At 60.5% G+C, this 51,995-nt stretch carries 63 protein-coding genes, 1 tRNA gene and 3 pseudogenes (1 of these 67 running past the window's edge); 49 read left to right on the top strand and 18 right to left on the bottom strand.

Features of this window, described 5'->3' with window-relative positions:
* The first annotated feature begins 148 nt into the window (after positions 1-148).
* From ACQ4MM_RS13360 to ACQ4MM_RS13510, 31 genes and pseudogenes are all read left to right on the top strand, one after another.
* Positions 149-1,564 carry a S49 family peptidase gene (locus tag ACQ4MM_RS13360; RefSeq protein WP_431477824.1) on the top strand — a complete coding sequence of 472 codons (1,416 nt, stop codon included), beginning with the start codon at positions 149-151 and terminating at the stop codon, positions 1,562-1,564.
* A 36-nt stretch (positions 1,565-1,600) separates the two neighbouring features.
* On the top strand, positions 1,601-1,975 hold the full coding sequence (locus ACQ4MM_RS13365; protein WP_431477825.1) for a DUF2190 domain-containing protein: 375 nt from the start codon (positions 1,601-1,603) through the stop codon (positions 1,973-1,975).
* 52 nt (positions 1,976-2,027) lie between these two features.
* Positions 2,028-2,960: a hypothetical protein gene (locus ACQ4MM_RS13370; RefSeq protein ID WP_431477826.1), complete on the top strand. Its 933-nt coding sequence runs from the start codon at positions 2,028-2,030 to the stop codon at positions 2,958-2,960.
* A 100-nt stretch (positions 2,961-3,060) separates the two neighbouring features.
* On the top strand, positions 3,061-3,237 hold the full coding sequence (locus ACQ4MM_RS13375; RefSeq protein WP_431477827.1) for a hypothetical protein: 177 nt from the start codon (positions 3,061-3,063) through the stop codon (positions 3,235-3,237).
* Between the two features lie 11 nt (positions 3,238-3,248).
* On the top strand, positions 3,249-3,554 hold the full coding sequence (locus ACQ4MM_RS13380) for a head-tail joining protein (RefSeq protein ID WP_431477828.1): 306 nt from the start codon (positions 3,249-3,251) through the stop codon (positions 3,552-3,554).
* On the top strand, positions 3,551-4,126 hold the full coding sequence (locus tag ACQ4MM_RS13385; protein ID WP_431477829.1) for a hypothetical protein: 576 nt from the start codon (positions 3,551-3,553) through the stop codon (positions 4,124-4,126). The genes ACQ4MM_RS13380 and ACQ4MM_RS13385 overlap by 4 nt, the downstream gene beginning before the upstream one ends.
* 17 nt (positions 4,127-4,143) lie before the next feature.
* Positions 4,144-4,335: a DUF2635 domain-containing protein gene (locus tag ACQ4MM_RS13390; RefSeq protein ID WP_431477830.1), complete on the top strand. Its 192-nt coding sequence runs from the start codon at positions 4,144-4,146 to the stop codon at positions 4,333-4,335.
* Complete coding sequence (locus ACQ4MM_RS13395) at positions 4,332-5,810, top strand: phage tail sheath C-terminal domain-containing protein (protein ID WP_431477831.1); 1,479 nt, start codon at positions 4,332-4,334, stop codon at positions 5,808-5,810. Before ACQ4MM_RS13390 ends, ACQ4MM_RS13395 begins: the two co-directional genes overlap by 4 nt.
* 51 nt (positions 5,811-5,861) lie before the next feature.
* Complete coding sequence (locus tag ACQ4MM_RS13400) at positions 5,862-6,221, top strand: phage tail tube protein (protein WP_431477832.1); 360 nt, start codon at positions 5,862-5,864, stop codon at positions 6,219-6,221.
* Positions 6,222-6,539, top strand: a complete 318-nt coding sequence (locus ACQ4MM_RS13405) for a phage tail assembly protein (RefSeq protein WP_431477833.1) — start codon at positions 6,222-6,224, stop codon at positions 6,537-6,539. It abuts the gene before it with no gap.
* 140 nt (positions 6,540-6,679) lie between these two features.
* Positions 6,680-8,479, top strand: a complete 1,800-nt coding sequence (locus ACQ4MM_RS13410) for a hypothetical protein (RefSeq protein ID WP_431477834.1) — start codon at positions 6,680-6,682, stop codon at positions 8,477-8,479.
* A gap of 49 nt (positions 8,480-8,528) precedes the next feature.
* A complete protein-coding gene (locus ACQ4MM_RS13415; RefSeq protein WP_431477940.1) occupies positions 8,529-9,392 on the top strand; it encodes a DNA circularization protein in 864 nt (287 codons plus the stop codon).
* Positions 9,292-9,675 carry a hypothetical protein gene (locus ACQ4MM_RS13420; protein WP_431477946.1) on the top strand — a complete coding sequence of 128 codons (384 nt, stop codon included), beginning with the start codon at positions 9,292-9,294 and terminating at the stop codon, positions 9,673-9,675. Before ACQ4MM_RS13415 ends, ACQ4MM_RS13420 begins: the two co-directional genes overlap by 101 nt.
* A complete protein-coding gene (locus ACQ4MM_RS13425) occupies positions 9,672-10,337 on the top strand; it encodes a phage baseplate assembly protein (protein ID WP_431477835.1) in 666 nt (221 codons plus the stop codon). The genes ACQ4MM_RS13420 and ACQ4MM_RS13425 overlap by 4 nt, the downstream gene beginning before the upstream one ends.
* A 116-nt stretch (positions 10,338-10,453) precedes the next feature.
* Entirely contained in the window at positions 10,454-10,684 is a 231-nt protein-coding gene (locus ACQ4MM_RS13430) for a phage baseplate assembly protein (protein WP_431477836.1), read from the top strand.
* Between the two features lie 180 nt (positions 10,685-10,864).
* On the top strand, positions 10,865-11,122 hold the full coding sequence (locus ACQ4MM_RS13435; RefSeq protein WP_431477837.1) for a phage baseplate assembly protein domain-containing protein: 258 nt from the start codon (positions 10,865-10,867) through the stop codon (positions 11,120-11,122).
* Complete coding sequence (locus tag ACQ4MM_RS13440; RefSeq protein WP_431477838.1) at positions 11,004-11,369, top strand: phage baseplate assembly protein domain-containing protein; 366 nt, start codon at positions 11,004-11,006, stop codon at positions 11,367-11,369. The genes ACQ4MM_RS13435 and ACQ4MM_RS13440 overlap by 119 nt, the downstream gene beginning before the upstream one ends.
* 200 nt (positions 11,370-11,569) lie before the next feature.
* Positions 11,570-11,662 (top strand): hypothetical protein, encoded by a 93-nt coding sequence (locus ACQ4MM_RS13445; protein WP_431477941.1) that lies wholly within the window; start codon positions 11,570-11,572, stop codon positions 11,660-11,662.
* Entirely contained in the window at positions 11,649-11,882 is a 234-nt protein-coding gene (locus ACQ4MM_RS13450; RefSeq protein ID WP_431477839.1) for a phage GP46 family protein, read from the top strand. Before ACQ4MM_RS13445 ends, ACQ4MM_RS13450 begins: the two co-directional genes overlap by 14 nt.
* Before the next feature lie 176 nt (positions 11,883-12,058).
* A pseudogene (locus tag ACQ4MM_RS13455) lies at positions 12,059-12,220 on the top strand (baseplate J/gp47 family protein); the annotation flags it as partial.
* A 67-nt stretch (positions 12,221-12,287) separates the two neighbouring features.
* A pseudogene (locus ACQ4MM_RS13460) lies at positions 12,288-12,362 on the top strand (hypothetical protein); the annotation flags it as partial.
* Between the two features lie 55 nt (positions 12,363-12,417).
* A pseudogene (locus ACQ4MM_RS13465) lies at positions 12,418-12,594 on the top strand (baseplate J/gp47 family protein); the annotation flags it as partial.
* The gene (locus ACQ4MM_RS13470; RefSeq protein ID WP_431477840.1) at positions 12,584-12,814 is read left to right on the top strand and encodes a baseplate J/gp47 family protein; all 231 of its coding nucleotides are present in this window, start codon (positions 12,584-12,586) and stop codon (positions 12,812-12,814) included. The pseudogene ACQ4MM_RS13465 and the gene ACQ4MM_RS13470, both read left to right, overlap by 11 nt.
* A complete protein-coding gene (locus tag ACQ4MM_RS13475) occupies positions 12,811-12,942 on the top strand; it encodes a hypothetical protein (protein ID WP_431477841.1) in 132 nt (43 codons plus the stop codon). Before ACQ4MM_RS13470 ends, ACQ4MM_RS13475 begins: the two co-directional genes overlap by 4 nt.
* Positions 12,943-13,164: 222 nt before the next feature.
* On the top strand, positions 13,165-13,530 hold the full coding sequence (locus tag ACQ4MM_RS13480) for a putative phage tail protein (RefSeq protein ID WP_431477942.1): 366 nt from the start codon (positions 13,165-13,167) through the stop codon (positions 13,528-13,530).
* Complete coding sequence (locus ACQ4MM_RS13485) at positions 13,527-14,420, top strand: gp53-like domain-containing protein (protein WP_431477842.1); 894 nt, start codon at positions 13,527-13,529, stop codon at positions 14,418-14,420. Before ACQ4MM_RS13480 ends, ACQ4MM_RS13485 begins: the two co-directional genes overlap by 4 nt.
* Positions 14,421-14,432: 12 nt before the next feature.
* Entirely contained in the window at positions 14,433-14,918 is a 486-nt protein-coding gene (locus ACQ4MM_RS13490; RefSeq protein ID WP_431477843.1) for a hypothetical protein, read from the top strand.
* Positions 14,915-15,334, top strand: a complete 420-nt coding sequence (locus tag ACQ4MM_RS13495) for a hypothetical protein (RefSeq protein ID WP_431477844.1) — start codon at positions 14,915-14,917, stop codon at positions 15,332-15,334. The genes ACQ4MM_RS13490 and ACQ4MM_RS13495 overlap by 4 nt, the downstream gene beginning before the upstream one ends.
* A 75-nt stretch (positions 15,335-15,409) precedes the next feature.
* Positions 15,410-15,847 (top strand): hypothetical protein, encoded by a 438-nt coding sequence (locus ACQ4MM_RS13500; RefSeq protein ID WP_431477845.1) that lies wholly within the window; start codon positions 15,410-15,412, stop codon positions 15,845-15,847.
* Positions 15,847-16,314, top strand: coding sequence for a glycoside hydrolase family 73 protein (locus ACQ4MM_RS13505; protein WP_431477846.1), 468 nt, complete (start codon positions 15,847-15,849; stop codon positions 16,312-16,314). The genes ACQ4MM_RS13500 and ACQ4MM_RS13505 overlap by 1 nt, the downstream gene beginning before the upstream one ends.
* Positions 16,311-16,835: a hypothetical protein gene (locus tag ACQ4MM_RS13510; protein ID WP_431477847.1), complete on the top strand. Its 525-nt coding sequence runs from the start codon at positions 16,311-16,313 to the stop codon at positions 16,833-16,835. Before ACQ4MM_RS13505 ends, ACQ4MM_RS13510 begins: the two co-directional genes overlap by 4 nt.
* Positions 16,836-17,612: 777 nt before the next feature.
* Here ACQ4MM_RS13510 and ACQ4MM_RS13515 read toward each other — a convergent pair.
* Positions 17,613-19,379, bottom strand: a complete 1,767-nt coding sequence (locus ACQ4MM_RS13515; protein WP_431477848.1) for a GmrSD restriction endonuclease domain-containing protein — start codon at positions 19,377-19,379, stop codon at positions 17,613-17,615.
* Between the two features lie 382 nt (positions 19,380-19,761).
* Between ACQ4MM_RS13515 and ACQ4MM_RS13520 the strand changes: the two genes are divergently transcribed.
* Positions 19,762-19,974: a hypothetical protein gene (locus ACQ4MM_RS13520; protein ID WP_431477849.1), complete on the top strand. Its 213-nt coding sequence runs from the start codon at positions 19,762-19,764 to the stop codon at positions 19,972-19,974.
* 703 nt (positions 19,975-20,677) lie between these two features.
* Here the strand turns inward: ACQ4MM_RS13520 and ACQ4MM_RS13525 are convergent.
* The 3 genes from ACQ4MM_RS13525 to ACQ4MM_RS13535 form a co-directional block, all read right to left on the bottom strand.
* Positions 20,678-21,831, bottom strand: a protein-coding gene (locus ACQ4MM_RS13525) for an IS3 family transposase (RefSeq protein ID WP_431477850.1) whose coding sequence is annotated in 2 segments (ribosomal slippage) — positions 20,678-21,570 and positions 21,570-21,831 — 1,155 coding nt in all. Because the reading frame shifts where the segments join, the coding sequence is not laid out codon by codon here.
* Between the two features lie 100 nt (positions 21,832-21,931).
* Positions 21,932-22,246 (bottom strand): hypothetical protein, encoded by a 315-nt coding sequence (locus ACQ4MM_RS13530; protein ID WP_431477851.1) that lies wholly within the window; start codon positions 22,244-22,246, stop codon positions 21,932-21,934.
* A gap of 1,148 nt (positions 22,247-23,394) precedes the next feature.
* Positions 23,395-23,484 (bottom strand) — tRNA-Ser (locus tag ACQ4MM_RS13535).
* Between the two features lie 126 nt (positions 23,485-23,610).
* Between ACQ4MM_RS13535 and ACQ4MM_RS13540 the strand changes: the two genes are divergently transcribed.
* Complete coding sequence (locus ACQ4MM_RS13540) at positions 23,611-24,696, top strand: M23 family metallopeptidase (RefSeq protein WP_431477852.1); 1,086 nt, start codon at positions 23,611-23,613, stop codon at positions 24,694-24,696.
* 3 nt (positions 24,697-24,699) lie between these two features.
* Here ACQ4MM_RS13540 and ACQ4MM_RS13545 read toward each other — a convergent pair whose 3' ends face one another.
* On the bottom strand, positions 24,700-25,731 hold the full coding sequence (locus tag ACQ4MM_RS13545; RefSeq protein WP_431477853.1) for a LacI family DNA-binding transcriptional regulator: 1,032 nt from the start codon (positions 25,729-25,731) through the stop codon (positions 24,700-24,702).
* A 53-nt stretch (positions 25,732-25,784) separates the two neighbouring features.
* On the bottom strand, positions 25,785-27,347 hold the full coding sequence (locus ACQ4MM_RS13550) for a tryptophan halogenase family protein (protein WP_431477854.1): 1,563 nt from the start codon (positions 27,345-27,347) through the stop codon (positions 25,785-25,787).
* Positions 27,348-27,457: 110 nt separating this feature from the next.
* Here ACQ4MM_RS13550 and ACQ4MM_RS13555 point away from each other — a divergent pair, with 110 nt between their 5' ends.
* The 3 genes from ACQ4MM_RS13555 to ACQ4MM_RS13565 all read left to right on the top strand — a co-directional run bounded on the left by ACQ4MM_RS13555 (position 27,458) and on the right by ACQ4MM_RS13565 (position 32,486).
* Positions 27,458-29,818 (top strand): TonB-dependent receptor, encoded by a 2,361-nt coding sequence (locus ACQ4MM_RS13555; RefSeq protein ID WP_431477855.1) that lies wholly within the window; start codon positions 27,458-27,460, stop codon positions 29,816-29,818.
* A 71-nt stretch (positions 29,819-29,889) separates the two neighbouring features.
* Positions 29,890-31,191 (top strand): GH1 family beta-glucosidase, encoded by a 1,302-nt coding sequence (locus tag ACQ4MM_RS13560; protein WP_431477856.1) that lies wholly within the window; start codon positions 29,890-29,892, stop codon positions 31,189-31,191.
* Positions 31,188-32,486: an MFS transporter gene (locus ACQ4MM_RS13565; protein ID WP_431477857.1), complete on the top strand. Its 1,299-nt coding sequence runs from the start codon at positions 31,188-31,190 to the stop codon at positions 32,484-32,486. Before ACQ4MM_RS13560 ends, ACQ4MM_RS13565 begins: the two co-directional genes overlap by 4 nt.
* On the opposite strand, the gene ACQ4MM_RS13570 is transcribed toward ACQ4MM_RS13565, so the two are convergent.
* Positions 32,462-33,292: an alpha/beta fold hydrolase gene (locus tag ACQ4MM_RS13570; RefSeq protein WP_431477858.1), complete on the bottom strand. Its 831-nt coding sequence runs from the start codon at positions 33,290-33,292 to the stop codon at positions 32,462-32,464. The genes ACQ4MM_RS13565 and ACQ4MM_RS13570 overlap by 25 nt on opposite strands.
* A 153-nt stretch (positions 33,293-33,445) precedes the next feature.
* On the opposite strand from ACQ4MM_RS13570, the gene ACQ4MM_RS13575 reads away from it, so the two are divergent.
* From ACQ4MM_RS13575 to ACQ4MM_RS13590, 4 genes are all read left to right on the top strand, one after another.
* Positions 33,446-34,342 (top strand): ribose-phosphate pyrophosphokinase, encoded by an 897-nt coding sequence (locus ACQ4MM_RS13575; protein ID WP_431477859.1) that lies wholly within the window; start codon positions 33,446-33,448, stop codon positions 34,340-34,342.
* Positions 34,343-34,357: 15 nt separating this feature from the next.
* Positions 34,358-35,080 (top strand): hypothetical protein, encoded by a 723-nt coding sequence (locus ACQ4MM_RS13580; protein WP_431477860.1) that lies wholly within the window; start codon positions 34,358-34,360, stop codon positions 35,078-35,080.
* A gap of 68 nt (positions 35,081-35,148) precedes the next feature.
* Entirely contained in the window at positions 35,149-35,424 is a 276-nt protein-coding gene (locus ACQ4MM_RS13585) for a hypothetical protein (protein WP_431477861.1), read from the top strand.
* A complete protein-coding gene (locus tag ACQ4MM_RS13590) occupies positions 35,402-35,755 on the top strand; it encodes a hypothetical protein (protein WP_431477862.1) in 354 nt (117 codons plus the stop codon). Before ACQ4MM_RS13585 ends, ACQ4MM_RS13590 begins: the two co-directional genes overlap by 23 nt.
* Here ACQ4MM_RS13590 and ACQ4MM_RS13595 read toward each other — a convergent pair.
* On the bottom strand, positions 35,752-36,768 hold the full coding sequence (locus tag ACQ4MM_RS13595; RefSeq protein ID WP_431477863.1) for a zinc-binding alcohol dehydrogenase family protein: 1,017 nt from the start codon (positions 36,766-36,768) through the stop codon (positions 35,752-35,754). The two genes, ACQ4MM_RS13590 and ACQ4MM_RS13595, sit on opposite strands and share 4 nt — an antisense overlap.
* A gap of 102 nt (positions 36,769-36,870) precedes the next feature.
* On the opposite strand from ACQ4MM_RS13595, the gene ACQ4MM_RS13600 reads away from it, so the two are divergent.
* Positions 36,871-37,773, top strand: a complete 903-nt coding sequence (locus tag ACQ4MM_RS13600) for a LysR substrate-binding domain-containing protein (protein ID WP_431477864.1) — start codon at positions 36,871-36,873, stop codon at positions 37,771-37,773.
* On the opposite strand, the gene ACQ4MM_RS13605 is transcribed toward ACQ4MM_RS13600, so the two are convergent.
* The gene (locus ACQ4MM_RS13605; protein WP_090436685.1) at positions 37,770-37,994 is read right to left on the bottom strand and encodes a hypothetical protein; all 225 of its coding nucleotides are present in this window, start codon (positions 37,992-37,994) and stop codon (positions 37,770-37,772) included. The two genes, ACQ4MM_RS13600 and ACQ4MM_RS13605, sit on opposite strands and share 4 nt — an antisense overlap.
* A gap of 110 nt (positions 37,995-38,104) precedes the next feature.
* On the opposite strand from ACQ4MM_RS13605, the gene ACQ4MM_RS13610 reads away from it, so the two are divergent.
* The 3 genes from ACQ4MM_RS13610 to ACQ4MM_RS13620 are packed head-to-tail and all read left to right on the top strand — an operon-like array spanning position 38,105 to position 40,475.
* Positions 38,105-38,767 carry a phosphatase PAP2 family protein gene (locus tag ACQ4MM_RS13610; protein ID WP_431477865.1) on the top strand — a complete coding sequence of 221 codons (663 nt, stop codon included), beginning with the start codon at positions 38,105-38,107 and terminating at the stop codon, positions 38,765-38,767.
* A 5-nt stretch (positions 38,768-38,772) separates the two neighbouring features.
* A complete protein-coding gene (locus ACQ4MM_RS13615; RefSeq protein ID WP_431477943.1) occupies positions 38,773-39,666 on the top strand; it encodes a diacylglycerol/lipid kinase family protein in 894 nt (297 codons plus the stop codon).
* Positions 39,666-40,475, top strand: coding sequence for a metallophosphoesterase family protein (locus tag ACQ4MM_RS13620; RefSeq protein WP_431477944.1), 810 nt, complete (start codon positions 39,666-39,668; stop codon positions 40,473-40,475). The genes ACQ4MM_RS13615 and ACQ4MM_RS13620 overlap by 1 nt, the downstream gene beginning before the upstream one ends.
* Here ACQ4MM_RS13620 and ACQ4MM_RS13625 read toward each other — a convergent pair.
* From ACQ4MM_RS13625 to ACQ4MM_RS13635, 3 genes are all read right to left on the bottom strand, one after another.
* Positions 40,472-41,020, bottom strand: coding sequence for a hypothetical protein (locus ACQ4MM_RS13625; protein ID WP_431477866.1), 549 nt, complete (start codon positions 41,018-41,020; stop codon positions 40,472-40,474). The genes ACQ4MM_RS13620 and ACQ4MM_RS13625 overlap by 4 nt on opposite strands.
* Positions 41,021-41,073: 53 nt before the next feature.
* Complete coding sequence (locus ACQ4MM_RS13630; protein WP_431477867.1) at positions 41,074-42,495, bottom strand: phospholipase D-like domain-containing protein; 1,422 nt, start codon at positions 42,493-42,495, stop codon at positions 41,074-41,076.
* A 64-nt stretch (positions 42,496-42,559) separates the two neighbouring features.
* Positions 42,560-43,837, bottom strand: coding sequence for an acetyl-CoA hydrolase/transferase family protein (locus tag ACQ4MM_RS13635; protein ID WP_431477868.1), 1,278 nt, complete (start codon positions 43,835-43,837; stop codon positions 42,560-42,562).
* Positions 43,838-43,908: 71 nt separating this feature from the next.
* Between ACQ4MM_RS13635 and ACQ4MM_RS13640 the strand changes: the two genes are divergently transcribed.
* Positions 43,909-44,994 (top strand): porin, encoded by a 1,086-nt coding sequence (locus tag ACQ4MM_RS13640; RefSeq protein WP_431477869.1) that lies wholly within the window; start codon positions 43,909-43,911, stop codon positions 44,992-44,994.
* Positions 44,995-45,036: 42 nt separating this feature from the next.
* A complete protein-coding gene (locus ACQ4MM_RS13645) occupies positions 45,037-45,876 on the top strand; it encodes a branched-chain amino acid aminotransferase (RefSeq protein ID WP_431477870.1) in 840 nt (279 codons plus the stop codon).
* Here ACQ4MM_RS13645 and ACQ4MM_RS13650 read toward each other — a convergent pair.
* From ACQ4MM_RS13650 to ACQ4MM_RS13665, 4 genes are all read right to left on the bottom strand, one after another.
* Positions 45,857-46,450 carry a DUF3617 domain-containing protein gene (locus tag ACQ4MM_RS13650; RefSeq protein WP_431477871.1) on the bottom strand — a complete coding sequence of 198 codons (594 nt, stop codon included), beginning with the start codon at positions 46,448-46,450 and terminating at the stop codon, positions 45,857-45,859. The genes ACQ4MM_RS13645 and ACQ4MM_RS13650 overlap by 20 nt on opposite strands.
* Positions 46,451-46,513: 63 nt before the next feature.
* A complete protein-coding gene (locus ACQ4MM_RS13655; protein ID WP_431477872.1) occupies positions 46,514-47,179 on the bottom strand; it encodes an OmpA family protein in 666 nt (221 codons plus the stop codon).
* Between the two features lie 98 nt (positions 47,180-47,277).
* Complete coding sequence (locus ACQ4MM_RS13660) at positions 47,278-47,424, bottom strand: lmo0937 family membrane protein (protein ID WP_139232699.1); 147 nt, start codon at positions 47,422-47,424, stop codon at positions 47,278-47,280.
* Positions 47,425-47,502: 78 nt separating this feature from the next.
* A complete protein-coding gene (locus tag ACQ4MM_RS13665; RefSeq protein ID WP_431477873.1) occupies positions 47,503-48,201 on the bottom strand; it encodes a glycine zipper 2TM domain-containing protein in 699 nt (232 codons plus the stop codon).
* A 127-nt stretch (positions 48,202-48,328) separates the two neighbouring features.
* Here ACQ4MM_RS13665 and ACQ4MM_RS13670 point away from each other — a divergent pair, with 127 nt between their 5' ends.
* On the top strand, positions 48,329-49,048 hold the full coding sequence (locus tag ACQ4MM_RS13670) for a Crp/Fnr family transcriptional regulator (RefSeq protein WP_431477874.1): 720 nt from the start codon (positions 48,329-48,331) through the stop codon (positions 49,046-49,048).
* Here the strand turns inward: ACQ4MM_RS13670 and ACQ4MM_RS13675 are convergent.
* Positions 49,045-49,266, bottom strand: a complete 222-nt coding sequence (locus tag ACQ4MM_RS13675) for a glycine zipper 2TM domain-containing protein (protein WP_431477875.1) — start codon at positions 49,264-49,266, stop codon at positions 49,045-49,047. The two genes, ACQ4MM_RS13670 and ACQ4MM_RS13675, sit on opposite strands and share 4 nt — an antisense overlap.
* Positions 49,267-49,355: 89 nt before the next feature.
* Entirely contained in the window at positions 49,356-51,374 is a 2,019-nt protein-coding gene (locus tag ACQ4MM_RS13680) for an AsmA family protein (protein ID WP_431477876.1), read from the bottom strand.
* A gap of 109 nt (positions 51,375-51,483) precedes the next feature.
* Between ACQ4MM_RS13680 and ACQ4MM_RS13685 the strand changes: the two genes are divergently transcribed.
* Positions 51,484-51,867 carry a DUF4398 domain-containing protein gene (locus ACQ4MM_RS13685; RefSeq protein WP_431477877.1) on the top strand — a complete coding sequence of 128 codons (384 nt, stop codon included), beginning with the start codon at positions 51,484-51,486 and terminating at the stop codon, positions 51,865-51,867.
* A gap of 13 nt (positions 51,868-51,880) precedes the next feature.
* Positions 51,881-51,995 carry the beginning of an OmpA family protein gene (locus tag ACQ4MM_RS13690; RefSeq protein WP_431477878.1) on the top strand. The gene runs 779 nt beyond the window's last position, so the window shows 115 of its 894 coding nt (coding positions 1-115); its start codon is at positions 51,881-51,883; the stop codon falls past the right edge of the window.

Here is a 51,995-nt window from a genome sequence, read left to right on the forward strand (position 1 = left end):
GGAAGCAAAGCACGCGCAGCGCGTCAAGGAACACAAGATGCGTAGCGACGCCGGGCTATTGAAGCCGGCCCCGGGTGCCATGCTCCCGCCCGATCCGCCCGCTGATAATACTGACCAATAGCCCGCAGATGCGGGCTTTCTTACGACCATGAAACTACTCGACATCCTCACCAGCGCATGGGCCATCCAGCCGGACAAGCTGCAGGAGATCCAGGCAATCTATGCCGCGCATTTCCGCGGCGAGAAGATCGACATCGAGGCGATCGAGGCCCGGCTCAACCGGCCCCTCGCCAACGAGCAGCAGGAATATGAACTGCGCGAAGGTGGCGTCGCGGTGCTGGCCATCGACGGCGTCATCGCGCCGAAGGCGAATCTGTTTACGCGCGTCAGCGGCGGCGCCTCGGCGCAGCTGATGACCAAGCAGATCGAGTCGGCCATCGCCGACCCCCGTGTGCGGTCGATGGTACTGGCGATCGATTCGCCCGGCGGCAGTGTATTCGGTACGCCTGAACTGGCGGCGGCGATCCATGAACTGTCCGCCAGGAAGCCGATCGTTGCCGTCAGCGAGGGCACCTTGGCCAGCGCCGCGTACTGGTTCGGCTCGGCAGCCAATGCGGTGTTTGTCAGCGGGCCGACTGTGCAGGTAGGCAGTATCGGTGTCGTGGCGACCCACGACTACAGCCCGCGTGCACCAGGTGCCATCACGACCGAGATCACGGCTGGCCGCTATAAACGCATGGCCAGCGGCTCCGCTCCCCTGACGGAAGAGGGAAAAGCCTACATGCAGGCGCAGGTAGATCACCTTTACTCGGTCTTCGTGGACGCCGTCGCGACGCATCGGGGCGTCACGGCGGACGAAGTACTCGAACACATGGCCGATGGCCGCGTGTTCATCGGCCAGCAGGCCATCGATGCAGGCCTGGTGGATGGTGTTTCCACGGTCGATGCGACGGTGGAGAAGCTGGCCAGCAACCCTTCCCAGTTTGCGAAGCGGAGCAAAGCCGTCTTCGCGCTGGGCGGGATCCCTGTGGCCGGCGCCGTTGATGCACCGGTCCACGACCCATCTCAAACCGTGATCAGCGCCGGTGATGCGCCGAACCACAACGACACTGAAAAGGAAATTTCCATGCCAGATCCAACCATTTCGCGTGAGTCTCTGGAGCGCGACCACACTGCGCTGTTCGCGCAGCTGCGCACCGAGTTCATCCAGGCGGGCGCAACTGCCGAGCGCGAGCGCATCCTCGGCATCGAGGCCCATGCGATGCCAGGCCATGAAACGCTGATCGCAGCACTGAAGGCCGATGGCAAGACCAACCCCGACCAGGCTGCGGCCCAGGTGCTGGCAGCCGAAAAGGGCAAGCTGAAAGCGACCGCCGCCGCGCTGGCCGCAGATGCGCCGGCACCGGTTCCCGCCGCAAACGAAGCAGCCCCGGCGGCGAAGCCTCAGGCGAACGATATCGCGACTCGCACGAGCGCCATCGTCACGGAAGCCAAGGCGGCAGGCCGCGACATCAGCTATGCGGTTGCCGCAGGCCAGGCTGCGCGCGAGCTGGCCATCAAGTAAGTCGAGCCACTGTTCACAACTTAAGGATCAATCATCATGCGAATCGCAGGACTCATCGTCAACTACGTGGCCGAAGGCGCCCTGGCCAAGAACCGAATCGTCTGCTTCGGCGCCACGGACGGTTTCGTCAAACAGGCCAGCACCGTCAACGACGCCATGATCGGCGTCACCGAAGGCTTCGCTTACGCCGCCGGCGAGCGCGTCGACATCGTGCGCACCAACCTGGCTGATGTCGAATACGGCGGCATTGTCACGCGCGGCCAACCGCTGACTGCCGACGCCCAGGGCCGCGCAGTGGCCGCTGCCCCGGCCGCCGGCACCAACAACCGCATCATCGGCTACGCCGAAGTGTCCGGCGTCGCAGGCGATATCGGCAGCGTTCTGCTCGGCGCGGAACTGATCCAGGGCTGATCGCTCCTGGCCCCGTAACCGAATCAACCATTTAACCCTTCAGGAGCAAGATATGAGTGCAGCAGCACCGTTTCCCATTAATCCAGCAGTCATCCAGGCGATCGTCATCGCTTACCGCAATGCGAAGATGATCGCCGACGGCGTCATGCCGCGCGTGCCTGTGGGCACGCAAGACTTCAAGTACATGCGCCAGAACATGGCAGACCAGTTCAGCGTGCAAGAGACGCGCGTGGGCCGCAAGAGCGCCCCGAACCAGGTGGAAAGCACCGGCGACCTGGTGCCGGCAACCGTCTTCGAGTATGGCCTGGACGAGATCGTTCCTGTGAACGACGTCAGGAACGCGGCGCCCGGCGTCGATCCGGTGGCCAATGCCGCCGAATTCGTCATGAAGCTGGTGACGCTCGACCGTGAGGTACGTGTCGCCGGCGCCGTGTTCAATCCGGCTAACCACGCTAACAAGACCACGCTGGGCGGCACCGCGCAGTGGTCCGACTATGCAAACTCCGACCCGGTCAGCGCCATCATGAATGCGCTGGACCAGCCGGTGATGCGTCCGAACGTGATGACGATCGGTCGCGCGGCATGGACCAAGCTGATCCTGCACCCGAAGGTCATTGACTATGTCAATGGCAAGGGCGGCACCAGTGGCGGCGTCACCCGTCAGCAGCTGGCTGACGCGCTGGAGCTGGAAGAGATCCTGGTCGGCGAGGCATTCGTTAACACCGCAAAGAAGGGCCAGGTGGCATCCTACCAACGCGCATGGGGCAAGCACTGCGCGTTGACCTACCGCGAAGTGCCAACGGACGCACAGCGTGCGACGACCTGGGGCTTTACCGCCGAATGGGGCGATCGCGTTTCCGATACCCAGTACGGCAAGGACTTCGGCGGCCTGGAAGGTGGCTATAAGACCCGCGCCGGTGAACGCGTGAACGAAGTCATTAGCGCACCGGACCTGTCCTACTTCTTCCAAAACGCCATCGCTTAACGTTGGTGTGCAGACGTCTGCACACCGCGTAGCGAGTAAGCGGTCTTTACAAACCCGAGAGCCTGCCATTTGGTGGGCTCTTCTCTTTTCAAGGAATGCCATGAAATTCAAAATCAATTGGAATCTGGATACGGGCGTCAAGCAGTACGAGGCAGGCGACACGGTCGATATGAAGGAAGCCGATGCAGCGCAGCTGGTCGCGTCTGGCGTGCTGACCCCGGCCGGCAAAGTCGCCGAACCAGCCGCCGACGGTGCTGCCGGCACCGGCAACGAATAAGCGGGAGGCGCATGTTTGCCGAGGATATGTCGGTCTTCTTCAACGTCAACGAACATGCGGATGAGGCCACCAGGCTGATGCCAGACGGATCGGTGCAGAAAGCGGCGGTGATCTTCGACCGGCCCGATGCACTCTTTGTCGGCGATATGGTGCAGGCCGCCAACGTGGAAATTCTGTATCCGCTTGGCTCGCTGGATGGTCTCGACCACGGCGACAGGTTGACCATCAACGCGCAGAGCTGGAAGGTGACGTCGCTCCCTGAGCGGACCGATGATGGCCGGATGATGAGGGCCCAGCTCAAGGAGGTGAATGCATGAGCACGCAGCGCAAGTTGATCCGTCACGCCGTGCGGGATGTGCTCAACGCCACGCCGTCACTCGCTGGGCGCGTCAAAGCGTCGCGCATGTATCCGGTCGCTGCGAAGAATTGCCCGGTAGTGCTGGTGTACACCGAACGCGACCCGGCAACAAAGAGCAACGACTTTCTGCAAAAGCGTGAGCTCCAGCTGAAGATCGTCGTCATCGTGCAGGCAGACGTCGATGCCGATGACGCGCTCGACGACTTGTGTGAAGCGATCGAGGCGCAGATCGAAGCGCAGATGAACGGTAGCGCGGGGCCAGTCGGTCAGCTCGCCAGCCTGGCGGATGGCGCTCAGTACGTCGATACCGTCTTGACCTACCAGGGGGAGGACGGGCGCGCCGACTTTGCACACGCGGAAATGCAGTTCACGATTTCCTATTACCACGAGCCGTCCCAAGCCTTCGACAACCTGGGGCAAGTCAACGTGCAGATCGACATGGCGAACCCCCGCAACGACCCGCCGGATCCGCACACGCCCGACGGCCAGGTCGATGCCCGTGCGGCCATCGTTTTGCCCGCCGGCCCATAACAAGAAAGGAATCCTGAATGAGAGTTATCAATATTGTGCCGGTGGAAGGCCGGCTGGTACGCGACCCGGCAACCGGGCGCGAAATCGAAGGCCCGACGCCGGTGAACGGTGACGACGGGTTCTGGATCCGCCGCATCGCCGATGGCGACGTGGCGGAGGCGATTGAGTCCGCTGAATCGCAGCCTGCCAAGAAGGGAGCGAAAGCATGACTGTCAGCTTCAACCAAATCCCAGTCAATCTGCTGACCCCGGGCCAGTATGTCGAATTCGACAACTCGAAGGCGAATAAAGGACTGGCCGTGATGCCTAACCGCATCCTGGTGATCGCCCAAAAGCTCGCAGGCGGCAGCGCGGCGGCAGACGTACCGTTCTTGGCAACCCGTCTGGCGGACGTTCGCACCGCCTGCGGTCGCGGATCGCACGCTGCGTTGATGTTCGAGGCGTCGCAAGGCGTGACCGACACGGTCGAAATCACGATCATCCCGCTCGCTGACAACGGTGCCGGTGTCGCGGCGACCGGCTCGATCGCGATCACAGGCGCCCCGACGGAAGCCGGCGTGTTGAACCTGTATATCAGTGGTGTCCTGGTCCAGGTGGCGATTGCCGTCACCGACACCCCGACCACGATTGCGACGGCCCTGGCTGCGGCAGTCAACGCCAATGCTGATCTGCCAGTGACCGCGGGGTCCGCAGCTGGCAATGTCACCCTGACTGCCCGCAACAAGGGCACGCTGGGTAACGACGTTGACCTGCGACTGAACTACTTCGCTCAATCGCAGAAGACACCGGCGGGGCTGAACGTCGCGATCACGGCCATGGCCGGCGGCGCCGGCGACCCGTCGATTGCCACGGCGCTCGCGAACCTGGGCGAAACGCAGTACAACACGATCCTGATCGGCCTGTCCGATAGCGCCTCCCTGCAGTTACTGGAGACCGAGCTGACCTCGCGCTGGGGGCCGCTGAAACAGAACGACGGGCGCGCGCATACCGCCGTGCGCGGCACGGTGGGCACCCTGAACACCTGGGCGAACTCCCGCAATAGCGAGCATGTCGTCGCCTGGTCGGTGGAGCAGGGCGGCTCGCCGATGCCGGTATGGAAGCATGCAGCGGTTTGGGGGACGATCTGCGCGTTTTACCTGGGCGGCATTGATCCGGCGCGCCCCGTGCAGACGCTGGTGGGCCCGGGCCTGCTGCCGGCGACGCAAGAGAAGCGTTTTACCAGGGCGGAGCGCAACAACTTGCTCAGCTACGGTTTGGCGACCTACATCGCCGATACCGGCGGCAACTTGATGGTCGAGCGCGCGGTCACGACCTATGTGCAGAACAGCGGCGGTTTCGTCGATCCCAGCTACCGCGATGCGGAGACGATGTACACGCTGTCTTACCTGCGTTACAGCGTGCGCTCGCGCATTGCGCAGAAGTTCGCACGCTACAAGCTGGCGAACGACGGCACCAACTTCGCGCCTGGCCAAGCGATTGTCACGCCGCGCACTATTCGCGGGGAGCTGATCGCACTGTTCCGTGACTGGGAGGATGCCGGCCTGGTCGAAAACTTCGACCAGTTCAAGGCCGACCTGATCGTCGAACGCAGTCAGACCGATGCGAATCGCATCGACGTGCTGCTCCCGCCGGACCTGATCAACCAGTTCCGCGTCTTCGCGGCAAAGCTGGAATTCCGGCTGTAATCAATTCACTGGGCCAGTCTAGCGCTGGCCCATTCTATGTAAGGAAAAATCATGGCAGACAAGAAGTTCACTGGCACGGCGTATATCAGCCTCAATGGCCGCCGTGTCGGCACCGTACCCGGCAGCGGCAAACTCAGCCCAGGCGGTGTAGTACGCACCCCGCTGGCGATCGACGGCGGCGTGACCGGCTATACCGAGAAACCGCAGCATGCCGAGATCGAGTGCGAGATCGCCATGAGCGGCGATGTCGACATCATGGAGATCAACAATGCCACCGACATGACGATCATGTTCGAGACGGATAGCGGCCAGGCGTACGTTGTTCGCAGTGCGGCTGTGGCCGAACCGGTAAAGCACGAAGCCGAGAAAACTGCGGCCAAGTTCTTCGGCTCGAAAGCGGAGGCTGCGTAAATGGAAACCACCAACAACAACGCTGCGAACATCGTTCGTCAACAGACCGGGCAAGTCGTTCCGTTTGAGCTGAGCTACCCGGTCACGCTCAAGGACGGAACGACCCTCCAGGTGTTGCATCTGCGCCGTCCTCTCGGTCGCGAGATGCGCAACATCGAGGTCACCGGCCGCAAGCCGTATGACCTGACGCTGCAGATCATTGAAGCGACGTGCGGGCTCACCCGTACAGAAGTGGATTCGATCGATGGCGGCGACGTTACCGCCATGATGGAGGTCGTGTTGCCTTTTTTGGAAAATGGCACTGGCGGGAAGCGGTAAAACTGATCGCCTGGACGTTCCGCTGGACGCCTGACGCGATCTTGAATCTCGACACGGCGGATCTGGACTTCTGGGCGGACATCGCCCAGGAGAAATACGAGGCGCAGAGAAAGGCGTCGTCCTGAAGAAAGGTGTGAGACATGACAAACCGTGCCGAGATCGTCATTACCGCACTGGATAAGGCCAGTGCGGTGATCAACCGGATTGCCGATCGCATGGATGCGCTCGGGAACAAGAGCAACATCGGCAAATCGTGGGATCGCCTGCAGGAGACTGCCGGCTTTGAAAAGGTCAGCGGCGCGCTGTCGAAGATCGGCGGAAATCTGAAAGCCATTGCAGGGTTCGGCAGTGTCGCCGCCGGCGCTATTGCCGGCGTCTTTTCGACGGCGGTGAACGCCGTCGATGACTTCGGCGATTCGATGGCCAACGCCGGCATCAAGGGCAAGCAGCTGGTCGAGATCAGTGCCTTGCGGGACTACCTCGGGCAGTTTGGTGTTTCGGCTGAGGATTCGTCTGCCGCGATGCTGAAGCTGACCGGCAATATGAGCTCGGCGGCTGCCGGCAACAAGGAAGTGCAGGCGGCGTTTGCCGCGACAGGCATTTCGATGGCGGACTTGAAGTCCAAGACGCCAGTCGATGTGCTCATGAAAATGATGGACGTCTTCAGCCAGAGCGACAAATCTGGCGCCAAGCTGAAGGTACTTCAGGCGCTCGCCGGCAAGAGTTCGGTCAAGATGGCCGAAGGTTTGAGCCAGGGCGTTGAGAAGTTTGAAGAATACAAGCAGCAGGCTAAGGCGGCTCTGCTGACCGAGAAGGATTTCGAGGATGCGGGCAATGCTGCCGACAGTATGACGCGCATCACTGGCCTGATCGGGCGCGCTGGGCAGAAGATGGCGGCGGTAGCTGCTCCTAAAGTGCAGGCGTTCCTCGATCGGCGTGAGGCAGGTCTGCTGGAGCTGATTCCGAAGCTGGTCGACTGGATGGACCGCTTTGTCGATTCCCTTGACGAGGATAAGGTCATGGGCTTCTTTGACGATGTCGGCGACGTCGTGTCCGGTGTCGCGTCGGCATTCCGCTGGTTAAGCGATAACACGAGCGCGACAACGCGCGTAGTGATGCTGCTAGGCGTGGTGTTTGCGCCGACGATTGCTGCGTTGTTCTCAATCGGGACAGTAGCGCTGCCGCTGGTGATTGCCGGCATGAAAGCGCTCGGCGCCGCCGCGCTGGCGAATCCCGTTGTGCTCGTCATTGCGGCGATCGCCGCCGGCGTGTACCTGATCTACAAGAACTGGGACGGTATCGCCGACTATTTCAGCGGCGTATGGGGCCGGATCAAAGCAGTCTTTGAAGTCAACTTCTTTGACGGACTGATTCAGCTATACCTCGAATCCTGGCAAGCACTTGGCAACGGGATTATTGGTGTCATCAAAAACATCCCTCTGATCCGGGACCTGGACATCGTCAAGAACATGTCACAGCTCGACTTCGCCACGAAGCGGGCGGCGGCAGTCACGGCGAGGGCGGCGGTCCCCTCAGTGGCCGCAACCGGCGCTGCCAGGATGGCGCCGGCTGCAACTGCCTCGAAGCGGGTCGAGGCGTTCGCCAGTCCGGTCGCAGAGTCGGCGGCCAAAGCAAACCGCGCCGCCATGGTCTCGCAGCTGGACGTCGCAGCGAAGCAGGCTGAGGCGATGACGGGAGTGACGGCGGTGCGCGCCAACGCGCCGGGCAGCATGCCAGGCATGGCTAATGGGCCAGCTCAGGGCAACGGCGCCGGGCAGTCGGCGAGCCAGGCAATCAAAGGTGGCGGCGGGAAGACCGAGGTCGGTGGCCGCATCCAGCTCGAGATCCTTGGAGCGCCGACGAAAGTGCGGCAGTTGTCGAGCACCAATAGCGCGGTGCCAATTGAGGTTTCCGCTGGATTGTATGGCGTGGGCGCCTAGCTCCCGCTTCTTGCAGTTTCCACTGTTTGTCTTTTTTGTGTGGTTCCTTATGACTTGGCGTGACAAATTACAGCCCGCATCGTTCCGTGGTGTCCCATTCGCGGTGATATCGGGAAGCTTGACGGCTGGCCGGCGCCTCGCGCGCCATGAATACCCGCAACGTAACCTCCCGTATCTGGAGGACATGGGACGGCGCGCGCGCGAATACAAGGTCGAGGCATACGTCATCGGCCCGGACTACATGTCGGGCCGTGATCAGTTGCTCGCGGCGATCGAGGAGGAAGGCCCAGGGCAACTGGTGCATCGTTACTACGGCACCAAAATGGTGGCCGTGGCCGAGTGCGAGTTGACGGAGTCGACTGAGTTTGGCGGCATGGCGCGATTCACGTTGCAGTTCGTCGAGGCAGGCGAACAGGCTGAACCCACTGTCGGCATCGACTCGGGCGCCGAGCTGCTGCAGGTTCAAGACGTCGCTTACAGCGCGATCATGGATGACTTTACGCAGCAATTTTCGGTCGACGCTCTGCCAAGCTGGGGCGTCGGCGACATCCTTTCATCCCTCATTGCATTTCTGGAGCTTGATGACTTCCGGGGGGAATGCTGCACAGGCTGCTGCGGTGACGTCCAGGCTTGGCTCTCTGGTATTAGCCCCCCAGGATCTCGCGTCAGAGGTTACAGGCCTGGTGCGTTCAGTCGATCGCACGACGAGCATCCTGACGCAGCCATACGTCGCCGCGAGCGCGGGTGGTGGGACCATCCAGGGCCCATCCGTGCGAAGTGTGGTGCAGCGACAGCAGGCCGTGACGACTTCGTTGGTCAAGCGCGCGGCCTTGGTTCGGTACGCCGGCCTCGCTTCCGGCGCCGACCTGTCGACCTCTGTCGACGTGCAGCAGGTGCGGGCCGATATTCTTAGGGTGTTCGATGAGCACGATTACGCGTCGGGGGCGCCGCGCCCATCTGTGACGGTTGCCACCGCTCTCAAGGCTGTTCGCACAGCGGCGCTGGTGCACCTGTCCAGACAGAGCGCCGCGCTGCCACGCACGTACTCCATGCAGTTGCTTGAACCGCAGCCGGCGCTGGTCTTGTCGTATGCACTGTACGGTGATCTGCGCAATGGCGACATCGTCAGGCGCAATGCCCTTCGGCACCCCGGCTTTCTACCAGCCGGCGTGCCGCTTCAACTTGCGGCGGAATGATGAACGATCGAGACAAATTGACACTCCATGTGGGCGGTCGGATTTATGGCGGCTGGAAGAGCGTGAATGTTCGCCACGGCATCGAGCAGATTGCCGGAACTTTCGATATCAGCCTGACGGAACGCTGGCCCAACCAGCAGACCGCGTGGGCAATTCCGCCTGGAGAATTCTGCGAGGTCAGGATCGGTGCGCATGTGGTCATTAGCGGCTACGTCGATTCAGTCAACGTGTCCTACGACGCGAACGATCATCGGATCCAGATCAAGGGGCGGGACCGCACCGGCGACCTGGTGGACTGCTCCGCTCCGAGCCAGGCCTATTCTGGTCTGACGTTCAAGCAGATCGCCGACCGGCTCTGTGCTCCCTTCGGCATTAAGGTCCATGACGAGACGACCAGCGCGAAGAAGCTGACCGTCCAGCAAAAGAAGATCGGGAAGACGGGAACGCCACCTAATTCGCCGCGTGTGGAAGGATGCCTGCCTAAGTGCGCATGCCAGAACGGTGAGACGGTATTCAGGGCGTTGGAACGGATCGCTCGCAATGAAGCGGTGCTGCTCGTTTCCGATCACGAGGGCGGTCTGTTGCTGACACGGGCAGGGCGGGCAGGGCGCATCGCAGTGCCGCTCGAGCTCGGCAAAGAACGTGCTGTCGGCAAACCTTGATGTGTCGCATGCAAACCTATTCTCAGAGATCACGGTCAAGGGGCAGGCGAGCGCGCAGGACGTTGACGATGTCGGCAAGTTCGAGTCGGTCATTTCCAGCAAGACGACAGTCAAGCGTGCGGCCCGGCGGTACGAAGACTGGCAGCAGCCAGATCGCCCGGTACCGCCCGCTGATCGTGGTCTGCGAGTCGCAGGCCGACGCGGCGCGCATCCGCCAGCGCGCCGAGTGGGAGGTTGGCAACCGGGAAGCGAAGTCACGCAAATATGTCGCCACCGTGCAGGGCTGGTATCCAGATCCGAAGGTCGATGACATCTGGCGCATCAACAGCATGGTGCGGGGTGATTGATCGCCTCAGTCGCATCGATGAGGAATGGCTCGTGGCGGCGATCACGTTCAAGCTCGACGAAGGCGGCAACGACGGCTGAAATCGAGCTGACCAGCCCAAAAGCGTTTGAGCAGTTGCCGGAGATTCCTGAACCGAAGCCAGGGCGCCAAGGATGCCGGCGGAAAATTTGAGTAGGGTGTGATGCTTGAAGCAATTGAAAAAATGACGGCAGCGGCGCGCGGCAGGGCGGCGCTGATGATAGGGCGCTGCATCCTACGGGCGATCGGCGACAACAGACCGGTGCAGCTGGTGCAGGCGCAGTTGCTTGCCGAAGAGGTGCATGACGACGTCGAACGCATCCAGGAATACGGGCTTCACCAGCGTGCCGAAGCCCGGTGCCGAAGGTGTCGTCGTGTTCGTCGGTGGCAATCGCGATCACGGTCTCGTGATCGCAGTTGAAGACCGGCGTTTCCGACTCAAGGGACTGGCGTCGGGCGAAGTAGCGATCTACGACGACCAGGGGCAGAAAGTCCATCTCACGCGCGCCGCGTATCGTGATCGATGGCGCTGGAAAGGATGTGACGATCCAGAATGCTCCGGTCGTGCACGTTCCGCAAGACCTGGTTGTCGGGCGCGACATCATCGCGCAGCGCGACGTCATCGACCACGGCAACAAGTCCATGGCCGGCATGCGGCAGACCTATAACGCGCACCGCGGCCACAACTTGCCCGGCTCGCTGCCAGAACAGGGAATGTAAATGGATATCCAGACTTTTTGGGACGCTGCCGGCGTGCGAGGCGACTGGCGCCTGGCTGCTGGGGGCCAGCTATCGGCTGGCCAGGACCTGAAGTCCGCCGCTTTGATTTCGTTGTTCACCTGGCGTAGGGCCCCGCGTCGACGACACGCTGCCGGATGAGGTTGGTGGACGTAAGGGCTGGTGGGGCGACGCAGTGACGCGCCGGCCCATCGGATCCAGGCTTTGGTTTGCTGCAGCGTGAGAAGCAGACCCGGCTCGTGGTCCAGCGTGCGAAAGAGTACGCGGACGAGGCTCTGGCCTGGTTGGTGGAAGACAAGGTGTGCACGCGCGTTGAAGTGATCACGGAGATTTCGGCCCCCGGGGTTCTTGGAATCCAATGCATCTTCATTCGAGAGCGCAAGCCGAACTTGAAATTCCAGTTCGACTTTGCCTGGAACAATCTGCAACTTGTAAATACCTGACATGCCATATTCCAGACCAGAACTTATTGAACTTCGCGACACGGCCTACGCCGACATCGAGCGCATCCCAGGCGCCGAACGCCAGGCTGGCGTTCGGCAACTAGAATGTGCTGGCGCATGTCCTGGCCGGTGCAACCGATGGCCTCTACGGTTATGTCGAATGGTTGAGCCGTCAGGTGTTGCCAGATTCAGCCGAGGAGGAATACCTGGAGCGGCACGCCTCCATTTGGCTCGAAGATGGCCGCAAGCCCGCCAAAGCGTCGTCAGGCGGGGTGATCGTCGAAGGCCCTGTCGGTGTCACGGTGCCAATCGGCACGCAATTCGTGCGCAGCGACGGAGTGCAATTTGCGGCCACGAACGAAGTGACGCTTGCCGCATTGACCGCGACCGTGCATATCCAGGGCCATGACGGCCGGCGCGGTGACGAACACTGCTGCTGGAACCAAGCTGACGCTCGTGTCCCCGATCGCCGGCCTATCGAGTCAGGCGACGGTTGATCCTGCTGGACTGGTCGATGGCTCCGATATCGAGAAGGATGCCCAGGCTGCGCGGCCGAGTCCTGCAGCGCATTCAGGAACCGCCGCAAGGGGGGAGCAGTTCAGATTACGTGAAGTGGGCAAAAGAGGTGCCGGGCGTTACGCGGGCATGGGTGTCGCCGCTTGAGATGGGTGCGGGCACGGTCACGCTGCGATTTGTGCGCGATGCAGACGCTTCGCCAATTCCTGACCCGGCAGAGATCAAGCGTGGTGCAGGCGTATATCGATGCCCGTCGCCCGGTCACGGCGGAGTTGTACGTAGTCGCCCCCGTCGCTGCGCCGGTTCCTTTTCAGATTCAGCTCACACCTGGTTCTGCCAGCGTGAAAGCGGCAGTCGAAGCCGAGCTGCGTGACCTGATTTTGCGCGAGTCGGCGCCGGGCCGGGACACTCCATGATCAGCCATATCCGTGAGGCGATCAGCATCGCTACAGGTGAAGAGGATCACGTCCTCGTGGCACCAGCAGCCAACGTGGTGCATGCGGTTGGCCAAATGGCGACGTTCGGAGGCATCACGTGGATTTGACCAAGGAGGATTATCAGCGGCAGTTGCTACAGCTACTACCGGAGGGGCCAGTTTGGCCACGTGACCAGGATACCTTCATGGCAAAGGTGCTTGGCGCTGCAGCCGAGAGCTTCGCTCGCGTTGACAACGGTGCGACAGCGTTGGTCCGGGAATTCGCCCCCCGCGAAGCCAGCCAGTTGTTGGATGACTGGGAGCGCAACGTAGGCCTTCCGGGACGAATGCCTGGCGCCGGCGACGAACGTTGCGGAGCGAAGGCGGCGGGTGCATCAAAAGTTAGCCAGGCAGGGCGGTCAGTCGACCGCCTTTTTTATTTCCCTGATGGCGTCGATGGGCTACCCAGGTTGCACGATCACCGAGTTCCACCCGTTTCGCGCAGGCAGCAAATGCAGCGCTGGCTTGAACCAGGGCGGTTGGCGCTACGCCTGGCGGGTCAATGTGCCGGTGGCGGTCAATGTGAAGTTTTTGAACGTGAACGCGCGCGCGAACGAGCCGCTCGCATCGTGGGGCGACGCTGGTCTTGCCTGCCTGCTGGCGAAGTACAAGCCTGCTCACTCAATTATCTATATTTCTTATGGAGGGGCCGCATGAAGCGGATTTCAACGGCGACCAAATCGGTCGATAAATTTGGTGCGGGTAAGCACGGTTTTACAAACGGCAATGCCGTTGCAGGCATTCCTGCGACGGACCTGGAGGATAGCTGGTTCGATAGCGTCCAGGAGGAGTTGTGCGCGATCATCGAAGCGGCGGGTCTCGCTTTGGATGGAAGCAACCGCGCCCAGTTGCTTGCTGCGCTGCGTGCGGCAGGGGTCTTTCAAACGGCTGTGCTTGGCGATCGTACGACCAAGCCCGCCACTTGCGCCTTTGTGCAGCAGGAGATGGGAGGCTTCTCCAACTATTCCAGTATCGCCGCATCGCGCTCCTTGACATCTGCGGATATTGGGCAAGCCCTTTGGTTCAGCGCAGCAGGGTTCACGCTGACTCTGCCAACACCAGCTAGCCTTGGCATTCCACTTGGGAAAGCCGTGACCGTCTTTGGGAATGGCTACACAGGATCGATCGTTGCTGGAAATGGGGCAGCCATTAACTTTACTTCGGTGAATGACGGCGCGATGTCTATTAAGCCCGGCCAGTCAGCAACGTTTGTCGCTGTTTCGACGACGACCTGGCAAGTCATCAGCGCAACCGCTGCAATGTCGAAGAATGCCGACTTTGCCGCTTCCCTGGCCGTTAGTGGATACCAGAAGCTGCCCAGCGGCCTGATTATTCAGTGGGGGCAGGTGACATCTGTCGCTAATACGCAGGTGTCGTTCAACTACCCAATCGCATTTCCCACGACGGCCTTTGCGCTCACGTGTTCAGTATTCAACAGTAGCGCGGGATTCGTTGGGGCAATGGGCCAGGCGGTTGGCGCGACATCTGGAAATGTTCTGGCCCAAGCCAGCGGCGTGCTGATTCAGTGGATCGCACTCGGATACTAAGGACTAATCAATATGAAGATACGTTTTTCCCCCAGCACTGGTGCGTTTTATCCACTGGATATCGACTATGGCGACAAGCTTCCCATCGACGTGATCGAAGTCCTGCAGGAAGACTACGATGCCGCCATGGCACGCCCTGTTGGCCATTCGTTCGCGTTCGTCAACGGAAAACTGGTGATTACTGCGCCGTCGCCGCTGCCATTCGCGGACGCGGCCTCGGCATACATGACCGAAGTGCGCGAAACACGCGAAGCCATCCTGAACCGCCTGGCTGGCATCGGCATGGCGGCGGTAATTGCCGGAGACATGAGTTCCGCCAACGCGATCGCCCTGGCACGCCAATCGCTGCTCGATCTCCCGAGCTGCCCGTTAGTCTCGTCTGCCATGAACACCAAGAGCCTGGCGAAGCTCGAGGAAGCGGTGAAAGTTCGCTACAAGGAAATCGTCGCTGCAGTACCGCTCGCCGTCCGTACCGCTTTCAATCAGGTGTCCCAATGAGCGCGCTCCTGTCCTTGCTGTGGTACTTCCCGCATGTAGTGGCCTTCGCCCTGGGCTTCCTCGTCCTGGCCGTGGCCTCGTTCTACCTGCTGTGGATTCTGTACTTGGCCGTGATGAACCTGCAGCGCGCCCGAGACAACGGCACGATCACACCCGCCGCATACCGCCTTGGCCTGCCGCTGTTGTACGTCGGCCTTCTGGTGGATTGCCTGGTCAACGTGATTCCCGTATCCGCACTGTTCCTTGAGCTACCGCGCGAGTTCCTGGTTACACAACGGCTGACGCGCCACGCGAACGCGGAAGGTGGATGGCGCAAGGGCCTCGCGATCTGGTTTGCAAAGAACCTGCTGGATACCTTCGACCCTAGTGGCCAGCATGTTCGCATCCTGGTCGACCAGCGGCCAGATCGCCGCTGAATCAGTTGGTTGGCTGGGGCGCTGCATGGTGCCCCAGCTCGCGACTACCCCCCATCAATTTGTCCTAAAACTTCAATGAAAGAGAACATGTCAATCGAAACGACTGCCGGCGGCGCCCTCATCAAGATCTATGGCGTGCCGGTCCTGGCCGGTGCCGCCGCAACCGGCCTGGCCTTCCTGTTCATGTGGCCCAAGTCGCTTAAGGAGGCCGCTATCCGCTTCGCCTGCACGCTGCTCGCGTCAGCTGTCGCCGGGCCATTCCTGGTGATCGCGGTCCACAGCTGGTGGCCGAGCTTGTTTGCGTCCGCTGGGCAAATGGCGGTCTTGAATGGCCTACGACCCGAGATAGGCGTCCTGTTTGTTTCCGCACCGATCCTCGTCCTCGCTGGTCTTCCGGCCTGGTGGATCCTGGGCGCTCTGGTCCTTTGGTTCGACCGTCGCCGAGGAAAAGACCTAGCCGAGATCGTGCAAGATGCGGCTGCGGCCGTGAAAGAGGTAAGGGGGGCTTTGTAATGACACCTGAAAAATTCATCGAGCAGTTGCTGCCGGCTGCGCAAGCCTGCCAGCGCGCCAGTGGCATCCCTGTCAGCTTCACCCTGGCACAGGCTGCGCTGGAGTCGAGCTGGGGCGCGCGAGCGCCAGGGTTTAACCTTTTCGGCGTTAAGCCTGGGCCTGTCTGGAAAGGCGCAACGGTGCTGGTCGACACGCACGAGTTCATCAACAAGGTGCGCACACCAGTCAAATGCGCCTTCCGTGCTTACGAGAACTGGCAGCACTGCATCCAGGATCACGCCGATTTCTTCCAGCAGAATCCGCGGTATCGAAAGTGCTTCCTGGAGAAGTCCGGCGAGGGCTGGGCGCGCGCTGCTGCCGTTGCCGGCTACGCGACGGACCCGGCCTACGCGGACAAGCTGATCGCGATCATGCGAGGCCGCAACCTGGCGCGTTTCGACATATTGCCTTCGCAGGTGCCGGCATGATGGCGGCGCTTGGGCGTCTGCAGGGCATCGTGCTGCCTTTGTGGTTCAAGTGGTTTGCTATCGCCGGCCTGTGCGCCGCCGTGTACGGCGTTGGGCGCCTGCAGGAAGCGCGGCGTGGTGCCGACGCCATGTCCGACTACCTGGCGGCACAGGCTGCCCGTACCGTGGCGGTTGGGCGTGCGCAAACAAAGGTGGTGGTGCAGACCGAAATCAAGTACCGCGACCGCATCCAGAAAATCTACCTGAAGGGAGAAGTAATTGAGAAACAAGTGCCTGTCTATGTCACTGCAGCTGATAACGCTGAGTGCCGCATTAATGCTGGCTTCGTGCGGGCACATGACGCCGCCTGGGCAGGTGAGCCTGCCGGACCTGCCGCCAGCTCTGACCGCGACCCCGCCGGAGTTTCGCTTGCTGAAGTCGCAGAAACCGACGCTTTCAACGCAACAGCATGCCTCGCCTGGCGCGCAAAAGCGATCGGCCTCCAAGAGTTCTACGGAGAGCAGCGAGTCATAACCAAATGACTCGGCAATCTCCCGCTTAGGCGCGCCGGTCGGCGAGGGAGTGTTTCCCGAACTGGCGCCGTTGCGTGGGGAACCCAAGCACACGTTCAATAATCGTGCGGTCGATTCCACAGTTGGCTAGGTATCGCAAGGCTTCGTGTCTGCCAGAGATATGGAGTAGGGCGATACCGCATTGGACCTTCTCCGCTGTGGTTTCATCGCGTCGACGAGAGTCGTTTACTGTTTCAGCCATATTCCACCTCAAGCATGTTTTTGCTGTTTGGATGGCTTTATTTTAGTTCTCGGAAAGTAGTTTGTGTAGACGTCTGCACAAACTCTTCGGTAGCTGCGCGTAGACGGCTGCATGGCGCCAAGAGTGCGCCCATGCAGGCGCCTGTTCTGGGGGGGCGGAAGCCGGAAGTTCGGAAACGTGAGCTGCTATAGTGGAAAGACTTTGAAGCGCGGTGGAAAGTGAAAGAAATCGTTAGTATTTTGAAGGGTTTTTGCTGATACGCTCCTGGCATTCGCGAATCAATTGAAAGTGCCCCGCATGCCAATCTATCTTGAGATGATAGTCGAACTTTTGATCGTTCTGTTGGCACCAAACTGCGCCGTTGCCATGGTACTCAAACGAAAGGGCGACGCTGCGGCAATCAGGCGGTCTATTCAGATGTACTAGCTCAAACTTGAACTGACATCTAGTGTCAGTTGGGGGGAAGCTGCTTCCTAAAGCAGACGGTGACTGCGCCCCGAAACTATACGGCGGCAATAAACGCGCAGTTCCGATCACCTCGGCCGTTAGAACAATGCGCTGACCGCCAACAATTTTTTTCCACTGGCCTCTACAGTTGAGGAGTCGTCCCGAATATAGGCACGCTCCCCTAAAAAAGACACGCCCTTTTGCGGCGGTATTCTAAATCGAATGACTGAAAGTCCTTTATAAGTTACGGTATCAATCTGGGACGATACTTGATGTCTTAGAACCTCAGAGAGGTCTGACTGTGTAACCATCGCGCTCAAGCGTTTCACGTAGGTTTCCAATGTGATTCCCAAGATCGGCAATTCACGATCTATGCCGACAACAAACCGATTTCCGATCTTAATCGCTTCAATTCCATCCAGTGTTTTCACACGCTTGGCATCAGCTTCCTTATCTGCTACACCCAAGAATAAGAAACCGCTACTATCCGGTCCAACATTTGCAATCGCACAGATTGTCTGAAGCAACGTCAATTCGAACGCCTTGTCTGCCTTGCGATCTGCGCTCAAATTAACCAATCCCTGTTTGCACTCGTAACGCCCCGTTTCAATTTTCGAACGTCGCATTGCGTTTTCGAAGTCAAGTGCCAATCCCGCGCCGTGTCTAAGCATTGGGGGATCTTTTTTAACAAAATACCGCTGGATTAGTCCTTTTGTTTTATCAATATTTTTTACTCGGTCTTCCGTCTTTGAGTATTTTGCTGTGCTGATCATAGCCTTTTGCAGACCGCCGATTGATTGCAAGATCTTTTCTGCCTCGCAAGGAGTTTTTTCTTCGACGATGACAAGGTCATGAAACGCCATGAACAAAGCAAAAAAGGACGCCTTTATCGGATTGTTTGAACCTGGGTTAATAGCCGTGCGTAACGCATTCACTGCGTCGCTGTACGTTTCCACGGTTTCTCTCAGCACTGACAAGGTAACCTTAACCTCTTCGTACAGTCGGTCCGAACCATACGCCGTGAGCTTCAGCCCTATGTCCAAATGCTCGGGAGAGTTGTCGTCATATATGGCGTCGAGAAGTTCCCTGCTCCGCGCTATGGGCTGGCCCTCTAGCAGCGAGGCGCAAATGTCCGCGAGAATCTCTTCATCTTCACTTTCTCGCAATTGTTTAGTCCAAAGAATCCCTTGTTTGCACCAGAATATATCTTCGGCTTTCAAGGTATACCCCAGTCCGCGACGGGCCGTGTCAATACTGATATCTGGCATCTCACTAAGTGGGAGAAGTTCCCTAGATGCATCGCCGCGAACTTCGGAAGCGAGCCGTCGAATCAACGATGAGAATTCGTTGATTTTCCCTGCTTGACGTCGATCTTGCCAACTCAACTGTTGCCCGCCAGAGTTTATACGCGCAAAAACTTCAGTAACTTGAGCTTCGCTTACGGTAGGGAACGTGGTCACCGCAAGCTGATAATCCAAATAATTAGCACATAATGCTGGTGTCAAAAAACTGCTGAACTCTACTCGATTGAATTTCCCCGCCTCAGCTGCCTGTCGCGCACGCGCAAATTGATCAACATCAAAGAACTTATCGGCTACACTAAACTCGTTCTCAATAAACGCGACAATAGCATTCAAACGCTGCATGCCGTCGATGATTTCGTAGAATACTCCGTTCGGTGACTGAACCTCTGCAAGTAAAACCAGAGGAATAGGATAGTCGCTTAATATGCTATCAATCAGCTTTTGTTTTTCCTCAAGAGTCCATACCAGTTTTCGTTGATATTTCCGGTTAACGACCAACTTATCTTCTCGATATAGTCGATAAGCTTCTTGAATACTCATGCCACGAGGAGCAATACTCATTGTTTATATTCTTTCAATTTTGTCCGTGGAACTGCCGCTTCACTTGAGAAATGTCGCAATAATTGGTACAGCAGCATCGAAAGCTACTCGTGGCGCACACCGAAAGTCCGATCCTGGCTGATTTCGGTCAAATGGCGACTCTACCTCATCTGAAAGGCAGTGTCAGATCAAGTTTGAGCCACTACAATTCAGATTTGCACGTCCCTGGTGTTCGTATTCACTTGCTTTGCATTTGCCCATGAAACCCTGCAAGTTCACAATCATGGTGGAGCCGCATTCATGTTGGTTGTTGCGCTGAGTATCGTAGGAGTTTTTTCTTCCCTTACCTTACATGTTTGTGATTCGATAGGACGCTGACTTTTCGGCTTATCGGAGCGAATGTTTGGTTGCCGGGCAGTGCGATGTTGGGGAAGTCGCCAATAAGCTGGCGATCATTTGTACTAACTCAGACTTGACCTGGCACGGGCTGAAAGATGAGTTAGAGTTCTTCAGGGCCGCATCCAACAGCAGACAGTTGCAAGAGAACGTGCTGACTGAAGGCAAGCTTGCTTCTCAGCGCGAGAAGTTACCGCGCAATGTTAAAAATAGCTTCTGATTCTGCTTCTGAATGTGAATTCTGGCACAGCGCGCTACCCAAATTGGGTGTAGGTTCAGTGCAAAGACTACCGACTTATGTCTGGTATAGAAGGAGCCCTACCTCCACATGCCAAACTTTTAAAATCCCGTTGGGATTCTTGAGACTTTGCCCACCTTCGGGTTTAGCCCGCATTCGCGGGCCTCTTTCTGATTGGACTTGGGGTTCTCGGCCAAATCCGTTTGCGCGGAACCATACTGTACGTCGCAAGCTGTAATTCCCGTTCACTGGATCCTTTACGAACAATTGGCGCAGCGTAGTCCTTCCAGGTTTCGGGCTTCAAAATCAAATCATCGGATATCTGATTGATCGCCATCATCTCGCGAGTCTGCATCCTCCGGAGGGCGGCAGAAGTCTAGTGCAAAAATCGAATAAGGTTTGCTCTGCGATAACACCTATCATTCCATGGTTCGGCGGCAAATCGTACGCCGCATAAGCGAACCGATTGGTCCTAGACCTCGCAGGCATCTTCAGAAAAAAGGCCCGTCAAAAACGGGCTTGTCGCCAAACCAACTGAGCGAGGAACGAAAACTACGGCGACCAAAGAGCAAGAGGTACATCAAGGTTCCATCAAATCCTTTATTGCTCGTTGCAAGTGTTGCAGCGGATCGTCTGACTTTCCAATCAACAAATTGGCATTCCCCCGATTCGACGGACACTTCACTTAGGCGCATTTAAGTGTTTGGGCTTCGAATTGTACCGGGCTAACGTAGCCCAGTGTTGAGTGTCTGCGTTTCGGGTTGTAGAACCTTTCAATGTAATCGAATACGTCGGCGCGCAAGGCGTCGCGAGTCCGGTAGTGCTTCCTGTTTAGCCGTTCTGTTTTCAGTGTCGAGAAAAAGCTCTCCATCGCGGCATTGTCCCAACAATTTCCCCTTCGGCTCATGCTGCATACGATGCAGTGGGTTTCGAGCAGGTTCTGAAAATCTTCGCTCGTATATTGGGATCCCTGGTCACTGTGATGCAGCACTTCCTTCGGACGACCACGTCGAAACACCGCCATCAACAGCGCATCCATAACCAACTGGGACGTCATTGTGGGCTGCATCGACCAGCCGACGACGCGCCGCGAATACAGATCGAGGACGACAGCTACAAAGAGCCAGCCTTCACCAGTCCATACATACGTGAAGTCTGCGGCCCACTTCTGGTCGGGCGCTGTAGCTTCAAATTGGCGATCCAGCAGGTTCGGCGCGATGGTGTGAACTTCGCCAAGGACTTGGCCTGGGTTCCGGCGCCGGCGCTTGCGGCCTATAATCCCTGCCTTCTGCATAAGCCTGGCAACTCGGTTCTCGCTGCACGTTTCGCCTTGGTCCCAAAGGTCTCTTACAACGCGTGGCGAACCGTAAGTGCTGTCGCTTGCTTCGTGGCTGATACGAATTGAGCGCAGTAGCCGTTGGTTTTCTACTTCACGTTTACTCGGCGCCCGTTCAAGCCAATCGTAGAATCCACTAGCTGAAACGCCGAGCAGGCGGCACATGGTTCGGGTTGGCCAAACTGCCCGATGGCGGGCGATAAAGGCATACTTCACTTGGGCTCGGCAGCGAAGTATCCGAGCGCTTTTTTTAATATGTCTCGCTCCGTCTTTACCTTAGCCAGCTCGCGACGCATGCGTTCATATTCATCCAACGACACCTTCTCGGTGCTACCAGGCTTGGCATCGCTGATGCCTTCGGCATCACGGCACCACCGTCCAAGCAAATTCGGGCCAATACCAAGGTCTCGAGCAATGCCGGACCTGGTGGCCCCGGGCTGCTTCGCCAGTTTGACCGCTTCTCGTTTAAACTCTTCTGTGAAAATCCTGCGTTCCCGCTTCATACAAAACCTCCGTAGGTGGCATCATACCTTTCGGAAGTGTCCGTCTAAACGGGGGAATGCCAAATGTCGAATTTCCATGAAAAACCCTTGGACAAACTTTTCACTGCGACGGCCTCGCGGCTTGGCCTGCCATCGTCTTCGTATTTCTAGCTCGTACATGGTCCAGATCATGATAAGTTGCCAGCCACATGGCAAAGCACCTATTCAACAATGCTAGAGAAAGATACGAAAGCAAGCGCCGCATCGCTTGCTTATAAAGCTGATAGGCTTGCTCTCGCTCGGTGCCGCTCGTCTTGAGCAACCGGGTTGCATGGATCTCCACCTTGAAACGCAGGTGTCGAAGTTGTTCGTCCTGAATTTCAACTCGACGGATGCATTCTTTAACTTTGTTACTGCTAAGCAAAGTGCTGTTCATGTTGACCCCATCCGGCATGTATCTCAGCTTCAGAGTACGCCGACTTACGCCGTGTAGCAAACAGAAAGTCACACCGTTAGTACACCTGTTGTATCGACACCTAGCACTTGGAAGGGGACGTTAAGGCGAAGGTCGCCGGTACCTTTCCGGGCGAATCCGTGGCATCAAACGCACACTCTCCCAACAAACGAAGCCATGCCACTGCCCAATGTGAGGCGGACCGCCGATCTTCGAGAGGCGCGGTGTAAAGACGGTCAAGAGCAACGCTTGCGCGGTAGCGAGCGTACGCCTGGACAGGGCGGTGACCGTCGAAATAGATAGGCATCGTTTCAGTCTAGCCAACAAGCATTTACAGAGCTTGATTTTGATCAAAGACCTGCAACTATCGAAGGTGCTTTCTTCTGTCCGCTAGGGTGCTCGTGCCTGAGGCTTCAATGCGGATTCTTGACAGTGGCCGACTAAATACTGCTTCTGCAAGTATGATGCTGACGCAGTAAAAAGAAGCGGCGCGCAAACCAGCTTTAGTTCCAAAGGCAGCTCGAGTAAGCAATGCAATGGAAATTCTCTCAGCCGTTCGAAAGTCTGTGCGCCGCGTCATTCAAACGACACTACTCCTGGTCGCCTCCATACGTCGCACCTTTGGTAAAAAATACAAGCATGCAATCTGCAATTAAGGGGCATACTCCGTAAAGGAGGAATGTCATGAGCGCTGACCGCCCGAACCATAACATGACTCACTTGGCCGAGGCAGCAATCGCCATCGCTGTCAGGCAGTCGCGACTTGCCGCAGTCAGGTTTCTATTCGACCGGGGCTGTGCTCCTGAAATGATCGCCAACGTCCTGGCGACATGTACGACAGCACAATGCCCAGCGGCCAAACATTCGCTCCGCTAATCTGACTCGACATCATCGCAAGGTTGCTTGAGATCCAACGGTTGGATGTCAGCCGTCGCTAATCTGGGCGAGTGGCTTTGAGAGTGATCTTCGTCAATGAAAATTGACGCAAGGTAGCGTTGGCCACAATGAGTTGCGGAAACCGTTTCCGCAACTCGCGCATGAAGCGCCACGTTTAGCGCACAGGAAGCAGTACCGTCGCATAGACTAGAAACGCAAATAGCCTTACAGATGTAAGGCTCCTCTGAACTTTCTGGCGGAAGCGGTGAGATTCGAACTCACGAACGGGATTAACCGTCGGCAGTTTTCAAGACTGCTGCCTTCAACCACTCGGCCACGCTTCCAGAGGGCTGGATTATACATTCCCGGAGCGGGTCACGCCAAGAATCGTGCCGTTCGTCGCAAATTGCCGCATTTGCCTACCGGTCGCGGGTAAAGTCGCCGCACTACTAAAACTCTTGGGGGACTGAATGAAATTGCACAACGTCGCTTTTGCTGCCATGGCCCTGGCCACCGGTATGGCCATGGCTGATCCGATCAATGTAAGCGTGTCTCCGGCCAAGCCGCTGATTGAGCAGGGCAAGGGCCAACAACTGCTGAACATCGACTTCCTGGTCAAAAATGATAGTCAGGACAAGGTTGAATTGAGCGAGGTTGAGGTATCCGTGCTGGGCGACACCGGCAAGCTGGTGGCGCAGTATCGCGTAGGTGCCAATGGCCGCAGCGTGTTGGTGGTGCCAAACCGCTTTATTGAGCCGGGCAAGTCGGAGCTAGTTTTCAATCCCCTGTTCGCGTTCCCTCAGGAGCTGGATTTATCCCGCCTGCGCTACACCTTCAAGTTCGACGTGGGCGATGACACCAAATACGCGGTTGAAGTCCCGGTGGCGCCAACCGCCTACAAACCGAAAGCGCAACTGCAGCTACCGGTCTCCGGGCCCGTGCTGGTGCACGACGGCCATGATTTCTACGGCCACCATCGCCGCCTGCCTTTGCTTGATCCGATGGCGCAGGCACTGAAATGGCAGCGCAACTTCATGCGCTACAGTTATGACTTCGTCGCTACCGACGATCAGGGCCGCATGTTCAAGGGCGACGGCTCCCGTAATGAAGATTGGTATGGCTGGGGCAAACCTATCCTGGCTCCGGCTGGTGGCAAAGTGATTCGCGCCGTTGCCACCATCCCGGATAATTCCAAGGGTAAGGGGCCATCGTTTGGCAAGGAACAGTTCATCGCCGACCCGAGCATCATGTGGGGCAACCACGTGGAAATCGACCATGGCAACGGTGAAATCAGCCTGCTGGCCCACATGAAGCAGGGCAGTGTGGCGGTCAAGGTGGGCGATACCGTGAAGGCGGGCCAGAAGGTCGGTGAAATGGGCTTTTCCGGCGACGCCTTCCTGGTGCACCTGCATTATGACCTGAAGAATGCGCCGGGTTTTGACGCCGACGCACTGCCATCTCCATTCAATAATTTCGAGCGCCTTACCGGCAAGAGCTGGATCAAGGTCAAAGAAGGGCAGGTCGATAGCGGCGACGTGGTGCGCCGCCGTCCGTAGGCACTAACGGATACGCCGTGTGGTCTCACGCACCACCAGCTCCACCGGCGGGATCGTGCCTTCCACATCCTCGCCGTTGATCAAGCCGAGCATGGACTGCACGGCAGTCTGGCCGATCACGTACAGTGGCTGGCGGATGGTGGTCAGCGGCGGGGTGGTGTAGGAGGAGCCTGGCAGGTCATCGAAGCCGACCAGCGAAACATCGTCCGGCACACGGATGCCTTTGCGGTACAGGAAGAGCCGTGCGCCGTATGCCGTCTGGTCATTGACGGCGAACACTGCTGTGAAAGGGTGGTTGCTGTCGAACAGGCGGTTCATCGCCATCAGGCCTCCGGCCTCCTGCAGGTCGCCTTCCACGACCAGGGCTGGATCAAAGACGATGTCGGCTTCTTTCAGTGCGCGCTTGTAGCCGGCCAGGCGCTCCACCGAGTCGCGGTTCTCGACCGGGCCAGCCAGGTGGGCGATGCGGCGGTGCCCCATTTCTATCAAGTGGCGTACGGCCAGCCAGGCGCCGTGCTCATTATCGAGTGCAAAGCCGATGGCGCGGTTGGTGCGCAGCACGCGGCCAAGCGATACGACCGGACGCTGGGCTGCGAAACCCAGCACTGCCGCATCGGTCATGCGGCCCGTCAGCAGGATGATGCCGTCCACTTTGCGTGCCAGCAGCAGGCGGATGCGCTCCGCTTCTTCGTCGGCGTTCCAGTGGCCGCTGACGATCACCGAGGCGTAGCCGGTGCCTTTCAGTCCATCGTCCACGCCGTGCAGGATCTCGTCGAAGAAAGGGGAAGCGATATCTTGCACCACGATCCCGATCGTCATTGTGCGCCCATGCTTCAGGCTTTGTGCCATCTGGTTGGGCGCGAAATTCAGCTCGCTGATCGCGGCTTGCACAGCTTGCCGTTTATCGTCAGCCACCTTGGCGGTGCCGTTCAATATGCGCGATACGGTGCTGGGTGAAACGCCCGCGCGGCGGGCGACGTCAGTCAGCGTGGCTGGCGAGGGGGGATTGGCGTGGTCGTTCAAGAGGTTTCTCATTCTGAAATGCTTTTCAAGTGGAGATTACCATAGAACTTGGCAGCAGCAGGCGCTCAGCGGTTCACTGTTGCACGAATGGCATGAAAATCTTTTCTGAAAGCGTTTTCATGCTGGCATAGCTGGGTTACCAAGGCGCGGTGGTCGGGCAAGTCCATCGCTGCGCGTATTGAAACCGCCGCAATATTGGCGAATTCCTGGCGTGCTGCATCGGCCATTGCTTCCAGGCCGGGCAGGGGCGGCATCGCCTTGGGGAAATCCATGCCATACAGGACGTACTGCCAGCTGGTGGGCGGGTACATTTCGACATCGGTCAGGAAATCCATGCGCTGCGGAGGGCGGCAGCGCCACATGGCGAGCTTGTCGTGCAAGCTGTCGCTCCAGGTGGCAGGGTCGCAATTGTCGACCCAGAATTGTTCGCGCCGTTGGCTCAGGCAGTAGTGCAGCTTGATGAAGTCGACGATGCGGGCATAACGCTCGCTCATGAACTGGTTGAAGTGGCGCGCCAGCGGCGCCATGTCGCCGTTGTGCGGGAACAGGGCACCCAGCATATGCACCGCCGTTTCGACCAGGCCGATGCCGGATGCTTCCAATGGTTCGAGGAAGCCGCCGGCCAGGCCGATTGCCACGCAGTTCTTGATCCAGTGCTGTTCGCGATAGCCGACTCGCATGGGGATCCTTCGCACGGCCAGGCCATCTGCGGCCGGGCCGGCGTAGGCGCGCAGCACTTGTTCGGCGCGTTCGTCGCTGGTGTGGCGGCTGGAATAAACGTAGCCGATGCCGCGTCGTTCCTGCAGGCCGATGTCCCAGGTCCATCCGGCTTCATGTGCGGTGGAGATGGTGGCGGAGGCGATTGGCGTGTCCGGCGCGGCGTGCGGAACCTGCACGGCCAGGGCAGTATCGCAGAACAGGACGTCGCTCACGCTGTGGAACGGTGCGCCGAGCGCTTCGCCGATCAGCAGCGCGCGGAAGCCGGAGCAGTCGATGTACAGGTCGGCCGTGAGCGCGCCGTGCTCACGTGTCTCGACGCTGGCAATGGCGCCGTCGATTTCGAGTCGCACGCCTTCGACGTGGTCCTGTATGTGGCGTACGCCAAGTTTGCGGGCGTGTTTGGCCAGCAGGCCGGCAAAGCGCGCCGCGTCGAAGTGGTAGGCATAGTTCATCGGGCCGTTGTAGTCGCCATCACCGGCACGTTTTGGCGCACGTTGCGCATCTACCACGCGCTTTTGCATGGTGACCGCTTCGGCGAATGGAGTATCGCCGGCCAGGCCTTGCAGCCAGTAGGGCAGCAGCTCCGGCGCGCCCGGGCGCTGGCTCGGCATCGAGAAGGGATGGAAGTAATGGTCGTCGCCATGCAGCCAGTTCTGGAAGGTGATGCCTTGCTTGAAGGAGGCGCTGGATTCGCGCACGAATTCCGCTTCCGAAATTCCGATCGCTGCAAGTGTCGCGCGCAGGGAAGGGAAGCTGCCTTCGCCGACCCCGATGGCGCCGATTTCAGGCGCTTCCACCAGGGTGATTTCCTTGCTGTCGCCGAACATCTTGGCCAGATATGCGGCACACAGCCAGCCTGCACTGCCGCCGCCAACGATGAGTATCCGTCGTGTTGGAATCGCTACCATTTTTTGTCGTCTCCTAAAAAATTTGTTGACTTTTTATTTTTTAAAAATGTACCATGAAATCGTTTTCAAGCAATAAGAAATCGTTTTCACAACAACTACCCGGAGACAACATGAAGTTTTCTGCAATCCAGATCGGGGTGCTGGCCCTGGTCGCGTCCGCCAATAGCGCTACTGCGCAGCAAGCCCCTGCAGCGCCTGCCGTAAATACCGAATCCACCGTCGTGCCGGAAGTGTTGATCACGGCGACCAAGCGCACCACGTCCCTGCAAAAGACCCCGGTGGCCGTGACCGCCCTGGATGCAGCGGCTCTTGAAGACGCACACGTGCAAACCATCCAGGACGTGACCAACCTGGTGCCAAGCTTCCAGGCCACAGGCCAGGGCGACCACGGTGTCATCACCATGACCATGCGCGGTATCGGCAACGACTCCGCCAAGACCGAATATGCCGATCCGGAAGTAGCGTTCTTCGTAGACGGCATTTATTCGCCGCGTCCGGAAGGCGCCACCGCGCTGCTGTTCGATGTGGAAGCGATTGAAGTCCTGCGCGGCCCTCAAGGCACGTTGTGGGGCCGCAACTCCACGGTTGGTGCGGTCAATATGCAGACCGTCAAGCCTAAACTGAAAGAATTCTCGGGTAGCGTTTCCGGCGGCATCGGCGATTACGCCCGCCTCGGCGCCCGTGCCGCCCTGAACGTGCCGACCGGCGACAACTCCGCCCTGCGCGTGGCTGTGATCCACGAGCAGCACGACGGCTACGTGAAGTACCAGACCTTGCCGAACATTTCGCTCGCTTCCCAGCAGGCGGCCTATCTGGCTGGTGGTGGCGATCCTGCCAAATTCCAGCCGATCAACCCTAATCAATACGTCGTCAACGGTCCGCGCTACAACGCACAGAACCAGAGCGGCGTGCGCGTGAGCTGGCTGTACCAGCCGACTGATCGCCTGAAGTGGAATATCTCCTACGAGCGCTTCCAGGACCGCGGCACCCCGAACATGAACCTGATGCAGACGCCGCGCGCCGGCCAGGACGAGTGGTCGGCCCTGATCGACACCGCGCCATTCCTGCACCGGAATGTGAATACGTTCCGCAGCCGCCTCGAATACGCGGTGAGCCCGGACCTGTCGCTGACCTATATTGCGGGCCATTCCAAGTTCTCCGGCTCGTCCACTTATGACCAGGACGGCGGTCGCGTGCTGCCAACCAGCTTCACCACCGGCGGCGACTACCAGGCCAATAACACTGTCTGGTCGAAATACAGCAGCAACAGCCATGAACTGCAACTGCAGTCGGTCGGCCAGAAGGAAGTTGACTGGCAACTGGGCGCATACTACGCAGCGGAAGACAATGGCATCCGCTTCGACATCCCGATCATGCACGGCACCCAGCAGGGCAGCGTGGCATGGCAAGGTTCCTTCATCCAGCCAAAAGAAACCGTGGATTCGCGCGCCGTGTTCGGCCAGGCCACCTGGAATGTCGGCAGCCTGCACCTGACCGGCGGCCTGCGCTACACCTCGGACAAGCGCACCAACGAAGGCGGCAATGGATATACCTGGAACTATGATGCCACCGTGCCGCAGGTTCCACTGAGCCCGAGCATCGACCCGACCAAGCCTGGCCAGGGTTACAACCCGAGCGTGCCATCCAACGATGGCCGCTACAAAGGCAGCAAGACCACCGGCCTGGCGCGTCTTAGCTACGACATCGACAAGAACCACATGCTGTATGCCAGCGTCGCCACCGGCTACAAGGCCGGCGGCCTGCAGGACGGCGGCCGTACTTACGATCCGGAGACCCTGACCAACTACGAGTTCGGCAGCAAGAGCTCCTTCCTGGGTGGCGCACTGCGCATCAACAATGCGCTGTACTACGAGAACTTCAAGGACTTCCAGTTCAGCTCTCCGGTCACCAATCCGGACGGTTCGCATACCTTCGTCACCAGCAATGTGGACGGCGCCAAGGTGTGGGGCTTCGAATCGGAAATCCAGGCCAAGCTGTCGGCGGACGACAAGCTGGCGCTGGCCCTGGCGTATACCCACACCAAGCTGGGCTTCCTGGTCGCCGGTTCCAACGACTATGCGCTGCCGTTCTGCCCGGACCTGAACTCGAACTGCCTGGACGTCACCGGCAACATCATGCCGCACGCTCCCAAGTTCTCGGCTCACCTGAACTACCAGCACACCTTCCGCCTGGCGAATGGCGACACCTTGATCCCACGCGTTTCGGCGCACTATGAGACCAAGGCCGAACTGTCGATTTTCAACCTGGGCCCGGAAGACCAGCAAGCTGCCTACACCAAGTTCGACCTCGGCCTGCGTTACCAGGGGCCGAAGCAGTTCTGGGTGGACGTTTTCGTGCGTAACGCAAGCGACAAGCGCATCAAGACCAGTGCCATGAACGGCGCAAATGTGTGGGTGGCGCAGTACCTGCCTCCACGCACCATCGGTGTTAACGCGGGCATCGACTTCTAAGCCCGTCGCAACGCGGCCTGCCTCGTCTCCCGGGGCAGGCCATCCCTAAGCTTTTACCTGCGAAATCAAGAATGAAAGACACACGCCTGCCGCCCGATTTTCTCTGGGGCGTAGCCACCAGCGCCTTCCAGATCGAAGGCGCCAACCAGGAGGACGGCAAAGGCCTCTCTATCTGGGACGTTTTCTGCAGTACGCCCGGCAAGATCAAGGATGGCAGCGATGGCAGCGTCGCCTGCGATCACTACCACCGCTACCGCGAGGACGTCGACATCATCGACTCCCTCGGTGTCGACGCCTACCGTTTCTCCATCGCCTGGTCGCGCGTGCAGCCGGACGGCAAGGGCGCCTGGAACGAAGCCGGCTTTGCCTTCTACGAACGCCTGATCGATGCCTTGCATGCGAAAGGCAAGCAGGCTTACGTCACGCTCTACCACTGGGATTTGCCGCAAGCCTTGCAGGAAGAGGGCGGCTGGCTGAATCGCGCCACCTGCGAACATTTCGCCGCCTATGCCGCCGAAGTGGCGCGCCGCTTCGGCAACCGCGTGGCCAGCATCGCCACCCATAATGAGCCTTGGTGCACGGCCAATCTTGGCTACGGCAACGGCCAGTTCGCACCGGGTGTGCGCGACGCCAAAGCCGCCGTCCAGGTCTCGCACCACCTGCTGCTGTCGCACGGCCTGGCCATGAGCGCCATGCGCTCCGTCGGCTCGAAAGCGAAGCTGGGCATTGTATTGAACCAGTGGACCGCCGACCCGGCCACCGACAGCGACGCCGACCGCGCCCTGGCCGAAGTGGAGTATGCGCGTTCGGTACAATGGTTCATGGACCCAATTTTCAAAGGCCACTATCCGGAACTGGCATTGCGCCATCACGGCGCCAATGCCCCGCAGGTGGAGGCAGGCGACATGGCCGCCATCCACCAGCCGATCGACTTCCTCGGCGTGAACTACTATTTCCGCGCCTTCTGCAGCGCTGAAGATCCGCCGCGCATGCCGCCGCTGGAAAACGGCCGTACCGACATGGGTTGGGAAATCTACCCGCAAGGATTGACCGAATTGCTGCTCAAGCTGAAGGGCGAGTACCAACTGCCGCCGATCTACATCACCGAGAACGGCATGGCCAGCAGCACGCCGGATCACGACGAAGAGCGCATCTCCTTCGTCTCGCGCCATCTCGACGCGCTGGCCGGCGCCATGCAGCAGGGCGTCGACGTGCAGGGTTATTTCATGTGGAGCCTGCTGGACAACTTCGAATGGGATTCCGGCTACGCCAAGCGCTTCGGTATCGTCCACGTCGATTACGCTACCCAAAAGCGCACGCTGAAGGACAGCGCGCACTGGTACCGCGACTTCATCAAGGTACAGCGCTCATGAACCGCTCGCCGCTGCAATGGGTGCCCACCGGCTATTTCGCGATGGCGATGGGCTATATGATGCTGACCAGCGTCACGTCCATCATGTTCAAGAACCTGGGCATGGATAATGGCCGCGCCGCGCAGTATTCGAGCATGCTGATCCTGGCCTACACCATCAAGCCGCTGTTCGCGCCGGTGGTGGAAATGTACCGCACCAAGAAGTTCTTCGTGCTGGTCACCCAGTTGCTGCTTGGCCTTGGCTTCGGCGCGGTGGCGCTGGTCATGGGCATGCCCGGCTCGATGGCATTGATGATGGTGCTGTTCTGGATCATGTCCTTCATCGGCGCCACCATGGACATTGCCAGCGACGGCGTGTACGTCACCTCGCTGAGCTCGCGCAGCCAGTCGTTGTACTGCGGCGTGCAAAGCCTGAGCTGGAATATCGGCCCGGTGGTGGCGTCCGGCGTGCTGGTCTACCTGAGTGGCCGCCTGCATTCGGACTATGGCATGGACTGGCTGGGCGCCTGGCGCATCGTCTTCCTCGCCGTGGCGATCCTGCTGCTGGCGATTACAGCCTGGCACTGGCGCGCGATGCCCGATGGTGCGCGCGCCGCCGATACGCCGGAAAGCCTGGCACAAGCTGGCTTTATCCTGCGCGACGCCTTCAAGACCTTCTTTGAAAAGCGTGGCGTGTGGACCATGGTGGCCTTCGCGCTGCTGTACCGTGTGTCGATCGGCCTGCTGGAAAAGATCGGTCCCTTCTTCATGGTGGATCCGGTCGAAAAGGGCGGCCTGGGCATGTCCAACGAGCTGCTGGGCATTGTCTACGGCACATATGGCCTGCTGGCCGTGCTGGCCGGTTCCCTGATCGGGGGCTGGTACGTGGCGAAACGCGGCCTGAAGCCGGTGCTGTTCACGCTGTGCTGCGTGCTGAACATCCCGATCGCCACCTTCCTGCTGATGGCGATTTACCAGCCGTCCAACCTGTGGCTGATCGGCGCCGGCGTCGTGGTCGAGAAGTTTTCCTTCGGTTTCGGCTCGGTGGGCTTCATGATCTATCTGATGCAGCAGCTGGCGCCCGGCAAATACACCACCACCCACTACGCCTTCGGCACTGGCCTGATGGGGATGTGCGGAATGTTGACCGGCATGGTCAGCGGCCACCTGCAGCAGGCCATGGGTTATGTCAGCTATTTCTGGCTGGTGATGGCGGCGACCGTGCCGTCCTTTATCGTTACCTGGTATGCGCCTTTCCATCACGAAGAAGCGCCTACCGTGGAGGAGTCCGATCAGCTGCAGTGCAAGGCCGGTTGACGCTTTCCGTCACGCGCGCCGATCACCTCGCGGATGGCGTTGACCACCACTTCCGGATTGGCCTGCTGCATCTGGTGATCGGAGTCGACGATCACCTTGCAGGCTTTCGGGTACATGTTCCTGACCATGGTGCGGGTCTGATCGTCGTCGTTGACGGTGCCCAGGTCGACTGCCACGGCGCTGGCCGACTTGGGCACGTTGAACAGGCGCACAACCGGGATATCGTCATTCCACGGCATCGCCAGCATGGCCTGGCCGGTACTGTTGATCTGGTCGATTTCCGCTTCCATCGCTGAATTCAGGAAAACGTACTTGGCCATGCGCGTCATGAGGGGAAAGTCCTGCGGCTTCTTGATGATGCCCGGGTAGAGCGAATCGACCAGCACCACGCCCTGGACTTCTTGCGGATAAGCGCGCGCATACATCTGCATGTACAGGCCGCCGAGGGAATGGCCAACCAGGGTATACGGCGGCCGCAAGCCTTGTTCGCGCAGTAGTTGGCGCAATTCTTCCACCACGGTTTTGCCGTCGCGTGGCGTGGACGGCTTGTCGCTCTTGCCGTAGCCTGGGCGGTTATAGGCGAACACGGTCGCCTCCTTGGCTACTTCCGGGATCACCTTGTTCCATTTGTCGAGGGTGTTGCGCGAACCGTTCTCGAATACCACGGTGGCCGGGGCGCCGGGCTTGGCGAGTTTGAGGACTTCTATCTTATGGCCTGCCAAGTCCTGCAGCTCGGGTTCGGCATGTGCATGGGCGCTTGCCAGCGCCAATGCCAGCATGGGCAGTGTGAAGCGAGTCAACGGCATGAATGTCTCCAGTTTGATAACAGGAGCGATTCTGGCCGCGGCCACTGTTGGCCACTGGGGAATTGCGACGAGTTGTCAAAAATGATGCATGAATTGCGCAAATCCCGGCCTGGGGGCTAGAATAAAAGTCACTACATCAAGGGGGGAATCGTCATGGCGCCAATCCTGTTCGCACTGCCCGGCAATGAAGCTATGACAGCGCAGCTGTCGGTATTGTCAGGCTGGGAGCAGGGGAGTTTGCAGGTGCGGCGCTTTCCGGACGGTGAATCCTACGTGCGCTACCACTCGGAAGTGAAAGGGCGCCAGGTGGTCCTGGTCTGTACCCTGGACCGGCCGGACGACCGTTTCATGCCGCTGTATTTCGCCGCCAGCATCGCGCGCGAGCTTGGGGCAGCCAGCGTCGGCCTGGTCACGCCTTACCTGGCTTACATGCGCCACGACGCCATCTTCAACCCGGGGGAAGGCATTACCTCCGCCCACTTTGCGCGCCTGGTGTCGGGCGTATTCCACTGGATGGTGACGATCGATCCCCACCTGCACCGCCACCACGACCTGGCCGAAATCTATACCATCCCGACCCGTGTGGTGCGCGCCGCACCGGCCATATCGCAATGGATCGCAGCCAATGTGGAACGGCCGCTGGTGATCGGGCCGGATGCCGAAAGCGAACAATGGGCGTCCGAAGTGGCTCGCGGCGCCGGCTGCCACTTCATCGTCCTGGAAAAAGTTCGCCGCGGGGACCATGATGTGGAAGTCTCTGTGCCCGACACCGACCGCTGGCTGCATCACACGCCCGTCATCGTTGACGATATCGCATCGACCGCGCGCACCATGATCGCCGCCGTCGGCCATGTGCGCCGGGCCGGCCTGCCGCCGCCCGTATGCGTTGCGGTCCACCCCCTGTTCGCGGGCAGTGCCTTCGAGGACTTGCAAGCCGCAGGAGTCGCCCGCACCGCGAGCTGCGACACCGTGCCACACAGCAGCAACGCCATTCCTGTCGCATCCTTGCTGGTTCAGCCCCTGGCAGACATGACACGCGGCGCTGCCTAGGCTATATTCCTGCCTATGTGGAATTGGATTCGTAACTGGTATCGCAAGCTGCGCATGCCCGCAGCCTACCGCGCTTATGAGCGCAGGCTTCGTGCCGCCCATGAGGAAGATGCGCGCAAGAAGTTTTCGACTGTGCGCTACGAGGCACGCCTGCTGGCGGCCAACAAGGCGATGGAGGAGCGCGCCCAGCGCCGCTTCGACATGCCGATCGCCAAACTGCAGCTTGAAGTGGTAGCGCTGGAGAAGCAGCTCGAGTCCTACGGTACCCAGTTAGGCAATTTCGAACGCCCTTTCCGCGATGAGTACGAAGTGCTGGAAGCGGAAATGGCCCTGCTGGGCGAACGCCGCCGCAACGCCTATGCGGCCAAGGACACCGGGGCCATCGATGAAGTCAACGCGGAAATCGCCGAACTGCAAAAGCGTACCAACGCCATGCGCGGCGATCTGGCGGTGCAGACCGACCTGCGCGACCAGGGCCTGACGCCTGAGAAACTGCGGCGTACCGTGCAGCGTTGCGAAGGCCGCTTGCAAACCATCCAGGATGAGCAGGAACGGATCCAGCGCGAACGCGCCACCTACATGAACCACTCGACCGACCGCGCCGAGATCGATTTGCTCGAGCGCGAAATGCTGGCGCTGGAACGCAAGCACATCCAGTTCCTGCGCGACTTCGACTCTCCAGCCGAACGCCGCCGCCGCGAACGCGCTCACGAACAGAGCTGGCTCAACGGCGCCTAATCGCCCCACCTTTAATCTGCATCAACCTTGGGCATGTTCGCGCCGGCCCTGCGCTGCCTATACTTGGCTTGTCGCGCCATGCCTTCGCACGGCGGATCGTCGGGAGGACGGCCATGCGCAATCAATCCCTTGGCAGCAATATCGGTGCAGTCCTGCGCCGCTGCAAAAAAATGGAAACCTCATTGCGGCGTGCGGGCATGCCAGCTTTCCTGGCCTGCCTGCCGATGGCGCTGCTGGCTTGGCAGTATGCGCTGATTCTGCACGAAAAAAAACGCCAACATCGGCCGCATCAGCCGCCGCATCCAGCGCTGGAAAGGCACCGTGTCGGAATTGTCGGCCCATGATTATGCCCGCACCGAGTTCATCGACCTTGACCGCAAGATGCGCGCCGATATCGAAGGCGCCTGCGACTCGATGCGCAAGCTGCGCGACCTGTGCAGCGACATCTGCGAAATGTTCAGCGCAACCGGCTACGAATCGCCCATGCTGATGCGCGGGCGTGACCGCTTCGATGCGACGGTCAAGGAGGCATGCCGTCTTTCGCAATCATTGATTGACCTGGTCGACGCCCATGACCGGCGGGCGCTGGCGATCCGCCAGCAGCAACATGCGGTGGAACAGGCCGGCGAGGCGAGCGCGGCAGCGCATGCCGCACGTGCCGCCGCCGAAGCTTAGAACCCTTCCAGCACAATCTTGCCGCGTGCCCGGTTGCTTTCCAACAGGGCGTGTGCGCGTTTCAGGTTGGCCGCGTTGATGGCGCCGAAGCGCTCACCGAGCGTGGTTTTCAGCACGCCGCTATCGACCAGGCGCGACACATCGTTCAACAGCGCATGCTGTTGCGCCATGTCTTCGGTCTCGAACATGGAGCGCGTGAACATGAATTCCCAGTGCAGCGATACGCTCTTGCGTTTCAGCAGGCGTACATCGATATGGGCCGGATCGTCGATCAGGGCCAGCTTGCCTTGCGGTGCCACCAGTTCGGCCAGCGCGGCAAAGTGCTGTTCGCTCTCATTCAGGCTGGCGATGTAATTGACGGGCGGCAGGCCAAGACGGCGGATTTCTTCATCCAGTGGCTTGCTGTGGTCGATCACGTGGTGGGCGCCCAGCGATTTTACCCATTCCGCGGTTTCAGGGCGCGAGGCCGTGCCGATCACGGTCAGTCCGGTCAACTGTCGCGCCAGTTGGACCAGGATGGAACCGACGCCACCGGCGGCGCCCGTTACCAGCAGGGACTTGCCGGCTTCGCGCGCCTTGTCGCGGCTTGCACCCAGGCGATCGAACAGCAATTCCCAGGCCGTGATGGCGGTCAGGGGCAGGGCGGCCGCTTCGGCAAAGCTGAGCTTGGATGGCTTGTGGCCGACGATGCGTTCGTCAACCAGGTGCAGTTCTGCATTGGTGCCGGGGCGTCCGAGGGCGCCGGCGTACCAGACCTCATCACCAGGCTTGAACAGGCTTGCGTCGGGACCGACCGCACGCACGATGCCGGTGGCATCCCAGCCCAGCACCTTGTTTTCGCCTTCGCCAGGGGCGACGTTGAAGCGGATCTTGGTGTCGACCGGGTTGACCGAAACAGCCTTGATTTCCACCAGGAGGTCGCGGCCGGTGGCAACCGGGGCCGGCAGTTCAACGTCAATCAGCGCATCGGCGTGGTCGATCGGCAGGGAGGCGCGGTATGCAACAGCTTTCATGATCAGGTCTTTCGTAAAAAGTGGCGATGTCGGTATCTTCGATCATCGCGGCTTCACGAAAAAGACTAAAATCATGGAAACACTTTCAAAGGAATGCCGAAAATGCTGCGCCTGGACGACCTGGAAGTCTTCGTCAACACGGCCGACCGTGGCAGCCTGTCGGCGGCTGCGCGCTCCCTGGACATTTCGCCGGCCCTGGCCAGTGCGGCCTTGAAGCGGCTGGAAGATGGATTGCAATTGCGCTTGTTTGCCCGCACCACGCGTTCGCTGCGCCTGACGGCGGAAGGCGAGCATTACCTGCGCCACGCGCGCGAGGCGGTGCGCCAGTTGCGCGAAGGGCATGAGGCGATCAGGCAGGGTCAGCAGGAACTGGCAGGCCTGCTGAAGATTTCGATGCCATCGGATGTGGGCCGCAATGTGCTGCTGCCATGGCTGGACGGATTCCAGGCCGAGTACCCGGCCATCAGCCTGCAGCTGTTTGTCAGCGACCGGGTCGCGGACATGTACCGCCAGCCGGTCGACCTGGCCCTGCGCTACGGCAAGCTCGATGATTCCAGCCTGGTGGCGATGCCTGTTGCGCCCGGCAACCGGCGTGCACTGGTCGCTTCACCGGATTACTTGCGCCGGCACGGCGCCCCGGCCAACCTGGACGAGCTGGCTCGGCACAATTGCCTGCGCTTTGCATTGGATGACGTGCTGTATGACCGCTGGGCCTTCCCCGCCCAAGGCAAAGTGGTGCAGGTCAGGGGCAATCGCAGTAGCGATGATGCCGACCTGGTACGCCGCTGGGCGGTAGCGGGATTGGGGATTGCCTACAAATCACGGTTGGACGTGACCGCCGACCTGAAGGCCGGTCGCTTGCGCTTGCTGCTACCAGATGTAATGGGTGAAGAGGTGCCATTACAGCTGGTTTGCATGCATCGCTCGCAGGTCACGCCCGTCGTGATTCGTTTGCGCGACTATTTGCGCGCCCGGTATGAACAGCTATGCGAGACTGAAGCTTAGTGAGCCTTGGAGAAGATCAGCAGCCAGCGGCTGAACAGCAGTACTTCCAGGTGGCCAGGCTGCACGCCGGTGTCGCACTCGATGATCGGGTTCACAGCGTAGAAGCGCTTGCGGAAGTCGCGGCACACCAGCACTTCGCGTTTGCCGAAGCGAACCAGGAAAGACGTAGGGGCATATTCCAGGCCAAAGCGGGAGCCGAAGGTGCTGTGCATCGTGTTCATGACGAATTCCTTTTGCTGTGTTGTGTGTTTAACGAGTGATTAGAATAACACAAATACTGTATGAATCAACAGTACTGGATGAAAAATCAGTTATTTTTAATGAGCGTTGTATGAGAGATACGATCCGACTTCCTTTGCATCTTGTGGCTGGACTGGCCCTGCTGATCGTGGCGGCGGCCGTTTTCGATGCCATTGCCGGTGCTGCGGTAGGGCCGGGCGCCCGCCTGGCAGCGTTGGATATCAATGTGTCGCAATGGCTGCATGCCCGGGCCGGCGAACCGTTGACCACCTTGATGCTGACGGTCAGCCATGGGCACAGCGTAGCCGGCATCGCTTTCCTGACGCTGCTGTTCGCCTGGCATCTTTGGCGCAGGCAAGCGCATTACTGGCTGCTGACTCTGCTGTTGTCCGTGCCGCCGGGCATGGTCCTGAACGTGCTGCTCAAGCACAGCTACCAGCGTGCCCGGCCCAGCTTTGAAGTGCCGCTGCTGACTTTACCGACCTTCAGCTTTCCCAGTGGCCATACGCTGGCCGCGACGGTGTTCTACGGCGTACTGGCTTGCTATCTCTGGACGCAAGCCCGCAGCCCTGCCGAGCGGGCCGCGCTGGTCGTGGGTGCGCTGCTGATGGTGGCGCTGGTCGCGTTCAGCCGCGTCTACCTGGGTGTGCATTACCTGACCGATGTGCTGGCGGCCGTGGCGGAAGGTTTGGCCTGGCTGGCGATCTGTGTGACGGCCGTATCCAGCCTGCGCCGGCACCGGGAGCGCCTGTGAGCCGCATGGCCGTCATCATCAACGCCGGCGCCGGCCTGGGTTATGGCCGGCCGTGGCGCGAATCGCTGGCGGCGCGCTTTGCCGGCCACGGCCTCGATGCGGATATTACGCTGGCATCCGACGTCAATCACCTGATGGAGGCGGCGCGTGCTGCGCTGGCCACCGGAACCTCAATCGTGGTGGCCGGCGGTGGCGACGGCACCATCAATGCCGTGGCCTCGGTGGTGCTGGATAGCGGCGCCGTGTTCGGGGTGCTGCCAATGGGGACGCTCAACCACTTTGCGCGCGACCTGCGCATTCCGATCCAGCTGGACGCGGCAATTGCCACACTGGCTGCTGGCCACGTGGCGCAAGTCGACGTAGGGGAGGTCAACGGCCGCATTTTCCTGAATAACTCCAGCCTCGGGCTCTACCCTGATATCGTGCGCGACCGCCAGCGGCAGCAGCGTCGCCTCGGGCGCGGCAAGTGGACGGCGTTCGGTTGGGCGACATTGGCTGCGTTACGGCGCTATCCTTTCCTCAGCGTGCGCCTGACGCTTGGCGAGCAAGGCCATGCGCGGCGCACGCCTTTCGTTTTCATCGGCAATAATGAATACCATATGCAAGGATTCAATATCGGCGAGAGGGCGCGCCTCGATGGCGGTGCCCTGAGCGTGTATGTAGCGCAGCGGCCGACCCGTTGGGGTTTGCTGAAACTGGCTTTGCGGGCGCTGCTTGGACGACTGCGCCAATCGCGCGAGTTTCATGTGTTCCAGGCCGGCGAGATGGTGATCGAGACGCGCCACCGCCGACTGCGCGTGGCGACCGATGGCGAAGTTACCGTCATGGCGCCGCCTTTGCGTTACCGGATCCGCCCGGCGGCCTTGCCGGTGATCGTGCCGCACCCTCAGGAGGAATGATGCGAACCCTGGTCCATATCTCCGATTTGCATTTCGGCCGTGTCGACAATGCGCTGCTTGCGCCCTTGCGCGAGTTGATCGGAGATTTGCGGCCGGATGTGGTGGTGGCTTCGGGCGACCTGACGCAGCGTGCCCGCAGCGCGCAATTTCGTCAGGCGCGGCATTACCTGGACACCTTGCCCCAGCCTCAAATTGTTGTGCCGGGCAATCATGACATCCCTCTATACAACGTGGCTGCACGCTTCTTCCAGCCGCTGGTCAAGTACCGCCGCTATATCACGCGCGACCTGGCGCCAGAATTTGTAGACGATGAAATTGCTGTGCTGGGCCTGAACACAGCGCGCTCGTTGACCTTCAAGGATGGCCGCGTCAATCGCCGCCAAGTCGACTACCTGCGGCAACGGTTTTCGCACCTGCCGCGCAGCGTTACGCGGGTTGTAGTGACCCACCATCCCTTCGACCTGCCGCCGCACAAGGATAACGACGATATCGTCGACCGGGCACCGATGGCAATGGAAGTATTTGCGCGCTGCGGAGTGGATCTGCTGCTGGCAGGGCACCTGCACACCAGTCATACCCACAATACTTCCGAGCGCTACGAGATAGACGGCTATGCCGCGCTGGTAGTGCAGGCCGGTACCGCCACCTCCACCCGCAGCCGAGGTGAGACGAACTCATTTAATGTGCTGCGCGTGCAGCACGATGAGATCCAGGTTGAGCGTTATAGCTGGATCGAAGGCACCGGCTTCACCCTCGCCGCCACCGACGTCTTCCGCCGCCAAGGCGACATTTGGCACCCTGCTGCCTAAAAAACGCCGACCACCTTGGCCAACAAGGCCAGCAGGCCACCCACCAGCGCAATCAAGAACATGATGAGCATGTAATAGATTTTGTTGAAGTGGTTGTGCAACTCCTTCCGGTTTGCGTCGATCCTTTCGTTAAGCTTTTCCAGCCCCGTGTCAATCCTGTCGTTGAGCTTTTCGAGCCCCGTGTCGATCTTGTCGTTGAGCTTTTCGAGTCCCGTGTCGATCTTGTCGTTGAGCTTTTCGAGTCCCGTGTCGATCTTGTCGTTGAGCTTTTCCAGTCCTATGTCGATCTTGTCGTTGAGCTTTTCCAACCCCGTGTCGATCTTGTCATTGAGCTTTTCCAGCCCAATGTCAATCTTGTCGTTAAGCTTTTCCAGCCCGTCATCGAGCTTTTTGTCCAGCTTGTCGACCTTGTGATCGAGCCTGTCGAGCCGCAGAATTACTTCTTCCACCATCACCTCCAGCCTGGTTACGCGCGTGGGGATACCTGCATGGTCATCGCCGGACGGCGGCTTGTCAAGCGAGGTGGGCGGCTTACGATCGTTCATGATTCTTTCAGCCTAGGCTGAAAGAGGTGACGCGATTTGACGAATATCAAAACTCAGAGCCAGTAGTCCCATACCCGGGCAAGCCATTCTTTGAGGCGGTTGGAGATGGGCCGTTTATTCCATTCCACCAGCGTGATTTCCTTGGAGTTGTGCAGGTCTTCTTTGAACGCTTTTTCCATTTCGAGCCCGAACACATCGCCCATCACGATCACGTTGACTTCGCTGTTGTGGAGGAAACTGCGGCGGTCAAGATTGGTGGAACCGACGGTAGACCAGACGCCATCGATCACCGCTGTCTTGGCATGCAGTACCGACAGCTTGAGCTCATAGATTTTCACGCCGGCTTCCAGCAAAGGCTGGTAGAACGCCCGCCCTGCATGGAACACCAGCCCGCTGTCCGACACGCTGGGCAGAACCAGTTGCACATCGACGCCGCGCCGGGCGGCATCGGTCAAGGCCTCCATGGTCTGGTCGTCCGGCACGAAATAGGCGCAGGTGATGTGGATCGATTTCTTTGCCTCTTGCATCGCCAGCTGCAGCGCCTTGTAAATTTCAAAGTGGCCCTCGGGTTTGGAGCCCAGCACCCGTAGCACCTTGTCGCCCGCTGGGGCCACCTGCGTAAAGTATTTGGCGTCGCGCAAATCATCCGCATCCTGCTCAATCCAGGTTTGCACGAACAGCCACTGCATTGCCTGCACGGCCGGCCCTTCGATGCGCACATGCGTGTCGCGCCAGCCGACGTCATTCTCACCCTTTTCACGGGCCGGACTGGAGCCGCCGCCAGATCCCGAGCCTGCACCACCGGAGCCGCCGCGGAATGGCGAGCTCTTCGAATAGGTATCGCTGATGTTGATCCCGCCGGTAAAGCCGACCCTGCCATCCACGACCAGCATCTTGCGGTGGTCGCGGGCATTCACCTTCCATCCATTGCCGCGCGCTTTGGCCGGATTCACCGGATTGAAGGCCAGCAGCTTCACGCCGCCTTCTTTCATATGGTCGAAGAATTCCTGCGGCACGCCGAGAGTGCCAACGCTGTCGTAGATCACATTGACGACCACGCCTTGCTTCTGTTTCTGGATCAGCAGGTCGGCGAACTTCATGCCCAGCTCGTCCTGGTCGAAGATATAGGTCTCGAAGTTGATATGGTCCTTGGCCGCCGCGATGGCCTTCATCATCTCGGCCATGGTTTGCGGACCGTCGAACAGCAATTGCACCTGGTTGCCGGCGATCAGCGGCACGCCGGTCGCCGCTTCCTCCAGTGCCGCCTGGCCCTTCAAATCCAGGGTGGATTTGGACCAGCGTTTTCTCAGCAGCTGTTCGGTCGTCTGGCGCGGCAGCTTGCCGTTGGCGCTAACGACTGCAGGCACCGCATTGGCGCGCGCCTTGGCCCGGTCGGCATCGACCTCCGGCAACGATGCGCAGGCCAGCAACGTCCAGCCCGCGAGGATAAAAGCCAGCCAGCGACTTGCCTTCATGAGTGACCTCCGAAGGCCAGTCTAAGGCAGCAGCGAACGCTTGAATGTTCGCTGCCGAACATAGTTAGCTGTAGTTCAGGCGGGCTGCCTCACGCCGCAATTCGCCCCGGAAGTCCGGATGCGCTATGGAAATCAATGCATCGGCCCGCTGTTTGGCCGATTTGCCGCGCAATTGGGCCACCCCGTACTCGGTCACCACATAATTGATGTCGTTTTTGCTGGTGGTCACATGGGTCCCCGCGCAAAGCGTTGGCACGATGCGCGAGATGCTGCCTTCCCTGGCGGTGGACGGCAGCACGATAAACGACTTGCCGCCGCGCGAACGATTCGCAGCGCGCACGAAGTCAACCTGGCCGCCGGTGCCGGAATAGGGCAGGTGGGCCAGGCTTTCCGAGCCGCATTGCCCGAGCAAGTCGACCTGCAGGCTGGCATTGATCGATACCAGCTTGTCGTTCTGCCCGGCGATATACGGGTCGTTGGTAAAGCTGACCGGATGCATTTCCAACATGGGGTTGTGGTGCATGAAGTCGTACAGCTTGCGCGAACCGAGCGCGAAAGTTGCCACCATGCGCCCCGGCATGAAGGATTTTCGGCGATTCGTCACGGCGCCGCACTCCACCAGCTTGAGGATGCCGTCGCCAATCATTTCGGTATGGATGCCCAGGTCCTGCTTGCTGGTGAGCTGCATCACCACTGCATCGGGGATGCCGCCATAGCCGATCTGCAAGGTCGAGCCATCCTCAATCATCGGCGCAACGTGGGCGGCAATCGCTTCCTGTACCGGGCCGATCTTCGGCAGCCCGACTTCGATCACCGGCTCATTGCTCTCAACCACCGCCGTCACCTGCGAAATATGGATGTGGCATTGGCCATGCGCGAACGGCACGTTGGGATTGGATTCCAGCACGATCACCCTGGCCTTCTTCAATGCCGCCATGGTGTAGTCGGCACCCAGGCTGAGCGAGAAGTTGCCGTGCGCATCCATTTCCGACGCCAGTGCAAACACCACGTCGGCCGGCATCTGTCCATGTTCGATCAAAGATGGGATTTCCGAAAAATAAGCGGGAATGAAATCGGCCCACCCCGCTTGTCCGGCAGGCCGCGAGGCGCCGCCGAAGAATAGCGCGCAATGCCGTACATGATGCGCCGTTTCCGGATCGAAGTACTCGTACTTGCGCATGGCCAGGATTTGCGCCACCTGCACGCCATGGAAATTCCGGCGCTGTGCCGACAGTTCCTGCAACAGGGCAGGCGGCTCGCCTGCGCCGGTCGGAACGATGATCATGTCGCCATCACGCACCAGGCGGATGGCGTCGGCGGCGCTGCAACGCTTGCTGGACATACTCGGTCTCCGAATAGTTTTGTTGGTGTGCGCACAGATTGCATGACACGGCTTACCCTAAGCTGACAGGCATGAAAGCTCTTGCCATCCTGCTTACATTGCCCGCACTGGCGCTGGCGCAGACCAGGGAACCGCCGGCGGGACAGGGCGTCCAGCCCTATGGCGTGGTTGATGCCGGCGTAGTGCTTGAGCGCGGCTGCCAGCAGAACTGTGCGCGCAGCAAGGTTTCTGCGGGTATATCGGAAGGCTCGCGCATCGGCATCACCGGGCGCGAACCGCTGGGCAGCAATGGCAACTCCGCCGTCTTCACCCTGGAAGGCGGTGTCGAGAACGATACCGGCCGCTCGGAAGAAGGGCGCTTGCTGGGGCGCCAGGCCTGGGTCGGGCTCGATGGACCTTGGGGCATGCTGGCGCTCGGGCGCCAGTACAACCTGCAATACGAAACGCTGGCTGAGGTGGCCGACCCCTTCCATGGCGGGCAGGCCGGTACCGCCACCAACCTGATGGGCTTCACCACCAAGCGCTACGACAATGCGGTGAAATACCGCACGCCCTCCGGACACCAGTGGAGCGCCGGCGCCATCTACAGCTTCGGTGAATCGACATTCAGTACCTCGCGCAACCGGGCCTACGGCGCAACGCTGGGCTTTGCCAACGGCATGTTCGATATCCGCATCGCCCACCAGCGCAAGCGCAACCCGATCGAGGCGGTTGGCACCACGCAGCCGGTGGACCTGTCCGCGCGCAACACGCTGGTGGCCGCCAACCTCAACTTTGGCGCCGCCACGCTGTTTGCCGCCTATGGCATCAACCGCGGCCTCGGCAGTTCGCCCTGGGATCCGTCCAATCCTTACGGCGCCTTGGCCCTGACCACGCCATCGCTGTACAGCCACGATATGCTGGCCGGCCTGTCCTATACCAGCGGACGCGCCACCTACATGGTGTCCTTCATCCACAAGGATGACCGCAGCCCGCCCAACCACGATGCCGACCAGGCAGCCGTCGGCATGGTGTATGCCCTGTCCAGACGCAGCGCGCTGCACGCCTCCTTCGCCCACATCCGCAACCGCAACGGCGCAGCCTATGCCGCCGGTACCGCGAGCGAAAGCGGCAAGGGCAACCGCGCCATTACCTTCGGCCTGCGCCACGCTTTCTGATGTGCTACATTCCCAAGCTGGAACTTTCAGCGGGGAACACGTATGTATCTGACTTACTTCAATGGAAACTGGGCGGAAGGCAATGCGCCCCTGTTCGGTGCGATGGACCACAGCGTCTGGCTCGGTTCGTCCGTCTTCGACGGCGCGCGCGCCATGCGCGGCAAGCTGCCGGACTTGCGCCCGCACCTGGAGCGGGTGATCCGCTCCGCGCGCAGCCTGGGCCTGGAATGTCCGCTCAGCGTCGATGAAATGGAAAAACTGGTGAAAGAGGGCGTGGCCCGTTTCCCTGCCGACGCCGAGTTGTACATCCGCCCGCTGGTATTCGCCACCGATGGCTTGCTGATTCCGGTTTCTGAAAAGTCGGCCTTCGCGCTGACCCTGTTCGATGCGCCGGTACCGCCGTTCAGCGGCTTCTCGGCCTGCCTGTCGGCCATGCGCCGCCCCGACGCCGACATGGCGCCGACCGATGCCAAGGCTTCCGCGCTGTACGCCAATTCAACCCGCGTGCTGCGCGAAGCGAAAGAGCGCGGCTATGACAATGCGGTGGTCTGCGATAGCCAGGGCAACGTGGCAGAGTTTGCCACCGCCAACCTGTTCTTCGTGACACCGGAGGGCAAGGTGGTCACGCCGGCCTTGAACGGTACTTTCCTGGCCGGTATTACCCGCGCCCGCGTGATCAAGCTGCTGGCCGAAGCTGGCATTGAAGTCGAGCAGCGCAGTGTCAAGCCGGAAGAGCTGGATCGCGCCAGCGAGATCTTCAATACCGGCAACTTCGGCAAGGTCACGCCTTGCGTACGCTATAACGGCCGCGCTCTGCCGGCCGGTCCTGTCGCTGCCAAGGCCCGCGAGCTGTACTGGGCCTTTATTGAGCGCGGCGAGTAGGGCTCTGTACTTCCGGCCCTGGTTTGCTGGGCGGCGCGGCGGGTGCCGGCGCCGCTACGCTGCCACAGTCGGCGCTGAGCCAGCGGCCGCTGCCTTCCACCACCATGTTTTGCGGCTTGCCCTGGGCTGAACTGTTCACGTTCATGCGCATGCTGTAGGCCGTATTGCCGTTGAAAATCACCTGGCCATTGCCGCTCGAAGGCGGCCGGGTGCAATTGAAGGTCACGTTCAAGCCGCCAGGCACCGGGGTGCGCGTGGTGGTGCACTGGCCCGGCTGGCCGGCCGGCAGGTCTTGCTTCTCGGCCATTTCCTTGGTCAGGCAATAGGTGAGCTTGACGCCACCGTTGTCGCCCAGGCCCAGGTTGACGCCGTGGCGCGCCATCATCTGTTCCATCGACTTGCGCTGTTCCGGCGCCATATTCGCCATCTGTTGCTGGGCCGCCGCCATCATCGCCATCATCTCGGGGCTGGCGGAAGCAATGCGGTTATCCAGTTCCCACAGTCCTGGTTTCAGCGTCTGCGCCATGGCCGGCGCGGCGGCCAGGCAAAGCAGGAAGAAGGATCGGATATTCATGGGGGGCTCCTAAGGTGCGGATAGTCGGCCCGCTGCACCATGCCGCGGGCCGTTCAGGCGAGCTTAGCCTTGTGGCTGGCGCGGCTCGGCCACGTAGATTTCCACGCGCCGGTTACGCGCGCGGCCGGCGGCGTCGTCGTTCGACGCCACTGGTTCCTGCTCGCCGCGGCCTTCGATCACGATACGGGTGGGCGACACGCCGCGGGTCGCCAGGTAGTCGCGGGTATGCGCTGCGCGATCGACCGACAGCGGCTGGTTGATGCTGGTGCTGCCGGTGCTGTCGGTATGGCCGACGATACTCACGGTGGTGGCCGGGTTTTCATTGAGCGTGCTGGCAAAGCGGTCGAGGACGGGGCGGAAGTCCGGCTTGATATCGGAACGGCCGGTATCGAACGAGATATCGCTTGGAATTTCCAGCTTCAGGCGGTTGTCGCCGGTTTGCGAGACTTGCACGCCAGTGCCCTGGGTGGCCTGTTCCATCTGCTGCTTCTGCGCTTCCATGCGCTTGGACCAGACGTTGCCGACCACCGCGCCGACTGCGGCGCCCAGCACGGCGCCACCGGCCGCCCGTTTGCCGCCGCCTGGACCGGTGGCGGCGCCCAGCACAGCGCCGAGGCCGGCGCCGACACCGGCGCCGGTGGCCGTGCCGCGCTGGGTGGCGTTCATATCCGCACAGCCTGTCGTGACGAGCACGGCAATCAGCAGGACAGCAAGGGTTTTATTGGGCATGAGCTTCTCCTTCGTTAAAAAATGCTCGAAAAAAAGCGGGACGGGTCCTGCGCCGCAGTCCCCGCCCCGCTAGTGTACGCCGGCTTGGCCGGCACTATCTAAATGCCGCGCCCGCTGATCAGGCGCAGCAAGATCATGATGACTGCCACGACCAGTAAGATATGGATGAAACCGCCCACAGTGTAGGAGGTCACCAGGCCAAGCAGCCACAAGATAATGAGTACCACAGCGATCGTATAGAGCATGATGTTTTCCTCTCATAGTCCGTAATCTTGGATGCATTATTGCTGCGTCCAACCGCGTCATCTGTACGTTGTCGAACATCAGCGCCGTTGTAAATGTCCTTTGACGACTTTTACATGGTCCCCAGCTTGCCAGTTGGCCGAGCTGCTGTTGATGGTACGCGTTTTGCCGTCCTCCATCCGTACGCGCACCTGGTAGGTGGTGGTCGACTTCATATTGCCTTCCACCTGGTTGCCGACCACGGCGCCGCCCACCGCGCCGGCGACCGTGGCCAGCTTGCGGCCATTGCCGCCGCCGACCTGGTTGCCCAGCAGGCCGCCGACAATGGCGCCGCCTGCCGCGCCCAGGCCGCTGCCCTGGCCGCGCTGGGTCACCGCATGCACCGACTCCACCACGCCGCAGCTATGGCAGGCGGCAGGCGCTGCAGCCATCTGTGCGGGGCGCTGGCGCGCAGGCGCTTCCGCTTCCTGATAGCGCGCGTCCGGCGCATGCGGCTCGGACCGGGCGGCAGCGCCGCCGTAGCTGCCGCCACCGTTGCCGGACGTCTCGGCCAGGCGGTCGACCGGCGCATAGCCTGCCGGCGCCGGTGGCGGCCCCATGTCATGTGCATCCAGCTGCAGCGGTGCCTCGGCAACCGGCGGCCCCATCTTCGCGCCCGATTGCGGCAGCCAGCCCATGACCGCGGCAATGCCGACACCGCAAAACAGCACCACGGCGATGGCGGCGATCAGCAGCATCGGATGGGTGGTATAGCTCATGACCTTGGTTTCTCGTTCCATGCTGAAATCCTTTCCTATTGGATAGTGGCATTGTGGCGGCCGGGCTGGTCAGCTTCCGTGCGTCAGCGTACATACAGTCTTTTTAATTGCCGATACGCTCCGCCTAAACTCCACCAGGCCGACGGCAATGACCCTGAATCTTCATACCGTTCCAAGCAGTGAATCGCCACCACCCCGCATTGGCAACCGCTTGCTGGCAAGCCTGCCGGAAGACGACCTCGAGCATCTCGAGGGCTTGTGCGAAGTGGTGGATATCGAGGCCGGCAACATCTTGTTCGAAGCTGGCCAACCCATCGACTACATTTATTTCCCGCTCGACGCGCTGGTGTCGCTGCTGGCCGTGGCGGAGGGCCGGATGACGCTGGAGGTCGGCTCGGCCGGGCGCGAAGGCATGGTCGGCGCTTCGGTGGCGCTGGGCCAGCGCCTGGCCCAGGTGCGCGCCGTGGTGCAGCGCAGCGGCCATGCGCTGCGGATGGCGGCCGAGGATTTCATCGCCGAATTCGCGGAACTGGAATCGCTGCAGCGCCTGCTGCATCGCTATACCGACAGCCTGCTGGCGCAAGCGATCCAGATTGCCGTGTGCAGCCGTTTCCATGTGCTGGAGGCACGCCTGGCGCGCTCGCTGCTGGTGACCCGCGACCGCCTGCAATCGGACCGCTTCCACATGACCCACGAATTCCTGGCCCATGCGCTGGGCGTGCGCCGCGTCGGCGTGACCAAGGCGGCCAGTACGCTGCAAGGGCAGGGTTTGATCAGTTACAGCCGGGGCAATATCGAAATATTGGACCCGGCTGGTTTGGAGGCGCTGTCCTGCCGTTGCTACCAGCAGGTCCGCATGCCGACTTAGCGGCGTGGTTTGTCGACCTGGTTGCCGATGACGCCGCCGACCACGGCACCGCCCACCGCGCCGGTGGTCGAGCCGCCGGTCAGCACGGAACCGGCGACAGCGCCGACACCGGCGCCAATCGCCGTGTTCTTATCCTGCGCCGACATCGAGGAGCATGCACCCAGGCCCAGCATGGCAGTAGCGATAGCAAGGCGGGCTGCGATCTGTTTGGTATTCATGATGTTTCCTCCGTTTCTTGGATTACAGTGCCTAGCTTAGGCGGAGCGTCGGAAGTGATCTGTTCGCCAATTCACGGTGTAACGGTTTGTTACCTTTGGGTCTTGCCGGGCGGCGGCGCCTTCGGTTTTTCGCGGGCTGCCGCCAGCAGGGCGGCGCACTGGTTGTCGGCTTCACCGCCGGCGCTGATCAGCGGCGCCAGCGCGGCCACCGGGGCTGCAATCGCGCCCAGGGCCAAGGCGCCCCCGGCGCGCATCGCGATCACGCCCTTGTCGATGTCGACATCGGGCTGCTTGAGCGAACCGCGCACGTAGATCGGCGCACGCAGCGAAAAGATGCGCAAGCCCTTGCTTTCCGGTTTCAGCGTCAGGTCGATCTTCTCGCTGGCCAGGTTGACGGCGCCATTGATGCGCACGGTGGCGTCTTCGGTGTCGGCAATGAAGTAACGCGTCTGCGCCAGGCCGTCGCGCACGCCAAAATCGCCGGCCAGGCAATTCAGGTGCACCGGCTTGTCGCCGAACAGCTTGGTCAGCACGATATTGCCGATGTTCAGGCCCATCTGCTCCAGCAGCAGCTTGCTGACGGTGCCGTCGTTGACCAGCGTTTTCAGTTCGCCATTGGAATGGGCCAGCAGGGTTGCCACCGAATTGCCGGTGGCGGTCAGCTTGGCGTTGGCGTTGATCTCGCCGATGGTGGCCTGCTTGAGTTCGGGCAGCTTGGGCAGCAGTTGCCGCAGCTTGATGTGGCGCGCGCTGGCATCGAGCGTGGCGGCCACCGCTTCGCCACTGCTGCCGTCCAGCGTGGCCTTGGCGGCGACCTGGCCGCCGGCAAAGTCGAAGTTGAGCGGCGTCAGGCGCAGCACGCCATCCTTCAGGTGGAATTCCGTTTGCAGCTTGCTGAGCGGCAGCTCATTGGTGCGCACGATGCGCTCGGCGCGGAAACTGACGTCGGCGTCGATGGCGGTCCAGCGCTCGGTCTTGAAGGTTTCCACCGGCAACAGCTTGCCGGCCGGCTGCACTGCCGCCACGCCGCGCTGTTCTTTCTTGGCGTTGGAGTCGGCGCCGATCAGCGGCCCCAGGTCGACAAATTGCAGCAGGCGCGAATGCACCGCGCCGGTCAGCAGTCCGCGCGGCTGGCGTTGCTGGAACGATAGGGTGCCGGCGATATCGCTGTCGCCGACGCGGCCGGTGAATTTCTCATACGTCCATTGGCTGGCGCCTTCGGCCAGGTGGCCGCTCAGGCGTCCGGCCGTGCTGAAGGGCGGGGTTTCCGGCAGCAGCAGTCCGGTCAGCGCATACAGCCGCGCGGCCGAGGCGCCGGTGACCTTCAGCTGCAAGTCGATGGCGGCCAGCTGGGCCGGGTTGGTCAGCGTGCCTTCGGCCGCCACGCTGACCAGGCCGATCCTGGCATCGGCCTGGATCGGGAACGGCAGGCTGGCGTCGCGCAAGGCCAGCACGGCGCCGGTCTTGCCCTTGCCGCTGATGTCCTGCTTATTCCACTTGCCGGCCAGCGTCCATTGCACGCCGTAGCGCGCATCGTTGTCGAGCGTATCGACGTGGGCGGTGGCGGCGATCTTTTGCTGCGCATCGTCGAGCTTGATGGTGCCGCGCGTGAACACCACGCGCTCCAGCTCCATGCGCCAGGCGGAAGGCGGGCGCTGGGGCAGGGTCCAGTTGTTCTTGCCGTCGGCCTGGCGCAGCAGGGCAAGCTGCGGCTGGTCGAAACGCAGTTCAGGGATGGCGATCTTGCGGCCCAGCAGGGCCAGCGGGCTGAGCGAGAATGCCAGTTGCTGCGCGGCGGCGGTATCGCCGGCGGGCAGGCCGGCAGGGTTGCCGACGTGCACATCCTGCGCTACCAGGTGGGGCCAGGGAATATGGTCGCGCCAACTGCGCGCCTGCGCCGGCAGCGGCTGTTGTTGCCAGGTCAGCGACAAATTGCCGCGCAACTCCACCGGCCTCTGCAGTGCCTCGCTGGCGCGCGCACCGAGCCAAGGGCGGGCGCGATTCCAGTCATAGTTCAACAGGATCAGCAGGGCCACCGCCGGAATGGCCAATAGCAAGCCTGCTACAGCGAGGCTTATCTTCGCGCGGCGAGTAATTGTATGTGCCATGGCGACAGACTACACCGGGCAGCCCGGCTTCAATGTGCGGCACCGTACTGAACCCAGCCTGGACAGCTTATATAACTGCCATACCCCAATCGCTTTGAGGAGAACAATAATGGATTCGCCGAATCGCTTACCGCTGTTGACCGCCGCATGCGTGCTGGCGTTGGCTGCTTGCAGCAGCATGAAGACCCCGGCCACGGCCGAAGTCGCATCGTCGCGCACGGCAGTGGAAGCCGCTGCCTCGACCGGCGCACCGGAACTGGCGCCGGCCGAGATGGCGGCAGCGCGCGACAAGATGCTGCGCGCTAACCAGGCGCTGGCCGCCAAGGATTACCGCACCGCCCAGGACCTGGCACAACAGGCCCAGGCCGACGCCAAGCTGGCGCAAAGCAAGGCCAGCAGCGCAAAGGCCACCGAAGCCGCCAATCGGCTGCAAGAAGACATCCGGGTGCTGCGCGAAGAACTCGAGCGCGCCAACAGCACCATGACGCGTTGAGAAAGGAGCCATCATGTTCAAGCCATTCCTTAAACCTGTTGCGCTGGCGGCGGCCCTGGCCCTGGCAGGCTGCAGCACCACCCCGACCACCACCAGCGAACTGGAAACCGCGCGCGCCAATTACGCGC

Source organism: Massilia eburnea (assembly GCF_050709955.1).
Classification (GTDB): Bacteria; Pseudomonadota; Gammaproteobacteria; order Burkholderiales; family Burkholderiaceae_D; genus Rugamonas; species Rugamonas eburnea_A.

Excerpts from the sequence above, each read along its gene's own strand:
- ACQ4MM_RS13360 (WP_431477824.1), top strand. The coding sequence starts at position 149 with ATGAAACTACTCGACATCCTCACCAGCGCATGGGCCATCCAGCCGGAC.
- ACQ4MM_RS13365 (WP_431477825.1), top strand. The coding sequence starts at position 1,601 with ATGCGAATCGCAGGACTCATCGTCAACTACGTGGCCGAAGGCGCCCTG.
- ACQ4MM_RS13370 (WP_431477826.1), top strand. The coding sequence starts at position 2,028 with ATGAGTGCAGCAGCACCGTTTCCCATTAATCCAGCAGTCATCCAGGCG.
- ACQ4MM_RS13375 (WP_431477827.1), top strand. The coding sequence starts at position 3,061 with ATGAAATTCAAAATCAATTGGAATCTGGATACGGGCGTCAAGCAGTAC.
- ACQ4MM_RS13380 (WP_431477828.1), top strand. The coding sequence starts at position 3,249 with ATGTTTGCCGAGGATATGTCGGTCTTCTTCAACGTCAACGAACATGCG.
- ACQ4MM_RS13385 (WP_431477829.1), top strand. The coding sequence starts at position 3,551 with ATGAGCACGCAGCGCAAGTTGATCCGTCACGCCGTGCGGGATGTGCTC.
- ACQ4MM_RS13390 (WP_431477830.1), top strand. The coding sequence starts at position 4,144 with ATGAGAGTTATCAATATTGTGCCGGTGGAAGGCCGGCTGGTACGCGAC.
- ACQ4MM_RS13395 (WP_431477831.1), top strand. The coding sequence starts at position 4,332 with ATGACTGTCAGCTTCAACCAAATCCCAGTCAATCTGCTGACCCCGGGC.
- ACQ4MM_RS13400 (WP_431477832.1), top strand. The coding sequence starts at position 5,862 with ATGGCAGACAAGAAGTTCACTGGCACGGCGTATATCAGCCTCAATGGC.
- ACQ4MM_RS13405 (WP_431477833.1), top strand. The coding sequence starts at position 6,222 with ATGGAAACCACCAACAACAACGCTGCGAACATCGTTCGTCAACAGACC.
- ACQ4MM_RS13410 (WP_431477834.1), top strand. The coding sequence starts at position 6,680 with ATGACAAACCGTGCCGAGATCGTCATTACCGCACTGGATAAGGCCAGT.
- ACQ4MM_RS13415 (WP_431477940.1), top strand. The coding sequence starts at position 8,529 with ATGACTTGGCGTGACAAATTACAGCCCGCATCGTTCCGTGGTGTCCCA.
- ACQ4MM_RS13425 (WP_431477835.1), top strand. The coding sequence starts at position 9,672 with ATGATGAACGATCGAGACAAATTGACACTCCATGTGGGCGGTCGGATT.
- ACQ4MM_RS13435 (WP_431477837.1), top strand. The coding sequence starts at position 10,865 with ATGCTTGAAGCAATTGAAAAAATGACGGCAGCGGCGCGCGGCAGGGCG.
- ACQ4MM_RS13440 (WP_431477838.1), top strand. The coding sequence starts at position 11,004 with ATGACGACGTCGAACGCATCCAGGAATACGGGCTTCACCAGCGTGCCG.
- ACQ4MM_RS13470 (WP_431477840.1), top strand. The coding sequence starts at position 12,584 with ATGCAGACGCTTCGCCAATTCCTGACCCGGCAGAGATCAAGCGTGGTG.
- ACQ4MM_RS13475 (WP_431477841.1), top strand. The coding sequence starts at position 12,811 with ATGATCAGCCATATCCGTGAGGCGATCAGCATCGCTACAGGTGAAGAG.
- ACQ4MM_RS13485 (WP_431477842.1), top strand. The coding sequence starts at position 13,527 with ATGAAGCGGATTTCAACGGCGACCAAATCGGTCGATAAATTTGGTGCG.
- ACQ4MM_RS13490 (WP_431477843.1), top strand. The coding sequence starts at position 14,433 with ATGAAGATACGTTTTTCCCCCAGCACTGGTGCGTTTTATCCACTGGAT.
- ACQ4MM_RS13495 (WP_431477844.1), top strand. The coding sequence starts at position 14,915 with ATGAGCGCGCTCCTGTCCTTGCTGTGGTACTTCCCGCATGTAGTGGCC.
- ACQ4MM_RS13500 (WP_431477845.1), top strand. The coding sequence starts at position 15,410 with ATGAAAGAGAACATGTCAATCGAAACGACTGCCGGCGGCGCCCTCATC.
- ACQ4MM_RS13505 (WP_431477846.1), top strand. The coding sequence starts at position 15,847 with ATGACACCTGAAAAATTCATCGAGCAGTTGCTGCCGGCTGCGCAAGCC.
- ACQ4MM_RS13510 (WP_431477847.1), top strand. The coding sequence starts at position 16,311 with ATGATGGCGGCGCTTGGGCGTCTGCAGGGCATCGTGCTGCCTTTGTGG.
- ACQ4MM_RS13515 (WP_431477848.1), bottom strand. The coding sequence starts at position 19,379 with ATGAGTATTGCTCCTCGTGGCATGAGTATTCAAGAAGCTTATCGACTA.
- ACQ4MM_RS13530 (WP_431477851.1), bottom strand. The coding sequence starts at position 22,246 with ATGAACAGCACTTTGCTTAGCAGTAACAAAGTTAAAGAATGCATCCGT.
- ACQ4MM_RS13540 (WP_431477852.1), top strand. The coding sequence starts at position 23,611 with ATGAAATTGCACAACGTCGCTTTTGCTGCCATGGCCCTGGCCACCGGT.
- ACQ4MM_RS13545 (WP_431477853.1), bottom strand. The coding sequence starts at position 25,731 with ATGAGAAACCTCTTGAACGACCACGCCAATCCCCCCTCGCCAGCCACG.
- ACQ4MM_RS13550 (WP_431477854.1), bottom strand. The coding sequence starts at position 27,347 with ATGGTAGCGATTCCAACACGACGGATACTCATCGTTGGCGGCGGCAGT.
- ACQ4MM_RS13555 (WP_431477855.1), top strand. The coding sequence starts at position 27,458 with ATGAAGTTTTCTGCAATCCAGATCGGGGTGCTGGCCCTGGTCGCGTCC.
- ACQ4MM_RS13560 (WP_431477856.1), top strand. The coding sequence starts at position 29,890 with ATGAAAGACACACGCCTGCCGCCCGATTTTCTCTGGGGCGTAGCCACC.
- ACQ4MM_RS13565 (WP_431477857.1), top strand. The coding sequence starts at position 31,188 with ATGAACCGCTCGCCGCTGCAATGGGTGCCCACCGGCTATTTCGCGATG.
- ACQ4MM_RS13570 (WP_431477858.1), bottom strand. The coding sequence starts at position 33,292 with ATGCCGTTGACTCGCTTCACACTGCCCATGCTGGCATTGGCGCTGGCA.
- ACQ4MM_RS13575 (WP_431477859.1), top strand. The coding sequence starts at position 33,446 with ATGGCGCCAATCCTGTTCGCACTGCCCGGCAATGAAGCTATGACAGCG.
- ACQ4MM_RS13580 (WP_431477860.1), top strand. The coding sequence starts at position 34,358 with ATGTGGAATTGGATTCGTAACTGGTATCGCAAGCTGCGCATGCCCGCA.
- ACQ4MM_RS13595 (WP_431477863.1), bottom strand. The coding sequence starts at position 36,768 with ATGAAAGCTGTTGCATACCGCGCCTCCCTGCCGATCGACCACGCCGAT.
- ACQ4MM_RS13600 (WP_431477864.1), top strand. The coding sequence starts at position 36,871 with ATGCTGCGCCTGGACGACCTGGAAGTCTTCGTCAACACGGCCGACCGT.
- ACQ4MM_RS13605 (WP_090436685.1), bottom strand. The coding sequence starts at position 37,994 with ATGAACACGATGCACAGCACCTTCGGCTCCCGCTTTGGCCTGGAATAT.
- ACQ4MM_RS13610 (WP_431477865.1), top strand. The coding sequence starts at position 38,105 with ATGAGAGATACGATCCGACTTCCTTTGCATCTTGTGGCTGGACTGGCC.
- ACQ4MM_RS13615 (WP_431477943.1), top strand. The coding sequence starts at position 38,773 with ATGGCCGTCATCATCAACGCCGGCGCCGGCCTGGGTTATGGCCGGCCG.
- ACQ4MM_RS13620 (WP_431477944.1), top strand. The coding sequence starts at position 39,666 with ATGCGAACCCTGGTCCATATCTCCGATTTGCATTTCGGCCGTGTCGAC.
- ACQ4MM_RS13625 (WP_431477866.1), bottom strand. The coding sequence starts at position 41,020 with ATGAACGATCGTAAGCCGCCCACCTCGCTTGACAAGCCGCCGTCCGGC.
- ACQ4MM_RS13630 (WP_431477867.1), bottom strand. The coding sequence starts at position 42,495 with ATGAAGGCAAGTCGCTGGCTGGCTTTTATCCTCGCGGGCTGGACGTTG.
- ACQ4MM_RS13635 (WP_431477868.1), bottom strand. The coding sequence starts at position 43,837 with ATGTCCAGCAAGCGTTGCAGCGCCGCCGACGCCATCCGCCTGGTGCGT.
- ACQ4MM_RS13640 (WP_431477869.1), top strand. The coding sequence starts at position 43,909 with ATGAAAGCTCTTGCCATCCTGCTTACATTGCCCGCACTGGCGCTGGCG.
- ACQ4MM_RS13645 (WP_431477870.1), top strand. The coding sequence starts at position 45,037 with ATGTATCTGACTTACTTCAATGGAAACTGGGCGGAAGGCAATGCGCCC.
- ACQ4MM_RS13650 (WP_431477871.1), bottom strand. The coding sequence starts at position 46,450 with ATGAATATCCGATCCTTCTTCCTGCTTTGCCTGGCCGCCGCGCCGGCC.
- ACQ4MM_RS13655 (WP_431477872.1), bottom strand. The coding sequence starts at position 47,179 with ATGCCCAATAAAACCCTTGCTGTCCTGCTGATTGCCGTGCTCGTCACG.
- ACQ4MM_RS13660 (WP_139232699.1), bottom strand. The coding sequence starts at position 47,424 with ATGCTCTATACGATCGCTGTGGTACTCATTATCTTGTGGCTGCTTGGC.
- ACQ4MM_RS13665 (WP_431477873.1), bottom strand. The coding sequence starts at position 48,201 with ATGGAACGAGAAACCAAGGTCATGAGCTATACCACCCATCCGATGCTG.
- ACQ4MM_RS13670 (WP_431477874.1), top strand. The coding sequence starts at position 48,329 with ATGACCCTGAATCTTCATACCGTTCCAAGCAGTGAATCGCCACCACCC.
- ACQ4MM_RS13675 (WP_431477875.1), bottom strand. The coding sequence starts at position 49,266 with ATGAATACCAAACAGATCGCAGCCCGCCTTGCTATCGCTACTGCCATG.
- ACQ4MM_RS13680 (WP_431477876.1), bottom strand. The coding sequence starts at position 51,374 with ATGGCACATACAATTACTCGCCGCGCGAAGATAAGCCTCGCTGTAGCA.
- ACQ4MM_RS13685 (WP_431477877.1), top strand. The coding sequence starts at position 51,484 with ATGGATTCGCCGAATCGCTTACCGCTGTTGACCGCCGCATGCGTGCTG.